The sequence below is a fragment of the Lysinibacillus sp. 10T31 genome, assembly GCF_056394365.1.
Map to the genome: position 1 here is coordinate 115,343 of NZ_JBFTHS010000001.1, position 57,671 is coordinate 173,013.

Sequence of the window (57,671 nt, forward strand, 5' to 3'; positions counted from 1 at the left end):
ACCGTCAAATAATAAAAAAGGTCATCTTTGTAATTTCTTTTACAAAGATAACCTTTTTGCTATTTAAACCGTCTATATAATAGTAAGGCTTATTGAATACGACCGAAGCCTACTAAATATTGATTCCACCAATCAAGTGATTCAATGACAACACCATTATTTTGAGCATCGATCATCGTGTTGTTTCCTAAGTAAATACCTACATGCGCTATGCCTGAACCATAGCTGAAGAATACTAGGTCACCTACACGTGCTTCACTTGCTGAAATACGTTGTGTTGCTAAATATTGTTGTGATGCTGTACGTGGTAAAGATACGCCTGCTTGTTTGTAAGACCATTGTACAAGACCTGAACAGTCAAATCCTGTTGATGGGTTACTGCCGCCCCAAACATAGCTACGGCCTAAGAATTGCTTTGCAGTTGAAATTGCATCACCTGAAGATGCAGTACCTGAACCTGAACCAACAACGACTTTTTGTGGTGATTTTACATTGTCCGCTTTGTTGCTGTTGTTAGCGTTGCTATTGTTATCGTTACTGTTACTGTTACTGTTATCGTTATTGTTTGTCGCTTGTACTACTGGAGTAGCTGCTTGAAGTGCACGTAAACGAGCTGCTTCTTCCTCTGCTGCTTTACGTTCTGCTTCTAAACGTTCTTCTTCTTGTTTCGTTGCAATTTGTGCCTTTAATGCAAGAGATTTCGCTTCATTTTCAGCTTTTTTTACTTCCATTTCGCTTTCCTTTTGTTGAAGCTCTTGGAATTGCTTTTGAAGCTCTTTTTGTTTTTCATCTAATGTTGTTTTTTGTTGCTCTAAGTTAGTCTTATCTGCTTCTTGTTGATCTACTAATTCTTGGTCAGCATCCATTAATGTTTTTACCGCTACGACACGGTCCATTAAATCTGCAAAGCTTTTCGATTCAAGAACAGCACTTAAATATATACCTACAGTGTTATCTTGCGCTTGGTATGCAGCCATACGTTCACTTAAAATTGTTGAACGTTGCTCAATACGTTTTTTAGTATCTACAATATTTGCATCAACTTCTTTAATATCTGCTTGTACTTTGTTAAATACTTTTACTTTTTCATCGATCTCTTTTTGTAAATTAGTTAATTCTTCTTGTAGCTTTTTAACCTCTGTATCTATTTTAGCTTTCTTATCAATCATTTGTTGAGATGTCTCTTCTGCGTGTACTACGGTTGGTTGAACTGTATTAAATAATAAGCCGCCAGCTAGTGCTAATGCTAGCACCATCGACTTACGCCATTTATTGCGCTTACCCACGTTATTCTTCCCCTTCACTAGTCAATTTCGCTCTTAGTATTTTAATGTAATCACTGGAACGATTTCTATTTTTCTTCTTATATTTTATTAGCCTTTTAAAGTTTAGCATTATTAGCATAACTTTTATACTATTTCACGTCTTTTTAATCGTTTAGTAAAACTCGAAACATTCTTGTAACATTCACGTAAATTCTTATAAATTCTACAAAATTACGTTTTATTCTACATAACAACACTTTTAACTGTTTTACCATTAGACCCACTATTTACTTTGTAATGTTTTTGTAATATTTCTCGAGAACATTTTTAGAATAAAAAAAGGGTAAGGGAACATTTCCCCTACCTCAGCTCGTTGACGAAAGAATAGATATAACTAATGTGTTTTAATAAACAAAGATTGATTTTCACTCCGAGTTGGCGCGCTTCCTATTGCTTCATAGAACGTAGCGCCTGGATAGAAAGACGTACTAAAAGAATGGCACATAAAAATAATCCTAAATATGCAGCTGTATTTAAGTAAACTGCGTACGCTTCGTGAATAAATTGCGAGATTGCTAAAAGTGCTACAGAAATAATGCCAAAGGTAATACCTACTAGAAGTAAGACGAAACGGGAAAACAAATGTGTAATAAAACGAGCATTATCCTCATCCGAAAAAACATCGTGATGTAAGGTGATTTTTCCGCTCTCTACCCGTTGAATAAGCTGGTCAACGCGTCTTGGCATTTTTCGCAATGTCGGAATAAGCATTGCTAATTCTTCTTGTATACGTTCCTTTGTTGCCATCGGTTCTTTAAATGGCTTCAAGAAGGATGCTCGCATGTATTCGGATGAAAAATCTTTCGCTTCCGTAAAAATATCAAAACTTGGGTCAATTACCCGTAATGTCCCCTCCAACGTTACTAAAGAACGCAGCGCTAAACCTACTGCTGGATAGAAAGAAAGACCGAAATCACGAACAACTGTAAATAACGCATGAATTAATTCCTCTGTTGGTATTCGATCCACGTAAGAGATTTTCAAGAGAATTTGATCAATCGCTTGCTCTATCTTTACACGTTCTGCATGATCAGCATTTTCAACCAATAATGTTAAGCCGTCAAATAAAGTACACGAACTATTTAGATGGATCCCCATTAAAATTAACTTTAAGCCCTCTTGTTGTGTAGCTCCCAAACGACCAACAGCCCCAAAATCAAGAAGGATCGGTGTGGCATCCATCTCATCAATATGAATATTTCCTGGATGTGGATCTGCATGAAATATACCCGAAACAAGCATCTGTTCAATGAAGGAGTATAAAACAGTCCGTGCAAACTGCCTACGATTATTTCCTAATCGAATAAATTCAGCCTCAGCATTTGCAACGCTTTTCCCACGTACATATTCCATGACAATAATATTTTCATTACAGTATTCTATATAGACTTTAGGAATCTTCACCTTATAATCGCTTTTGGCAAGAGCATTCGTCACCTGCAATGTATTACGAGCCTCAATATCTAAATGAACTTCCTCGCGTAACCCATCAGCAAATCCTTTAGCAAGCTCTCGAAAACCAAGTGACTCAGCCCATGTAGATTTGCTTGAAAGCCAATTGGCAAACTCCTCTAAAATATCGAGATCGTCTCGCATGATTTCCTTCACTTCTGGACGTAGTAGCTTCACCACGACTTCATCAAAATTTTTCAATCGTGCCTTATGTACTTGTCCAATAGATGCTGCCGCAATAGGCTCCATTTGAAAGCTTGCAAATATTTCATTCATAGGCTTCGGAAGTGACTCTTCTAAAATTTGTGTTACCTGCTCTGACGATAAAGGCTTCACATTATGTTGTAGCTTCTCTAACTCGTCAATAAAAATAGGTGAAAACAGTTCCTTACGAGTAGAAAGTACCTGACCAAATTTAACAAATATCCCACCACATTGCTCCAAAGTTATCCTTAAAGCAATGGCAAGCTCCTTTTCATTTTCTCGTTGTCTTGCGTATTTAATCGTTTGAACAACGCCATTTGTCACTGCTATTTTTAACACCTGACGCAAACGCTTTTGCTGTCTCCAGTAGCTACGAAGGCGTAATAATAAATTTTTTTTGCCATTCCGGCGGTCCCCAGCTGTAATACCACTTGGATCAAAAAGCTCAAAAACGAGATAGAGCAACATCGAAATTAGTAGCATGCAGCCAATCCAAACAAGTGTACTGACCTCTGTCACTGTTTGCATCATTGGTTCGTATAAAAAATCTGTATGGCGTAAATAGGTATACCAGTAAACAAAGGACGTTAGCGTCACACTAATGACTACAGAAAGAACCCTACGTATAAAATTAATGTTTGAACCAATTAAACGACCACTTACAAAATAAATAAGCACTGATACAACAATGATTTCGATTAAAAATTTCAAAAAAATCAACAGCGTCACCTCCGATGCTTCTTCCTAATACTGCTAGTATAACAAATTACGACCTGTACTTCTTTTATTGTAAAGAACCAGAGAAATAGTTACTTTGATAAAGGGTGTGGTTTTATAATAGTATCTTTATTCGCTATATAGTTACCATCTATATCATAAAAAATATAATCTCCCTCTTTATGCCTAAAATTTAGACCACCACCATAACGTGTGGTTGATTTCCGTTCCGACTGGGCGCTTTCCTGGGGGCGTCCGATGAGCCGCTTCACTCGCGATGCTCGCTCCAGGGTCTCATCTGTGACGCTGATCCCCAAGGAGTCGCCCAGTCTCCACTCCAATCAACTTATATTATGTCATCCATAATTTTTTGTGATGAGCATAAAATCTGTAATAATTATTAAATATAGAAATCGAATGATAACGTGCATATATACAACCTCAGATGTAGATTTCCATCTTTAGATAAAAAAATACCTTTAGACAAAAATTATCTAAAGGTAAATTGAAACGTATATTATTTCCACTCAAGAACGTTCTCTCTTCATTTTAGTTAGTGGAAAGCACTTGCTCCCAATTTATTGTGCCATTTTTAACTTGTTCCCGTTTTTCTTTATTCATAATATCATTAGGACGTCCGCCTTTTGGCCAATCTTTATCATGATTTTTCCATTCAGGTCGATCCTGCGATAAAATAAAGGCTGCTAAATCAGCGGCATCTTGATCTGTCAAAGTATCTGCTGCACCGACTGGCATATTATGTTTGATGTAGCCAGCCATTTTCGACATTCTCGCCATACCCGCTCCATCATTGAATGAGTTTTTACCCCATAATGCTGGACCTGTATTAGCACCTGTACCTGAGCCATCAGCTGCGTGACAAGCAATACAAGACTGGGCATATACTTCCTCACCGTTCTTAACATCCGGTATAGGAATGTTCTTCATAGTACTTGTACCTACCCATTCACGCTCTGCCCCGATAGGTACACCTTCTGAAATATAGGCGAAGTATGAGACCATTGCTTCTAACTCTTTACTATTCATGTCAAATTTCTTACCATTCATACTGCGAACCATACAACCGTTAATACGCTCTTCAATCGTTACAATATCACCTGACCGTGCAATATATTGAGGATAATTCGCCATAACTCCTACCAATGACGAAACTTGCTCATCATAACCTGCTCCTGCATGACAGCTTGTGCAAGACAACTGATTCCCAACATATTCTTCTGCAGCAACATATGTATTATTTACAAGTTCATAGCCATTTAATATCGCTTCCTTCATAGGTCCATCTGGCACTTCTTCAATACTTGGCGGCGCATAGACAACTGACTGAGCAGCTGCTGATGTTGGTATTTTTGTTTGTACAGCGGCTTCATTGCTTTCTCCTTTAGCATCCCCTAAAATTTTGTCGCTAATGACTGCCCCCACAAAAAGTGTACCTGCTAACAGTACTGTCCCTGCTACTCCTGCTACTATAGGTTTCATCTATAATACCCCCCTTTGTATAATTACCTATATTTTAGCAAAGCAGCATGTTTTACGATGTGAATTTTCTCACACCTCACGTAAATAGAACCATTTAGAGGATAAAAATTTGAATTCTTTTGTTCTATAACACATTAAACGAGACTTAATACCTCTTGCAGTATGCACTTTTTCCTAATCAATTTCGCCTTGGCGTAACTGCCGCTGTCGCACAGCAAAGAAAATTGCTGAATAAAGATAAAAATGCCGAGCACAGCATTGCACCCGGCATTATAGCTTTCTCTTATAATTTACATTCACCATCAGCACAAATAGCTTCACCATCACCTACCATCTTTAATACCGGCTGAATACCTGCTATCTCTGCCGCTTGATGTAACGTTCGTACGAAAACCTCAGTTGGCTCTGCACCTTTAATACCGTAACGATTTTCAAAAACAAAGAACGGAACACTTTGTACACCTAATTGTTGGGCATCATATCGATCTCTGTCTAAAGCTTCACTGAAGTCTTTTGATGCTAGTATTCCCTTTGCTATTTCAACATCTAAGTCTAAATTTCCGATGACTTTTAACAAGAATCTATCATCGTTTAAGTCTTTTCCTTCCGTAAAGTAACCACTCATAAGCTCTTCCGTATAAGCCGACTCTTTATCAAACTGTCTTGTCCATTTTGCCAATCGATGCGCTTTTTCAGTATGAGCTGTTTTCATATCTTCAAAATTGTAATGCAAGCCAACTTCTTCGGCCCGTACTGCTATACCTTTAGTTATTTCCTTTACTTCTTCTAACGTGGCGTTATATTTCGCAGCCATCCCATCATATAAAGTTGGTGCGTCTTTCTTAGGCGTATGTGGCCCAATTTGATATGTTTTATATTCAATTTCTACCTGCCCTGAATAACCTGCTAAGTCAATAGCACGTTCTAATTCTCGTTTGCCAATATAGCAGAACGGACATGTGAAATCCGAAAAAACCTCAATTTTCATTCACTATCACCCCTTACAATATATCCATCCAAATTTTAATAGCAGTTGCCAATATAAGCACCGCTAACATAGCTTGTAAAATTTTCGTATTTAATTTTTTCCCCGCTCTAGCACCTAATGGAGCAGCTACTAGACTAGCTATAATCATAATGAGCGCGGGGTAATAATTAACTTGTCCCGTCATCAATTTTCCAATTGTCCCGCCTATTGAAGATATTAAGGTAATAGCAAGGCTTGTAGCGATTGTCATACGTGTTGGTATACCTAATACTACTAGCATGATAGGTACTAACAAGAAACCACCAGCTGCCCCAACTATCCCTGATCCAATACCAACAATAAACGCTAAAACAGCTGCTATCGGTTTATTGAACGTTACCTCATCTAAAGGCTTATCGTCAATTTGCTTTTTAGGAATAAACATCATCACTGCAGCAATCAACGCCAATATACCATAAACGATGTTAACGCCCACTTCAGATAAAAATTTGGAGCCATAACTACCAATGAAACTTCCTGCTAATACAGCACTACCCATATATATAATCAGTGATTTATTTAAATAACCACCTTTTCGATACGTCCATACCCCAGCAGCAGAGGCGAAAAACACTTCTACTGCACTAATACCCGATACCTCATGCGCTGAAAATGCAGCAAAACCAAGTAAAGGTGGGATATATAATAACATCGGATATTTTATAATCGCTCCGCCAATTCCTAGCATTCCTGATACAAACGAACCGACAAAGCCAATTAAAAATATTGTAATGATCCATGTTAAATCCATAGTTTTCCTTCTTTCTGGTTACTTCACTAAGGACCAATAACGAAAGGAGGGTTGTTCTACTTTCAAATAGACAACCCCCACCAGTCTTAAGCTTTCAGAATAAAAAATGTAATGACTCCAGCGTCTTCAGATTTGTCTAAAATCGAATGACCACCCGCTTTTGCCCATGCAGGGATGTCTGCTAGAGCTCCCTTATCTGTTACTTGAACCTCTAAAATTTCCCCTGAAGCTAATGTATCTATCGCTTTTTTTGTTTTCACTATAGGCATTGGACAAGATAAACCCTTTGCATCTAGTTGTAAGTTTGATTTCATATTTTTCTCCTTTGGAACGGCAAAGGTTGTAAGCGATTTTGCCGGTTCTGTTTGTTTTTTCACTACCTTACGAAGGATGAGCGCCTTCGCTTCGCGGTATTTACACGCTATAACCATGCATGCATACTCATTGCATTTCACCATTCATTTATAATCCACTATCGAACTGCGCAACGATTCGGACCAATTTCCATTTCTGTTTGCTCATCCTGCGTCGGGGTAATCTTACCCATATTTACTCGACGAATTTCTTGATACGCATTTGGCTGCGGAGGCAAATGCTCTGTTACGACACTTCGGAATTCTGCTTCATCTTTAATATTTAAGCCGTGATTTTCGGCAAATAATTGTCCAAGATGTTTTGCTACAGTCCCATCTTCATTCAGTTCATCAATAATCATAAAATGAGCCGGTAAAACAATTAAATCATCCGATAATTCTCTGTATCGTTTGTAAAGTGTTTCGCGTAAATCACCAACCCAATCTGCTGCAAGACCCGCTAAATCAGGGCGTCCAATTGAATCAATAAATAAAATATCTCCAGTTAATAAATACTTGTTGTCCACAACAAATGACGTTGAACCAATTGTATGACCAGGCGAATATATCGCTCCTACATCAATTTTGGATGCGCCAACTTGTACAGTTGTTCCATCAAGTAATGGTGTATAGTCAAACACAACCTCTTCTGCATCTTTTGGTGGTAAATAATACGTCGCACCAGTAGTAGCTGCTATATGTCGACCACCTGAAATATGATCAGCATGTAAATGTGTATCGAACACATATTTAATCTTTACATTTTTCTCCTCCGCAAAGCTTGTGAATGCGTCAGTAAAACGCACAGCATCGATAATCGCTGCTTCACCCTCAGAGATGACCATATAAGAAAGGCAACCCTTCCCTAAACGTACAAATTGGTAAAGCTCACCACCATCTGTTAAATCTCCAACTTTAATCGGTTCTAAATATTCACTCCACGTTTTCATTCCACCTTCTAAATAAGCCACCGTACGCCCTGCTTCTGATAACATCTCAGCTACCATTAGAGATGAACCCTCTTTCGCACAAACGACTAACACATCTTTGTCAGCTGGAATCTTCGGTAAAATATCCTCGACGCCGTCTAACAGCTCAAAATACGGAATATTAAAGTATTCAAATTTATGACCATCAATTTTCCAATCTTCGAATGCATCCGCATTTCGAACATCTAAAATAAATAATTCTTCATTATTAATTACTTTTTTCGCCACTTGTGATGCGCTCCATTTTAGAACTGACACTCCACTTACCCCCTAAGGTATTATTTCGTTGGTTTTTTTAGCGGAAAGGACCGTCCTCTCCGCTTGTAGTTACAAATTAATTAGAATGTTAATGACGGTGCTGCATCTTTAGCAAACTCTAAGAACGTCACAGCTCCCCCAACCTCGATACCTTCAACAAAATCATCTGTCGTTAAACCCATTACATCCATAGTCATTTGACACGCGATTAATTTCACATCTAATTCCTGTGCCATTTCCACCAATTGCGGAATTGCTGGTACATTAGCTTTAGCAAACCCTTCTGCATAATGCTCCGCTCCCGCAGGCATAGGTAATGCATGCATTCCTTGTTTATGAATTAAATTTAACCCTTCGAATGTAAAGAAGATGGCTACTTCTTTTTCAGTAGCAGCCGCCGCTGTTGCAATATTGAACACCTTATACGCATCGAAAAGACCACCGTTACTTGCAATAATCGCTACTTTATTTGACATAATAAATTCCTCCTAAAAGTTTTTTGTTAAATTGCCCGTCCAGGACGTCATACCTGGTAGAACGTTAAATACCTTTGTAAAGCCATGTGCCACAAGCTTTTGAGCAGCTAAATCACTACGCTTTCCTGTTCGACATACGACATAAACCTCTTGCTCTTTATCAAGTTCAGAAAGACGTGCTTCTAGTTCACCCATCGGGATCGACTTCGCTCCCTCGATGTGTTCAAAAGCAAACTCAGCCTCCTCGCGAACATCGAGAATAAGACCTTCCCTTTCCACCGCTTCTTCTAACGCAATAGTTCGTTCAAATATTTTCTCTTCCATTGTGTCATCTGAGCATTTGCGAATGTAATGTTTAAGCACACTTTCTTCTTCCGCTGTCCCAATATATTGATGACCCACAGATCCAGCCCATGCAGCAATATCCGCCTTCGAGCCCTTATCTGTTGCTGATACTTCTAAAATTTGACCATCTACTAAATCAACCATCGCCTTTTTCGTTTTAACAATTGGCATAGGACAAGAAAGCCCCTTGGCATCTAGCTGAAAATCCACCTTAATACTCATAACTTCCTCCTCATACCTATACGGGTATTATTTTTACTAAAAAAATATAGCAAGCGCTACAGGTTCCCTGCATCTTCTTACTTTACTTCACCATCCCAAGCAAGCATGCCACCAACCATATTGGATACATCGAAGCCTTGACTTTCTAAAAACTGAGTAGCACGACCACTACGACCACCTGATCGACAGACCATAACATAAGGTTCATTTTTATTTAGCTCATGCATACGAAATTCAAGTAAGCCAAGTGGGATATGAATAATTCCCGGAATGTGTCCTGACTCCACTTCATCTACTTCACGTACATCGATTAACTTTATTGCCTGACCTTGCTCCATAGCTTGTTGTACTTCCATTGTGGAAATTTCCTTCATGCCATTCTCCTCCTAATACGCGCTCATGCCTCCACGGACATTTGTTACACGTTCAAATCCTTGCTTTTTTAATTGCTTACACGCCTGACTACTACGCATCCCACTTTGACAAATGACCACTATCTCTTTATCTTTCGGCAATTTCCCAAAGCTCGAACCAAGTGGAACATTTTTAAATTGCGGGATATTTCGCCCCTTATATTCAGCTGGTGTACGCACATCAATAAAAACTTTATCCTTATCATTCAAAATACTTTTCAATTGTGCCACCGAAATCGATTGCACCCCTTTCGTTGGCTTCATTCGCCAAACGAAAAATGCTATAACAACAGCAAGTATAATCCATGTCCCCAAGTAACACCGCCTCCTTCCACATACTATTCAGGGTATATAAATTTTATCTGCTTTTCACGACTAAATCCATCGCTTCTTGGATGGCTGTATTCACTTTTTCGGCATCCCCTTCAGCAGTCGTTACACACTCTAATAAATTTTCACTAACAATTACGCCAATAGTCCGATCAACTGCAGAACGCACGGCAGATAGCTGTGTAATCACATCTTTACAGTTCTTTTCTTCTTCCATCATGCGTAAAACGCCACGCAATTGACCTTCTATTCGCTTCACTCGATTAGCTGTTTTTGTACCGTAAGCCATACTATCATGCCTCCTTTCAAAACGATCGATTGAACTTGCTTACGTGATTTATAATATACCCCATTAGGTATATTGTCAACATGAAAGCTCGAATTTTTTCTTAATCATCGTTCCAATGTTTTTTCCCCTTGTATCTACGTTTTATCCGTCGCTTTCAGGTTGTGACCCTTATCTTCTTATCTTTCATTTACAAAAAAAAGCGAGAAATCCGACGATTCTCTCATCGAATTTCCCGCTTAAATATACTTTATGAATGCTTATTTCTTTTTAATAGTAATTGTCCAAGCCGCTTCACCAACTTGTTCATACTCTGTTACCTCGTGCCCTTCTTCAGCAGCCCAACGAGGAATGGATTCTGTACCTTGTGTGCAATCAAATTGCACTTCTAATTCATCGCCTGAATTTAAGTCTTTTATAGCTTCTTTTGCTTCTACTAAAGGAAATGGACAAACCATCCCCATTACTTCTAATGTTCTTTTCATATAAAAACACTCCTTTTTACGCTGTTATTACTTGCGCAGCTTGCTTAGCCTTTTTACTTGGTCGAACGAATACAAAGTAAGATGCTGTCCATGTACCTAAAATCATAAACCCTAATGAAATCCAACCTTGCCAAGTCATCATCGCTGTCATCACCAATCCATTACCAATTGAGCAACCTCCTGCTAAACCTGCGCCGAACCCCATCAGAAGTCCACCACATAAGCTGTTAATCGCTGTTTTTGTATCTGGAATACGGAATCTAAATTCGCCACTCATTTTTGCTGCGAATAATGATCCTAAGAAAATTCCTAGTACTAGGAAAACACCCCAGTTTATGAAGCTAATTTGTCCTGTCACTAAAAATTGCAAAATATTAGCCGTGGGTGTTGTAACTCCTAACCCATGCATGCGACCAGTAGCAACACTTAATGGCCATGCTAAAGTTGCAATCACGCCAATAATTGTTGCAGTTATAAATGGATGCCAACGTTTTTCAAATAAAATATGGGCTAACCCCGTTTTTTTCGGCTTTAGCCCTGGGATTTTCAATCGTGGCTTCTTTAGCTCACGGTAAATGATAAATGCAACAACTACTACAAAAATCGTAATAATCAACCAGTTGTTTACGCCAATTGTCTCGGCAATAGAATTACTTTCAATGCTCGTTTCTTTAATAGCCTTATCCAATGGCAACAATACGCCCGATTTCATCATTGCTGCTACAAGCATATAACCAGCTAATGCAATCCAACTACCAATTAAACCTTCTCCTGCCCGATACCAAGTACCTGTTGCACAACCACCAGCGAAAATAATACCAATTCCAAAAATAAATGATCCAACAATAACAGCTACGATTGGTAAAGAGCCAGCATTGAATTCAAATACCTTTAAACTAATTAAGGTATAGACACCAACACTTTGAATTGCTATCGCAATAAGTAATGCGTAAAACATACGGTTATCTTTTGTTAAATACATATCACGGAATCCGCCAGTTAAGCAAAAGCGACCACGTTGCATAACAAATCCAAGTAAAGCTCCACAAATAAGTCCCGTAATAATCATTTGGCCCATCTATCATTCCCCTTCCAATACCTAGTATTCTTATAAGGTATATTACCACTTGTTTTACTATGAATTCAATTACTTTTTTTATTACTTTGAAAAATCTAATAACTTTTTTCATACCTATTCACACAAAAACCCTTGTTACAAGTGCAGATAACTGCTTCTTATAACAAGGGCCCTTATATTTATTTATTTTGCTAATTGCATGGCTGGACCAAAGAATTCATAATGAATTTTTTCGTCTTTCACGCCAATCTCATGTAAATTTTTAATGACCGCTTCCATAAAGCCAACAGGTCCACATACGTAAACATCTGCATTATTGGCTACTTTTTCAGCTAAAAATTCTTTTGTAATTTTCTTATCTTCATCCGAATATAACGCTGTGTATGTTGCATTCGGAAGCACATTTACTTTCTTTTGAATATCATCGCTAAATGCTACAACTTTCTCATTGCGTGCACACTGGATAAAGCTCACTTCATTTGCCGCATTATCTTTTAATGATTGCAGCATACTGTTTAATGGAGTTACACCGATACCACCACTTACAAATGTAATTGGAGCAGAAGTTTCTTCTAAGACAAACAATCCTGCTGGAGCACTTACATCCACTAAATCTCCAACTTCTAATACGTCGTGAATAAAATTAGATACTTTACCATTTGGCGTATGATCGCTTTCACGTTTTACTGAAATACGGTAACCGTCTTCTGTACTTGCTTGTGAAAGTGTATATTGACGGTTCATTAAATACTCTTCACCCGGTACTTTCACACGGATACTGATATATTGACCTGGCTCATAAGTTGGTAGAGGGGAACCATCTTCATTTTCAAAGTAGATAGATGTAACAAGATCACTTTCTACTACTTTTTTCGCTACTTTCAATGGTTTAAATAAGCGCCATCCGCCATTACCCTCAGCTTTTTGATATAGCTCTTCTTCTACTTGAATGAAGATATCCGCAATAACACCATATGCTTCAGCCCAGGCATTAATAATATCATCTGTTGCTGCATCACCAAGTACTTCTTTAATCGCTTTTAGTAAGTTTTCTCCTACTATTGGATAGTGCTCAGGTAAAATACCTAGACTACGGTGTTTATGAGCAATTAACATCACCGCTGGTAAAATAGCTTCTAAATTTTCAATATGAACTGCCGCAGCATAAACTGTGTTTGCTAATGCCGTTTGCTGACGACCTTTTTCTTGATTTGTATGGTTAAAAATATTTAATAATTCTGGATGAGCTTGAAACATATTTTTATAAAACGTTTTAGTAATCTCCACTCCATGAACTTCTAATACAGGAACTGTTGCTTTAATAATTTGTATTGTTTCTTGTTTTAACATATCGCTTACCACCCTTTCGTGATTACAATATAACGCTCTCACTTTTTAAAAGCAATATATAAAATACATCTTTAACAAAATGGACATAATTAATGTATTTTAAATACATCTTTAAAAAAGTATTGAATTTATAATACTTCAAGGTAAAAATGCTATAATTATTTTGAACTATAGAAAGTAGGGTGTTCTTATGCGCTTAACTTTATACACAGATTACTCTCTCCGAACACTCATATATTTGGGTGCGAAGGAAGATGGCCAATTATCAACTATCCAAGAAATTTCAGATGCTTATAATATATCGAAAAACCATTTAATGAAGGTGACACACCAACTTGGATTGTTGGGCTATATTGAAACGATTCGAGGGCGAGGTGGAGGAATTCGCCTAGCAATTGATCCAAAGACCATTACAATTGGTGAAATAGTACGCCATACAGAAGAGGATTTTCATCTTGTCGAATGCTTTGATAAAGAAAATAATCTATGTAAAATTGCACCAGAATGTCAGCTAAAAGGCGTATTATATGAAGCACTCCAAGCTTATTTAGCCGTCCTAGATCGCTATACTCTAGATGATTTTTTACATTCGAAAGAAAAGTTGATGGCATTGTTGCTTGGCGAATAAAAATACCCGCACAACTCAAAGTTGGACGGGTATTTCTTTATGTCAATATTATTTTACAATGCCTTTGAAAAGAAAATCATATCTAGCGCACGAATTCCATTTTCATAGATTGGTTCTGGGTAATTACTGAAAAAATCTTTTTCAATTGCTTCCATACGAAAACCTGCTTTTTGATAGAAGGCAATATTATCAATACTAGAATTTGCAGTTCCAACAATTATCGTATTATAACCTTGTGAGTGACAGATTGTTGTTATTTGTCGCAGCGCTTCTTTCCCAAGCCCTTTTCCTTGATACTTCGGTACAATCGCAATATTTTTCAACTCAACTGTCGTATCAGACCGTTCAAGAAGTAATGCTACACCCGCTAACTGCTCACCACATTTAATTTCGTATAATTCACCGTCATTTAAATATTCTCGAACAGCGACTTCACTTTCATCAGCTAATAATAACTGTGGTAAATAGTCTTCCCGCACACCTTCCACTTTCTTTAAGGATGTACGATATTGAACAAAATCTTCGCGCTCAAAAACATTTAAAACACACGGCTGCTTTTCTTTGATTTCTAGCCATGAATGTTCTTGTGGAAAATCATTCTCAACTCCTAATCGAATAAAAGACAACTTTTCCTGTGCCTTTTGTGAGCGTATATTTACCTTTCTAGCTCCTGCAAAAACACGCTCTAGCCCTAACTCAAAGAATGCAATATCTAAAATCGCAACTTTTGATTGAAGATTATAGCCTTTCCCCCAAAATTCATAGCCCAGCCATGAGCCAATATGACAGCTCTTTTTATTGTGATCAATAAACATTAATGCTGTCACACCAATAAGTTGTCCTTCCTCATCCAGAACAACACGAGGGACTGTCTTTCCAGCTTCTTCGTCCACACATTCACGTTTAATAAAATTAATCGTATCTTCCACTTTGCCAGCAGGTAACCCTAGTGCATCTCGAACCTGTGGCATAGAAGACAGTGCATGCATCGCTTCAGCATATTTTATATCGTGTCTCACTAAAGTTACTACCATATGCTATTCTCCTTTTAATATGATTAAACCCTATTGCAACAGATTTTGTAACATTCTCTGCTTGCTTAAGAGCTTATTCCGTCTATTTATTCATGTCTATGGCTCATCACCATAACGTGGAGTTGATTTCCGTTCCGACTTGGCGCTTTGTTGCTGACGCTCCGCTTTCGCACAGATAAAACATTTGCCGCTGACGCTTCGCTTTCGCGCAGATAAAACATTTGCCGCTGACGCTTCGCTTTCGCGCAGATAAAACATTTGCCGCTGACGCTTCGCTTTCGCGCAGAGCAGAGCTTCCTGGGGGCGTCCGATGAGCCGCTTTTGTTGCTGCCGCTTCGCTTTCGCACAGAAAACATCCGCTGCGCTCCAGGGTCTCGGGCCAACACGATGTTGGTCACGAAGGCATTATCACAGGATGTGATGGTCTTAGCCTTCGTTCCTCTATTGCTAATCCCCAAGGAGTCGCCTAGTCTCCACTCCAATCAACTCATACACGTATTCGTTTTTAAAAAAATCATCCCTAACTTTTGACGACAAGGTATATTCATTTATCCCTAAATTTAATTATACGTTAGTTGCCAGGATACACCGAAACGATCCTGAATCCAGGCAAATTTCTTAGAAAACCCATAATTATTAAGTGGCATTAACGCTTGCCCACCCTCTAAAATTTGAGCAGCTAGACTGTCAATTTCTTCTTCAGACTCACATTCGATAAAAATAGAAGTTGACGGTGTAAATGTAAAGTTATGCTTTATTACACTATCATTCACCATTATTTTCAAACCTTTTAAATGAAGAACAGCCATCGCAACCTGTTGAGAGTTTTCCATATAAGTTAAGCTATCCACCTGTAATTCTGAAAACCACTGTTGATATTGCTGAATAGCTTCATTCGCTTGTCCCTGAAACATTAAAAATGTAGTGGCACTTTTCATTTATTTATCTCTCCTTCATATTTTGTAATCCATTGTGCTGGTGTCATTTTTGAAACAAGCTCTCCAATTAATTCATACGGAATATTTTTGGTGCTTGTAAAACGAATACAGCTTTTTCCCATATTGAGTTTCGTCGGTACTCGTTTCGCATATTCCTCCTGGAACCAAGAGAGTAACGCTTGATCTGCATAAATGCCCATATGATAAACTGCAATATGACGTTTTTGTGCAGCAAGACTTATAAAGGGCAAGGGAGTATTGGGTGTGACATGATAGCCCTTCGGATAAGTAGATAGTGGGACAACATAGCTTATCATGTCATAATACATACTCTCTTCAAAACCCTCTGGTAAATTGCTTTCTACCATATCCACAAGTTTGGCAAAACTCTCTCGCCATTTTTCATCCACTTGTTCAATATATGTGTTCTTCATACTCTGCCCTCTTTTCAACATTGTATTATTGTTAGGTGTGTATCTTTATAGAAGACTCATTCCATAACGTAGCATTGATTTCCGTTCCGACTAGGCGCTTTGTTGTTGCTGTCGCTACGCTTTCGCACAGATAAAACAATTGTAGCTGCCGCTTTGCTTTCGCTACAGAAAACATTTGCTGACGCTTCGCTTTCGCACAGAGCAAAGCTTCCTGGGGGCGTCCGATGAGCCCCAAGGAGTCGCCTAGTCTACACTCCAATAAATTTAAATTCCATACGTTTAATAAATGTCATCCCTAATTTTTGATAATGAGCGAATTAGAAGAAACTGATTTCCATTTTTAATCGCTCTGCTGCGTAATGAATCCAAGTTGCTAACCCACTACCTTTTTTCCCTTTGTCATTTATGCTTTACCCTCTGCCTTTGCTTTTCGGTATAATTCCTTTGTTTTGTAGCCTAGTCTAATAATTTCACGCATCTCCTCTAAGCGTGCTACTTGTGTCTCTTCCTTTTTCGCACTATAGATATAACGAGCCCAGTCCTTTTGATAACCCGGTGTTAGTCCCTCATAAAATGTTAAATCAGTTGGATTTTCCGCAAGTGAATCACGCAATTGAGGAATCCTACCTTCATAGTCACTAACGCACTGACTACTCGCTGTCTTCTTCTTGCCGCGTCCCTTGCCATCTCTCTTTATACTTAATATAGAAAATGTCTCATCTAACGACATAAGACTTGCAAATTTATAATCACTGCCAACAATGTATTTTTCCTCGTCCACTTGAATTGCTGGGAAGATTTCATCGCGATGAATAAACTGTCCATACTTCTTATTGCCTTTTTTCGGATAAACAAAAAATAAATAGCCTTGTTCCGCAAGAGTGTTTAACTTTAGCGCATTTTGTAAATACGTTACCATTTCATCAATATTCAACACAAAGGCAATTATTCGATCATGAGGTGCATTTCCTGTTTGGGCTATTCCTTCTAATTGCATCTCCTGTGGTTGATTATGAATGGCCATGGACAGTCCATCCTTAATTTTAAATTTCTTTTGCATAGTTTTGACACCTCTTCTAATTATCAATACAATTTTCTCTTAGTTTTGATAGTATAGCTGATTTAGTGATATTTTCGTACAAAAAAACGCTCGAACATTTTCTCGAGCGTTTAAAAACTACTTTATTTTTGTAGTCGCCACTATTCCTTTAATAATCGGAATAGCTACTGCAATTATAAATATTGGCAAGAACCACCAACCAAGACTCTCTGCTTCCCCAAGTCCAATACGTATCATTTGGAAGGATATAGCTGCAAATAAAATTAGACAGAGGTTTTTTATTTCATTCAATCCTTTTCGGCTATTCAAATAAAATGCCTCTACATTACTTTCGTTTAAGCGTGCCGGGTAATTGTGCATATGTGGAGCTTTTTCAAGTAGGCCGAGCAAAATCCATAGAAATAGTCCGATAAATGGAAGGATGAGTACCTCTATTTTTGAACCCCAACGATCAACTTCTCCTGCACCATTAAAATGACCTGGAATCTTCTTGGGTAATTGGCCCCACATTACAAAAATATAAAGGATGGACAGTACAAATAACCCCCCACCGATAAAGTCCCAAATCTTCTCATATTTCGTTTTTGGCAATTTCAAAATTGGCCTATACATCTTCCCACATCCTTACTTGTTCCGTTATTCATTTTACGTTACTACAATTCAAATAGTTTCAAATTTATGCAAATTGTCATAATTGTTCGTTACATACAGGTAACTATCCGCTTTCACTAACCGTAAAACAACAAATTATTCAGCTTTTTTTATCATACTAGCCACAACTTTTTTCCTTATTATCCCTATTATATATAGTAGAAATACTCATAATACTTTGTAAAATTCATATAATCTGATATAAATGGTATATATACATATTTCATTTTTTTGTAACATTTCTACTAAATTACTGAGAAAGGAAACAACAACTATGCGATTTACTATCTACAAGAAGTTAGTACTCGGTTTTTTTATTGTTATTTTAGTATTAGTTGGCACAATAGGATTAAATTTTAAACAGCTTAATTCCGTAAACAAAACATATCGTGTGTTACTCGAAGAACAAACAACTAAATCTATTAGTATTCAAGAGCTACGCGTAATTGCTAAACAAGAAATTGTAAATATGAGAGGTTATCTATTACTTGGGGACAAGCAAAATTTTCAAAGTAATACGGCGTCACGTGAAGAATTTAAAAAGAAATATGATGAATTAAAGGCTTCGTTCGATTCTCAAAAATCGATTGAATTATTAGAGGCAATCAATAAAAGCGAGCAAGATGTCCAACAGTTCGCAGATCGAATGTTTTCATTAAAGACTGCTGGAGAAACAGAGCAATACGAAAAGCTCGATAGTACACAAGGCCGCCTAATTAATAAACAATTCGATGAACGTGTAGCTAACCTTGCTAACTACCAAGATGAGTATATAAAAGAAAAAATCGCTGCTACATCAAAAGAAATTCAAACTATTAAACTCCAAATGATTATTCTTGGCATCTTTGCTGTTGTTATTAGTCTTATCATCGCTATGGTCATGGGAAGCCTTATTTCCCGCCCTATCAAAGGTATGGCAAAAACTGCGAAAAAGATTGCTGATGGCGATTTAACAACTGAGCAAATTCACATTAAGAACCGTGATGAGGTAGGTGATTTAGCACTTGCCTTTAATCAAATGGCGTTAAATTTAAAGGACCTTATTACAAATGTACGTCATAACACCGTGCAAGTAAGTGGTTCTGCTGCTGAATTAACTGCAAGCGCTGAACAAACAATCCAAGCGACAGAACAAATTACTTCCTCTATACAAGAAGTTGCAAGTGGCTCCGAGGCCCAAGGAAAAAATGCTACTGAAAGTTCAGCAGCTATGAAAACTATGACAAAAGGCATTCAACAATTGGCTGCGACGACAGCTGCCGTTTCAGAGCTTGCTATAGAAACAAATACTGAAGCTAATAAAGGAAATGAATCGCTACACCGTGTTATTACACAGATGGACACAATTAATTCAGCAGTTTTAGAATCTGCTAGCGTTGTGAAAAATTTAGGAAATCATTCCGTTGAAATCGGAAATATTATTGGTCTCATCACGGATATCGCTGAGCAAACAAATTTACTAGCACTGAATGCTGCAATTGAGGCAGCACGTGCAGGGGATCATGGTCGCGGCTTTGCAGTAGTGGCGGATGAAGTGAAGAAATTAGCAGAACAATCTAAGCAATCAGCTGAACAGATTGCAAGTCTGATTTCAGAAATACAACAGGATACAGACCGTGCCATAACTGTTATGGATGCTGGTACACAAGAGGTAAAAGTCGGTATGCAAGTAGTAAAAGTAGCTGAGGAAGGCTTCTCGAAAATCGTTGAACTGATCGAACAAGTATCCCAACAAATTCAAGAAGCAACAACAGTTTCAGAGGAAATGTCATCAAGTGCTGAGCAAATTTACGCATCCTTCGATGAAATTACAACAATCGCACAGATGTCTTCTTCAAATCTACAAAATGTAGCTTCTGCTTCTGAGGAACAACTAGCGACTATTGAAGAAGTTGCCGCTTCTGCTGCCACACTATCAAACATGGCCGAGGAATTACAAACACAGGTTTCGCGTTTTAAAGTGGAGTAAAAAGTCTTTTTCAAGAAGCTTGTTTTATTAAAGTTATCGATTATCCATAAAAATCTCTCGAATTGTATTTGGTTATTAAATACAATTCGGGAGAGGATAACTTTTTTATATTTTTTAAATCCAGTAAATTTAATGACATCATTTATTGGATAGCTAATATTTTTGCGGTAAATGTTCTTCTATAACCATCGACATTAATGTTACTCGCTATGTATGCTCGGCTACACTTTCCTGTCTTCCTTCTGAAAGCCACTATGTCGTAGCTTTACGTTTCAAGCCTTCCGTCTCATGCAAAAGCTTTAACAATTTGCGTAAATCCATTGTCGTCACCTCTTATTTGTACTTTTCATTTAACGTATTTAACTTGTCAATTACAGCAGTCTCATTACTTAGTACTTGTAAGGATGCAAGCTCACGTACTTTATGATCACCTACACAAACACTTTCCTTCGCCTTTACAAACATGGATGCATCGTTCGCATCATTTCCAAACGCAATAAATCCACCTTCAGCGACACCTAATTTCATTAAGCCATTCCATTTATCAATGCCATTCGGGCTCATATCTACAATATTTTCTGATGTATGTTCATACACCGATATCGGTAACTGCTGTAATTCAGCTAATATTTCTTTATGTTGCTCTCCAGGAAATAAAACAATTTTTACGATATCTTTTAGTTCATGTAATGATACGTTTTTCGCAAGTTTTAGTGGATCTAAATTTTGATAAATTGGATGTGCCTCACTACCTGTATACGCATAATCCCAATCACCATCAACTAAATATGGCAGTTGAAATGCTGAAATAATGTTTTGAATCTCTTCTACAATTCCCCTTGCAAATGCAGTTACCTCAACAGTTTTCCCGTTCCGTGCAACAAATGCACCATTTCCCCCTACCATTGGAAACTTCCGCATGTTTTCAGGTAATACAGGTAATAAATCACGAATTGGACGAGCTGATGCAAAAATGATTTCATGACCATTCTCGATGCAAGCTTCTAGAGCATTAGTAATTTCCTTACTTAATGGTTGGCCCTTAAAACAAATCGTACCATCTAAATCAAATACAAATTTCATAGTCACGCCTTCTTTCTAAACTGTTAATTACCCATTTATTATCTCATAAATATTTACATTTATTGTGGAAATAATGCTCATTATCATAACGTGGGGTTGATTTCCGTTCCGGCTGGCGCCTTCCTAGGGGCATCCAGCCCCCACTCCAATCAATCTATATACATGGCATACGTTTTAACAACACCATCCCCAAATTTCGGAGATAAGCCAAAAATAAAGGATTTTTTTATTGTTATGAAACGTTCGATTTCATAATAAGTTATTGCCATTACATAAGACAGAAAAGAAATAATTTTTAGAATATTGTTGACAAACCAACAATACCCAAGTATCATTGCTTTCAACAACACATTATTGTAGGCCAAGATTGGAAATAGTAGAAATGCAAGTGTACTTGTAGAGAGTCGGTGGTTGGTGCAAACCGATAGACACACATTTTGAACTCGTCCATGAGCCACTCCCTGAACATTGAGTAAGGGATGTCGGTTTCCTCCGTTAACAGGATAGACAGTGATAGCTGTCGATAAGGGGACTTTTTCTGTAAGGAGAAGGTCAATTAGAGTGGTACCGCGAGCATAAACTCGTCTCTATATTTTTATATAGAGGCGGGTTTTTTTATTGATTCCAAAAAGTTTACTGGCCTAAGTGTGGATCGTCTCTAACAGAGCTAACGGTTCAAGCAGAGACATTATCAATATAATGACAACTACAACAAAAGGAGTGTTTGAAAATGGGAAGAAAAATTTGGGTGTTTGATACAACTTTACGTGATGGCGAGCAAGTGCCTGGTGCAAAACTGAATTTATACGAAAAAGTAGAGATTGCACAGCAACTCAAAAAATTAGGCGTCGATATTATCGAAGCTGGTTTCCCGGCTTCATCACAAGGAGATTTTGATGCAGTTAAGGCTGTCGCACAAAAAGTTGGAAATACAAATGACATTATGATTACTGCTTTAGCACGGGCTGTACAGGCAGATATTGATGCTGTTTATAACGCTGTAAAATACGCTGAAAATCCGATGATTCATATGGTGCTTGGTACTTCTGATATTCATGTTGAGAAAAAATTTAGCAAATCCAAGGATCAAATTCTACAGATTGGCGTTGATGCAGTAAAATATGCAAAAACACTTCTACCACAAGTCCAATATTCAACAGAAGACGCATCTCGTTCAGATTTCGAGTATCTTTGGAAAACCATCGAAGCCGTAATGAAAGCTGGTGCCACAATGATTAATGTACCTGACACTGTCGGCTTTGCGGAACCAGAAGAATTCGGAGCAATGATTTATAAACTAAATGAGCGTATGAAAAACCTAGACGACAGCGTTTTACTAAGCGTTCATTGCCATAATGATCTTGGTATGGCTACTGCTAACACACTGGCTGCGATTAAAAACGGCGCGGATAAAGTTGAATGTACAATTAACGGCATTGGCGAACGCGCAGGAAATGCAGCATTAGAAGAAGTTGTCATGGCGTTGAAAACACGTAGCTCTGTCTATAATGCTGAGACACGTATCAACACAAGAGAAATTATGAATACGTCTCGACTTGTTTCAAGCTTTATGGGCTTGGACGTACAAGTAAACAAAGCGATTACTGGGGATAATGCTTTTGCTCATTCCTCTGGTATTCATCAAGACGGCCTTCTAAAATCTCGTGATGCCTATGAAATTGTACATCCAGAAGATGTAGGTCTTGACGATATGGAGCTAGTCCTTACAGCTCGCTCTGGGCGTCACGCGGTGAAAAATGCCCTTGAAAAACTTGGCTTTTCCAATCTTTCAGCGGATGAATTTGAAGGAATCTTCGAAGGCTTTTTAAAGCTTGCTGATGCAAAGAAAGAAGTTTACGATCACGATTTATATGTGATTGTGGAAAGCTACTATGAAAAACATGACGCAAACAATGCTAATGCCACTCATTATAGTGATCAATTCTTTGACTTCGATGATTTACAAGTCGTCAGCAACGCAAGCTTCCCTTCAGCAAGTGTGAAAGTACGTAAGGGTGGCGAGATATTCAAAGCAAGTGCAGTTGGCTCAGGTCCAATTGATGCCCTATATTCGGCCATCGCAGAAATTACAAACATTGATGTGAAACTTGTAGAGTATAATATCAATAGTGTTTCTCGTGGTAAAGAAGCGCTTGGTAAAGTAAAAATTACAATCGAGCATGAAGGTGAAAAATATATCGCAAAAGCTGCAGATACAGATATTTTAAAAGCGAGTGCGCTAGCTTATATTAATGCTATCAACAGTATTGTTGTTGCTAAATTAACGCCTGTTATGAATTAAAACAGATCAATTATGCCTCGGTATAATTGTAGCTGTCGCTTTGCTTTCGCTACAGATAAACAATGCTTCCGGAAAGAAGTTAAAAGCAGTATGACACCATTAAGTCATACTGCTTTCATTTTTCCTAGCGGCTACCTTCCACTAACTTTTGATATTCCTCTTCAATCAATCCAACATCAAGACGTTCAAACAGTGGTGTCACTTCGCTAATACTTACTGGTAAGTCCACTTGCTCATGCCACATCACTTCATTAATTCCTAACATTGTTCTCACCTTCTCAGCTGAAAACGGTAAAAATGGATGCAACAGCTGTCCAAGATTAGCAATCATATAAACACACGTTGCAAGTGTTCGATTGCCAGCTTCCACATTCTCTTTCACCTGTAGCCAAGGTTGCTGCTCGTCAAAATAGCGATTAGCTGCACGAATATATTCAAAAATAGCCTCTAAAGCTTGTTTAAAATGACCCGCTTCTATATGAATCCCAACATCATTAAATAGCTGAATCGTGTGTTTTCGAATAGTGGCATCTATCTCGGCTTGAGGCACTTTGCTATCGAACGATTTCTCTAAAAACTTCAATGTTCGATTGACAAAATTACCGTAAGCGCCAAGTAATTCGCCATTATGGCTATAAATAAATTCTCGCCAAGAGAAATCAGTATCACGATTTTCTGGTGCATTCATTGTTAAAAAATAACGAATAGAATCTGCATCGTATTGACTCAAAATATACGGCACCCATACCGCCCAATTTTGGCTCGTCGAAAATTTTCGTTTTTCTAATGTCAAATATTCGTTTGATACAATATGTGTAGGTAAGGCCTTTGCCCCTATCCCCATAAGAATGGCTGGCCAAATAATTGTATGGAACGGAATATTATCTTTACCATGCACATAATACGAAATCGTTTCTTCATTCCACAAATCTTCAATCGCTATTTGATGCTGTTTTGCCCATTCAATACTAGCTGTTAAGTAACCTGCTACAGCTTCAATCCACACATATATTTTTTTGCCTTCAAAACCTGGCACTGGCACATCGATACCATTAGGTAAATCCCTTGTTACTGCGCGGTCCGGAACCCCCTCTGCCAAATAACGTTCTGTTAAACCTAAAGCATTGTCCCGCCAGCGTTTTTCCGCCTTTGCTTCTGCTAAATAAGTCTCCAGTCTCCCTTGAAACTGACTAAATGCAAAATAAAAATGCTCTGTCTCCCTGATAATTGGCTCATTCCCACAAATTTTACAACGCTTATCGATTAAATCGAGTGGGTCTAAAATTGTTGAGCAATTATCGCATTGATCACCACGCGCCTTCGCACCACAGTTTGGACAAATCCCCTCTACAAATCGGTCCGGCAAAAACTGCTTGTCCGTTTCACAATAGGCTTGTTCAATTTTCTTTTTGTATAAAAAATTGTTCGCTAGTAGCTGTAAAAAAATTGTTTGAACAGATTCATGATGGTGCTGCGCATCTGTTCTCGTATACAAATCATAGGTAAATCCTAAATCATTGAAGCATCTTGTAAACTCCTCGTGATAATGATCAGCAATTGCTTCCGTTGTCGTGTTTTCCTGTGCAGCCCGAATAGAAATCGGTGTGCCATTACAGTCGCTTCCCGAAACATATAAAACCTTCTCGCCCTTTTGTCGGTAATATCTAGCCAAAATATCACCTGGTAATAACGCGGCAACATGCCCTAAATGCAAAGAACCATTTGCATATGGCCACGCGCCTCCAATAACGATTGTCATCCTAAGTTGCTCCCCTCGAAAAAATTGTACAGAAAAATGTAAATAAATTGCGCCTCGGCGTAATTGCCGTCTGGATTTTGAATTGTGCTAGCACAATTCTTCCTTTTAAAATCCATGACATCCGCCGGAGGCTTTATCTTTATTCAGGTAAGCCCTGAATGAAGATAAAAAAAAACGCCCTAATCAAAATTGATTAGGACGAGTATACCCGTGTTACCACCTATATTTACAAATAGCTCACACTATTTGCCTCCATCAGTACGTCTCATCTTATTTAATCAATTATGCCTCGGCATAATTGCGTCCGGAATCGGCTTTGTGCTTGCACAAAGAACTCCTTTCCGATTCCGTGACATCCGCCGGAGGCTTGAACTTCTTCCAGCGGGTGTTTAGACACCTGCTGGAAGAAGTGAAAGATACTGCCGCTGTTGTAACGAGTGCCCATCTCGTCGTAATCTACTCACAAACTTGCTTTCGGTACGAAGCTCAAAGGTCATTTTCAAAAGGGATCATTTACCTCATTTCCACCAACAGAGGCTCTCTATATAATGCTTCTCCAATTTACTTTTCCTTATCAATGCTTTTACTATAGATTTCCACCATTTTACTCTTTCTTCTTTTGAATTGCAATGCATGTCGATAAATATCTGAAAGTTCTCGATAAAATGAAAAAGTTAGGCGATAAATCAGTGAATGTAGTCTATAAAACCTTATCCTAGCAGCTTTAAATCAAGTAGCTCATCTAAATCATCAATAATGACGTCTGCTTTTTGTAATTCTGTTTCCTGCGCAAAGTCGAATCGTACGCCAACAGAGAGTAACTGATTATCATGCGCCGCCTGAATATCAGAAGAACGATCACCTACAACTGCTCCGCGTTGAATGGCATTTTCCTCGATGACCTTTTTCACTAAATCAGATTTATGACCACTCGAAATGGACTGAATACTATATGTACCGTTGATAAAACGCTGTAATTGATAGGTTTCTACTATTGCTTGTAAATACTCAGTTTGTCCATTACTGGCAATGAATAAATCATAGTTTTCTGCCAAAGTAGCAAGTGTTTGCTCTGCATTTGGATACAAAGCGCCCTGGCGATTACGTATCTGTTCAATCAGCTTAACATGGAATAATGCATTGCTTTCTTCACGTGTCTCTAGCGTATGCATAGGACATAACGTTTCCCAAACAACAGGTAATGGAACCCCCATAATTTCGCGGTATTTCTCTATTGGTGTTTCTCCCTGCCACAAGCCCTTTGCACGCAACACATCAAACGTTGCCGACAGTGCTGGCTCTAATATTAGATTTGTTTGAAATAAAGTACCATCCATATCAAAAATAATAGCTTTTTTCATAAAATCACCCCTTCTACTATTATCAACGTTCTCATTGGAAGGAGTGTTGCAACATTAGACATCAAAAAACTCCATATGCATCTTTTCCTTCTTATAATAATCCAGTCGATCCTGTAAAGTCCCTGTATGAAATTCGAATTTATGACCGTCTGGATCCGTGAAGTAAATCGACTTTTTATCTCGTAAATCTCTTTTTCTGCCCTCCAGAATATTGACATTATGTTGGACTAGCTTTTCATACATTTTGTCAAAATCGTCCTCCTGAATAGAAAACGCTATATGTGTATAAGATTGATGTATTTCATTGCGTGGAATATCCTTTTCTACATTCAGGGCAAGCCACAGCCCATTTACATCAAAATAGGCTGTAGTTCTACCCTTCACTAATAATTTTGCGTCAAAAACCTTTTCATAGAATGCGATGGATTCCTCTAAATTTGAAACTGAAAATAATATATGATTAATATTCTGGATTGTCATGCATGTGCCCCCAACTATGAAATTGCTGATAACTACTCACTCTCATATCAAGTTTAATTTGATTTTTTGCCCTTCTTTAAGCCTTTCGCAATTTGCTTCCATTTACGTTGCTCAATTAGTTTTGCTTGAGCATTTGTTTTGCGCTCGATAAACGCAAGCTCTCTTTGCAATTTAAAGTAGCTTTGGAGACGTGATTGTTCAAGCTCGCCATCTGTAATTGCTTGCTGTACAGCACAATGTGGCTCCTTCTTATGTGTACAATCCCTGTAACGGCAGGCCGCAGAAAGTTCCTCAATATCCTGAAAACTAGAGGATAGGCTATCACTCTGATCCCATAATTGTAGCTCTCGCATTCCAGGCGTATCAATTAAACAACCACCTTCTGGCAATAGAACTAACTCACGATGCGTTGTTGTATGGCGCCCCTTCGCATCATCTTCACGAATATCCGAAACCTTCATAAGCTCATCACCACTAAGCGCATTGGTCAAAGTGGATTTCCCGGCGCCAGAAGAGCCAAGTAATGCTCCTGTCACACCTTCCGTAAATAGCGCACGAATATCTTCTACTCCCTCACCTGACAGTGCACTAGTCACAAAAATATCCACACCAAACGCTACAGACTCAACTTCACGTATCTTACTAGAGACATCTTCACAGAGATCAGCCTTCGTCAATACAACGACCGGCTTCGCGCCTGAATCCCACGCAGCTACTAAATAACGTTCCAAACGGCGAATATTAAAATCAGCATTTAAGCTCATAACTAGAAGTACGATATCAACGTTCGATGCTACAATCTGCTCTTGTATTTCCAGCCCCGCGGCCTTGCGGGAAAAGACTGATTTTCGTGTAAACAATTTATGAATAATCGCCTTTTCCTCACCTGGCATTTTCTCAACTAGCACCCAATCTCCAACTGCGGGGAAATCCTCACGTGCTAATGATGTATACGCGTAATGTCCAGCAATCGTTGCCAGCCACTCTCCTTCTTCAGCCAGTACACGATAAGAATGCTTGTGCTCTAAGGTAACCCTAGCCGGCATACAATTCGCCAACTTAGCCTCCTGTTTAAATCCCGTCATTTGCTCTTCAAAATATGTTGAAAATCCTAAAGTTGTTAAATTCAATTTGTTTTCCTCCTAAATGTGAATATCCTTTGTAATCAATTGATAATAAACAAAAAACCTTGTCTCTGCGCAATTCGGCAGTTACAAGGTTCACAGGCACATTTAAGAGAATATACAAATCACCACAATTGTGATTTAAATACACTGCGTGGTCAATTTATATATTTTAGGCGTGTGAAATTGAACAAACCGAATTGCAGTTCGTTAAAAACGGATCTATTCATCATGTCACATCACCTACTTCCGATTTAGTTATTTTCAATATAGCGAAATATTCCGAAATTGTCAATTATATTCTAACAAGCATGTACCCCCTCCCTCCCTGCATACAATGAACAAGACCACTCTTGACGAAGGAGATGTTGAATTGTCAAAAATCATTTCTATAAGTACATACCAACCACCGTACACATTACAACAGACAAATGCGGAGGAGCTAACGAAGGAGCTTTTTCATGCAAAGATACCTAAATTAGAACGCTACTTAAAAGTTTTTGAGAATGGAGGTATTGCAACACGCCATTTTTGTGTGCCACCAGAATGGCATCGTACTGATCATTCCTTTGAGGAACGTAACGATTTATATATTGAACTAGCTACACAATATAGCGTTGACGTTATTCAAGCCTGTTTACAAAATGAAACGTTTTTACAATCGCCGATTTCTCCTAAAGAAATTGATGCCATCATTTTCGTGAGTTCTACTGGTATTTCCACACCAAGTATTGATGCACGAGTTATGAATAAACTTCCTTTTTCAGACAGACTTAAACGTATTCCACTTTGGGGACTTGGCTGCGCTGGTGGTGCGGCCGGCGTTAGTAGAGCCTATGATTTTTGTCGTGCCCATCCTGAAGCAAAAGTTCTTGTCGTTTGTGTCGAGCTTTGTAGTCTAACCTTTCAGCCAAATGATTTTTCAAAAAGTAATTTAATCGGTGCCTCACTTTTCGCAGATGGAGCAGCATGTATACTCGTCTGTGGAGATGAAGTGAATATCGCAGTTAAAAAAACAATACCTGCTATTATCGGGACTGGCTCTAAATGGATGCCAGATTCAGAAAATGTTATGGGTTGGAATATTAAAAAAAATGGTCTACATGTCGTTTTTCAGAAAAGTATTCCTGCCATCATCACCAATTGGCTCGGCCCATTCATTGAACAATTTTTATTGGAACATGAACTATATAGTGAACAGCTTAACCATTTTATTGCACATCCTGGCGGTAAAAAAGTGTTAAAAGCTTATGAAGATACTCTGTATTTAGCTTCCAAAAAAACCGATATTTCTCGGGAAATATTGAAATTTCACGGAAATATGTCATCTCCTACCGTGCTATATGTATTGGAGCAATTTATGTTAAACGAAGGACAAGAAGAGGATATTGGTTTGCTCGTCGCTCTCGGCCCTGGCTTCTGTGCTGAAGCTGTATTACTTAAATGGAGGGAGTAGCATGATTATTTACATTATTTTGATCCTCGTCATTCTACAAAGATTGACAGAAGTTTTCATTGCAAAACGTAATGAAAACTGGATGCTTTCACAGGGGGCATATGAAGTTGGTTCCTCTCATTATCCATACATGGTTTCTTTGCACGTCGGTTTTTTCCTATTTTTAATTATTGAAGTAGTTACTAACCATAAAACTTTATCGCCTTTATTTCCGTTATTGTTCTTATTATTTATTGCCGTGCAAGCATTACGCATTTGGTGTATTCGTTCTTTAGGGTCTTTTTGGAACACAAAAATACTCATATTACCGGATGCAAAAGTTGTACGGAAAGGCCCTTACACATTTATGCGTCACCCAAATTACGCTGTGGTTTGCTTAGAAATTATTCTTCTACCATTAATGTTTCAAGCATATTTCACAGCATTTTGCTTTACACTTTTAAATGTAACAATGCTGTCTGTGCGTATTCCAATTGAGGAAAAAGCTTTGCGAGATGCTACAAATTATAATCATGTATTTCAAAAGAAGATTTCGGAATCTTAGCCGAAATCTTCTTTGTTATAATCTTTAATGCCATTCCCAATTGAACGGATCTTGTAAACCTTCCCATGAGTTATTAAACTCATCTTCCGTTAATAAACACTTGTCCAATTCTTTTATTATCGCCTCTTTATCTAAATCAACACCAATTATAACGAGCTGTGTCATGCGATCTCCGAATTCCTCATCCCAATCCTCTACTACCTCAGGACTTTGCAAGAAAACATCCTGCTGCTGTTCCATTGGTAAAGCAGCTACCCAATAAGAAACCGGTTCTATTTTTGCCGATGAACCTGCCTGTGAAAGTAATAATGCGACATCCTGATGTTTCGCACTCCAAATAATACCCTTTGCTCGGACAATCGATTCTGGCATATGATCACACCATTCTACAAATCTCATTGGATGGAATGGTCTTCTACGCTTATAAACGAAAGAAGAAATGCCGTACTCCTCCGTTTCCGGTGTATGATTTTCATGACCAAGCTCTAATTCCTTTAACCAACCAGCAGATTCTGATACCCGTTCAAAGTCAAAGCATCCAGTATTTAAAATTTCAGCTGGCTCTATTGCACCGTTTACTGTACGAATTAGCTTAGCTTCAGGCTGTAAGGCACGTAAAATACGCTCTAATTTTTCAAGCTCTTCATCTGATACTAAATCACATTTGTTTAATACAAGCACATCACAAAACTCGATTTGGTCAATGAGTAAGTCGGCAACATCCCGTTCATCTAATTCGCCGACTGCCTCCTTACGCTCTAAAAGGCTTTCACCCGACTGAAAATCATGCCAAAAACGATTCGCATCTACCACCGTCACCATCGTATCAAGCTGGCAAAACTTTGTTAAATCAATTCCAAGCTCCTCGTCTAAATAGCTAAATGTTTGGGCAACAGGTATTGGCTCACTAATCCCCGTCGATTCAATTAAAATATAATCAATAGTACCGAGCCTTGCGAGACGCTCCACCTCCTGCAATAAATCCTCGCGTAGCGTGCAACAAATACAACCATTCGATAACTCCACAAATTTTTCCTCTGTTCTTGAAATGCCGCTTCCATTTGCAATTAGTTCTGCATCGATATTAATTTCACTCATATCATTGACGATTACAGCAACACGCATATCTTTTTCATTTTGTAAAACGTGATTCATCATTGTTGTCTTACCAGAACCTAAATAACCACTTAACACTGTAACAGGGATTTTCTTTATCATCTTTACAACTCCTCAAATCGTAATCATTACTATTTATAATTTGTAATTAAAACATAGAATCCTACAAAACGCAACGCAAAAAACTTTACGGAAATACGATATTGACATATTTCATAAAAAATAATAATGTATAAAGCGTAATAATTACGATTTAAAAGGAGGTTATTTTATGCGTGTACAAGTGACATTGGCCTGTACAGAAACAGGTGATAAAAACTATATCACTACAAAAAATAAACGAACTAATCCAGAAAGGCTGGAGCTTAAGAAATATTCCCCTCGTTTGAAAAGAGTTACATTACACAGAGAAACGAAATAATATGTATTACGTCTAGAATCCCCTAGTAACATAAAAATGGCTGTTTCGTCTTACTTTTGAAACAGCCTTCCACAACATACTTTATACAGTTTTATTAGTATTTATTTCAATAGTTAGCTCGTTTAATTTGTGTTCTAAGTCATCAAGCAAACGTAATTTATGATTCAACTGCTTTTCAAAATCTATTGATTGAGCCAGTACTTTATTTACTTGAACATCTAAGTTTAAAAGGACCTCTGGATTCATCATCGTTTTTCTACTTAGAGAAAAGCTATGTTTTTTTACATCCGATAATTTTTCTATCTCAGTGCTTTTCCCCTCTATTTCTTCAGCTAAATGCTTATTAAGATTGTCTGAATTAGTTTGTTCTACACGAGATCTTTCAATGGCTTCAACTATTGTTTTCATTTGTTGGCTTATATCCCTTGTAAAAACATTCAACTTATTTTCAAGGCCATCCACTAAAATCTTATAATTAACATCTGAATTCACAGAAAGAAATTCATCTTTAGTGGATTTTAACGTTTCCTTTATTAGCTTATTTTCTGCACGTAGCTCTTCTAATTCCTTTAATAAACCCTCTATCGAAGAAAGTTGTTTTTTCTTTTGGATTTCTCTTGCTTGTATATCTTCATAGTAAGTTTTTAGTTTTTTTTCATGGTCTCTCTTCTGCTTTAAAAGCTCCATCGAAAGCTCCTTTTTCTGATTTGTTAATTGAACATTTTCTCGCTCTAATCTCAGTACTAGTGAATAATAATCACTATCTCTGAGCCTTTTAACTTCATTTTTATATTTTGCTAATTCGGCTCTTAAAAAAATAATCATTTGCTGCAGCTGAATAGGATCATTGTTTTTAACAATATCATTATCCACACTTGCTCCTCCTATCACGACATTTTTTTAAGTAAACTAATCACTTCTTCAAATTGCTCCTTACTATCCTCTAACATCTCATCAAGCTGCTTAATAATCTTAATTTCTATTCCCTTATCACCAATTTCTTCAGCTTTGCTCTTTTCTCCTGACATTAAATAGGCAAGAAGTAGATTCAATGTTCCTTTTTCGAGATAAGCAAAGCTGTTATTTTTCGCATTACTATAGTTAGATAGATTCGTAAGCTGCTCCTTTATTAGTTGATGGACAACACTATCTATTTTTTGATTTATATTTTCAGACTCACTCATTTTCATCCTCCTGTGTATGACCAATTCCATTGAGATTAATAGGATTTAAGACAACGACACCATCTTTTAGTTGATCACAATATGTAAAACCCATGATACTTCCTGAATAAGAAAACTTATGACCCCATTTGATTTGAAAGTTAGGGAATGATAGTGTTTCGTTTGGCTCTAACGTTGTTTTTCCTATAGGTCTAAGCCAGAATTCCTCCTTGCTTGATTGATCATTGATTCGCTCCCAGCTACTGTTTCCTTTTAAATTTGGCGCGAAATGTTCATAGACATACCTTCCTGAGAAAGAGAATGGAGAATCTTCAGGCAGTTTTATACATAAATACGGATTTGTTATAGGCTGATTACCTATATTACGAATATGATAAGAACCTAAGCATAAGCTCTCCTCATCAGGATTATAAGAAATATTGAACGAGGATGTGAAATAACTAATGATGTTGACACTATCCGGAATAATAAGCTCCTCAACCGTTTTTTTAATTTCATGAACATAAAAATCCGTTTGTTTTTTTAGTTCATTTATCTTTTTTTCCACATGATCGATACGAGTAGTCATAATTAGTACCCCCTTGCCAATAGTATTAAATTAACCAATCCACTTTAAGCGATAGCCACTGTCTGAAATCCTTTCATAAAAAAAAGAGAGGATTACCCTCTCTTTACGATATGATTTCCTTCTATGTGTTAGTACCATTAGCCGAGCGTTGGGAAAATAGCGGGGCATTGCTGAGGGCGAACTACACCCGGACATGTGAATGGTAATTCTGCTCTTGGTTCGCAGAATGTCGCTAAGAATTCCACAGTAACTGGGAATGTAGATTGAATACTTTGGCAAACTGATACAGTAATTGTTAATGCAGAAAACGTAATTGTACCTGCTCCAGCTGTTAATGTTCCAGTTGTACACACGAAACAGTCTAAATCTGTGAATAAAATTTCTACATCTGTCCCTTTTGGTGCACATAATGTAACTTGCTCACAACGAGAAACTGGAATAGTATTGCTTGTGAACATAGTACCATTCGGTAAACAAACAACTATTGTAAGAATAAAGTTCTTTTGAATAGTTAGATTTTGAAGACATACAGTTGCACCATCAATGGAGAATTGGCGATTCTCACGGTTCAAGATAACAATAGGGTTAGTTGTTGCTGGAACTACCTTACATGTAACTACTGCACCTGTTAAATCAGTAGTTGGTGTTACACCTGGAAAAGTTATTGGTCCAGTAGGGGAAATATCGAACGACATTTCCTTTACAATCCAGTCAAACACCTTATCGACGTTTATACAAATTAATTCCTGTGCCTGGGATGGCATATTCTCTAGCATCCTTTTGACACCTCCATAAATTTTTTATCTTTCGTTTGTATCATATGTTTTCTAGCTATAAGTGTATGGGCTAACAAATAATTCGTTCTGATTTTTATTAAAATATCTAAGTATCAGTATGTATCATTCTTGCTTACATTTCCTTTTCTAATGGAGAAACTAAAATATTCGAAAGGATCTGTATATTTGTAACAGAAAGTAAATGTTTTTAATAAAATATTAATGGACTGAAAGGGGTGAAATGCAATGGAAGATTCAAAATTGTACTCCACTCAAGACATTGAAAAATTGAAGCAGAAGTTAGATGCCTACAAGGATACGTTAACTTCATTGAAAATGGAAACTTCAATTGATGATTACCTATTTATGAAAAAGGATTTTGATGGGATTAAAACGCAAATGGCACTTTTAGAAGGGGTAACTGAAACAATAGATGATAAGCAAAATTCGCAAATCAGAGGCTATGAGGAGCAGATAAAACTTTTATCGACACAAATTGAGTCTCTGAATCAAATGATTGAGAAAATGAACCAAGAAATACTAAGGGTTTTAAACAAACTACTTACGATTGATAATACTAAAGCTCCAACCACTACACCTAAAACTGAAAACACATCTAAATTTATTGCTAACAGTGCACTAAGGGAGCAGATAATTACACAGACAACAAGTCAATCGGCGAATACATCAACACAGCCATCTTATAAAATGTTACAGGGTCTAGCAGGTAAAGCAACAAATGGGCAATTAGATGCCAACAATGGTATATCTTCCGCTCGCAACGAAAATCAAAGAAATGTACCCGAAGAACGCCATTTTAATCAACAATACTTCCAATCAATAAACACTCATCCAAGCCAGATATATAATGGTTTATATAAAAATACCACCACCGAATCCACCTTCCATTTTAAAAACGCTACGAACGCACAGGAAATACCAATTAGAGTTTATGAATCTAATACTTTACCGCCTGCCGATGCCTCAAATCCAGCGAATTACATAAATAACACAGTAATTGTTGGTGAAATGAACTCTGTAAAAACAAATGACCTAGACAATCTTGAAGCAGCTGAAACTGGTAATTCGCCTGTTATTCCTGATACATCTAAAGTGGTTAATGAGCAAGGGGACGTAAATAAATTCCCGATTTTAAAAAGTGATGAATTTGAAATTTTTGAAGCTACGTCAGAGGAAGTGTATGAAATCCATACACAAATTGAAGAGATAAACAAGCAACCGGAGCTAAAAGAAGAATCGACTGAAGAAGGTCATAAAAAAGAGAAGGGTTCTTTATTTTTCAATTTCTTTCGAAAATGGAGTTAGTTTGATGTTGTGGTGTTCAGAGTATAGTTATGATAGAGATTTATACAATAAATCCGTCCAATAAGTATGAAAATACATATTGGACTTTTTTATGCTCAATCAAAAAAGTCTCATTAATCAATATCCTCTCTTAAAATAAAAGTTGCAATCTAGATAATTGCCTTTAACCCTCAATCTAAGCTGAATAGAATAATGAAGAAAGGGGGTGTAAAAATGTGTATGAATAATTCAATGTGCGGAAGCGGCTGTGGCTGCGGAAATAAAAATGAGTGTACTGCACTTGGTCCATTTGAAGCTATAGAGGCTGCATGTATTACTACTCCACCAGCAACAGGCTCCATCATCCCATTCTCATCAGGAACAGTTCCTGTTGTTTTAACATCACTTGCTAGTGGCTTAGTCGGTACAGTAAGTCTTGTAGGATTCGGCACGTCTATTCCAGGACTAACTCTTACTGGTACAAATATAGATTTAACAACTGCTACTGGAACAGAAGCCTTTTCAGTTCCACGTGCTGGTACTATTACATCTATTTCCGCATCCTTGTCTGCAACAGTTGCAGTAACTCTTATAGGAACAGCAACAGTTACAGCGCAAATTTACCGCGCGGTTGCGGGAAGTAATGTTTTCAGCCCTACAACAGCATTTGTTAATTTATCACCAGCTCTCTCAACAATAGCAATAGGTACTATTACATCTGGTACTGCGAACGTTACACCAGTGCCAGTATCAGCTGGTGATCGTTTATTAATGGTGTTCTCTGTTACTTCCTCAGGAATTGTTACTACTATTACTGGTAATGCAAGTGCAGGAATTAATATTGTATAAAAGAGTGCGTAAGTTAGATTAAAACTTCCATACAGTATCATTATCCTTGTATAATACAATCATCACTTGAAATCAAAAGTAATAAGTAAAGTAGGCAATTTTCTTCAAATCAGGAAATCGCCTACTTTTCTCTCTAAAAATATAGTTGTTATTTCGCCAAAGCAATCTGAATATGAGCAAGATGATGTTTCCCGTGCCAAGCATACAAGGCTACAGCTTTTTCAAGTGTCATCAATCCTGAATCTGGATGATTAAATGCTCGTTGCAATTGCTCTTCCGTTAAGCTTTTCAGCAAATAAGCCCAACGCTCATGTAAGCCCTCAATCATTTTATAAGATGTTGAGACAGGTATTTCGGAATCGGGTAGCTTTGCCCATTCTTCCTCATTGTATGGCTTAATTGTTGGAGCATCTTCTGTCAAAGCTAGCTTAAAACGGATGTAGCTATTCATATGACTATCTGCAATATGGTGGACAAGCTGCGTAACAGTCCAAGCATTTTCTCGGTAGGATTTCGTTAATGCTTGCTCACTTGCTCCATTAAGTGCATCTGCTAATTGTTCTGGTAATAGACGAATATCCTCCATCCATTCCTTTACTTGCTGCGCTGTAACTATTTCCGGAAATTGAAATTGTCCAATTGGATATCGTAAATCGGTCATAATAGCTATCCTCCATTTCTATTTTCTTACTTTTTATATTACCAATTTTATATTTTTCACGCCATTTGCATTAATTCTTCTAAGCAAAACCCTCATTTTGCGAGAATTTTACTCACAAAACGAGGGTCATTGTGTGAAATATCCACTCTTTATTCATTAAAATCGTAAATTAACGTATCAAAATAACTTTCATTCATATACAGTAAAATTGCCCATTCACCAGGTTTTGGGATTTTTACACTTGATGGTGTATGAGCATCTGCACCATTAACAGGTCCACCAAGCCCTATAGTCCAACCATCTACTAAGATAGGATGCACAGTTTTAGAGTCTCTATGATACCCGACAATTGTTAACTTGGTATCACGTTCTTCACTTCCCCAAAGATGCCACATCCATTTTTGAGTGTTTAAACTCGGCATATTGGCCCCGATAACACCTGATTTATCCTCATTACCAATAATACCTCTCTCTCCAAACTCTACAGCTTTTTTATCCCAATCAATTGATTTGAAGTCACTTTCTTGCACAAAGTCAGGTAAATCCTTTGGCTGGGCAACCGCTTTCTCATTCATTGAACAGCCTACCAACAATAACAACACCGTTACCATAAGTACCCATCTCCCCATTACTACACTCCCTATAAGTTATGGCTATTTTCTATGAAACGAATTTTTCGTACAAATAGTTACAGAGTATTCCGAAAATTATACACATTCTTTTATTCTATAGAACTCATCACAAATTTAACTAACGACTTTAGTGGATGAGTAATCGTTAAAGCTGTCTCTTTTTCGAATTGCCGTGCAGCCTCAACCATTGAAAGCTGTGCAACTGAAATATGCTGCTGTTCCCCTACTACATCATGAAGAGCTTGTATAATAGCGTTATTATATGCATCCTTTTTTCCTTGGATAATCAATTCAAACGTATTGTCGATAACTTTTATTTTAGTATTAATGGATTTTTCATGTAGTAAAGCATATTGCTGAAGTCTGTTCATCGTACCTTCTACGGTTACAGGATTTGTAAAAAGAATTGTTTGAGGCGGTTTTTCTTTACATACCGTTTCAAAGAACGGCTCATCTATTTTAATAATTGGAATAGAAAGCTCTAGCTGTTCTTCCTCTAATAATGCAATATAATTAGTGCATGTTTAATCAATTATGCCTTGGCATAATTGCGTCCGGAATCGGCTTTGTGCTTGCGCAAAGAACTCCTTTCCGATTCCGTGACATCCGCCGGAGGCTTTAACTTCTTTCAGCGGATGTTTGAGCAGCCGCTGAAAGAAGTTAAATGGCATCTATATCACAACTTTCCATCCATTCAAGTTGCTCTTTTACCTTAAAGGCTAACTCTCCAGCCCCTTTTGATACTTGCTGTATAAGACCTGGATCCACAAAATGTACCAGTTCTACTTTCTCAATGTTTTGAAATGCCTGTTCTATATACTCAATATTTGAATAATGTGCATGTAAACAGCCAAGCTTTTTCCTCAAGTGCAGTCCCCCCTAATTCGTAAGCTGTTTCTCCATTGTCGCTACAGAAAGCGAGAAACCGTTACGATTTTCTTCCTTGCTTTCTTTTGTGACAATATATCCTAAAGATTGATATAACTCAATATTTCTTGGTACACTCATACGCACTTTACATTCACTAATCCTTTTTCCTTTCGAGCGTGCAAACTGTTCAAGCTCAGCAATTAATGCTTTAGCCAATCCTTGCCCTTGTTTTTCTGGAATTACAGATAATCTAAAAAATCAATTTCGCCTTGGCGTAATTGCGTCCGGATTTTGAATTGTGCCCAGGCCTGCACGACGCAGGTCAGTTAGCCGTTTTCGCAGGATGCGAAGGTTTTAGGCTAACATCCTTTATTCATTCCTTTCAAAATCCATGACATCCGCCGGAGGCTTTATCTTCATTCAGAGTCTGGACACCCACTTAAAAGGAACTACATCCGCATTCATCTCAACATCTACCGAGGAGGTAGTCCTCAGCTGAATGAAGATAAATTCTTTGAGCGCTAAGTGTAAATCTTACCATTGCAACTGGTTTTTCATCGATATATCCGATGAAGGCATGCTCTCCTTTCTTCAAATAATAGCTCCTCCCCATAACGTGTGGTTGATTTCCGTTCCGACTGGGCGCTTTTATCGCTGCCGCTTCGCTTTCGCGCAGAAAACATTTGTTGCTGCCGCTACGTTAGCACTACGCTTTCGCACAGAGCAGAGCTTCCTGGGGGCGTCCGATGAGCCGCTTCGCTGCGCTGCAGGGTCTCATCTGTGACGCTAATCCCCAAGGAGTCGCCCAGTCGGAACGAAGATCAACTTATAAATAGCATACGTTTTAACAAATGCACAACTTTTGGTGATGAGCAAAATAATGTTCATTTGTCAGTACTCCTTTTGATTAAAAATAAACCGCATTACATAAAATAATGCGGTTACTACTATTTATTTTTTGTTCACAAAACGTATTGCTCTACTCATAACAGTTGGAACGATTGAAGCGTGATTTTCCTCCAACGCTTCATAGAAGGAGATATCCATTATTTTCTGTAATTTACTCGCTATTTGTTGCGCGTCATCAACCATAAAGGTTTCCAGTTCTCCCACACCGATGAATAATTTTTCGTAAGCAAATGGACGCTCTTTTAAAAATGTTGACGCATAACCTACTAGTTCATGCTCATTCCACCAAATAGAAGGGCTAATCGCTATATAACGTTGGAAGCTTGATTGATGATGGAATAATTGCCAAAGAACAAAATAACCTGCTAATGAATGCCCGAACAGCGCTTCATGTTGCATATTTGCAGGGAATTGTGCCTGAATATTCGGCTTTAATTCCTCCTCTAAAAATCTACTAAAATTCTCTGCTCCTCCATGTTTCTCATGGCCCTTACCTTTAAATCTTGCAGGATAAGTATACGTTTCGGCTTGTCCTGTAAAATCATAAAATCGGCGTTCGTGCATGTCAGCACCATGTCCAATGCCAACAACAACGGCTGGTAAAACTCCTGTTTTTGGTGCATTACGGCTCTGTAGGCGAACCGCTTCCTTTACAAGATGAAAATAAGACGAGCCATCTAATACGTATAAAACTGGAAAACCTCCTACAGGTACTTCTCCATTAGGTACATAAATATTTACCGTATACGTATAATCTGTAAACTTCGATACAATTTGCTGCGTCACATAATCGAGTGCTTTCACGATTTTCTCCTCAATCATTTGTCGGCCTCCTTCATAACATCATAGCCATAACATACTGGTGTTTTCGTAACCGGATCTTCCATAATACGTGCATTAATACTGAATACGCTACGCATAACATCTGCACATAAAATTTCCTCAGGTGTTCCAGTTTGCATTACTGCCCCCTGTCGCATTGCGATTAAATGATCGGAATACCGTGCCGCGTGATTAATGTCGTGCAATACCATAACAATTGTACAACCATGCTGTTCGTTTAAGTTTTTTACAATTTCTAGCACCTCTAACTGATGTGCCATATCTAAATAAGTTGTCGGTTCGTCTAATAGCAGAATACTTGTTTCTTGCGCTAAGGCCATTGCAAGCCATACACGTTGGCGTTGCCCTCCCGAAAGTTGAGCAAGCTCCCGATTCCGATACTCCATCGTATTTGTCACATTTAAAGCCCATTCAATCATTTCTTCATCCTTTTTTGTTAGGCGATTAACATTATTACGATGTGGATAACGACCATAAGCAATAAGCTCCTCCACCTTTAACTGACCAGGGGCAATAGGCGTCTGGGACAAGATAGCAAGCTTTTTCGCAATTTCCTTCGTCGATAAATTTTGCATGTTTTGGTCCTGTAAATAAACCGTGCCCTGCTGCTTTTTTAATATACGACCAATTGTTTTTAATAGTGTAGATTTTCCACATCCATTGGGGCCTATAATGGTCGTAACCTTTCCTTCTTCTATTGTTAAATTCAAGCCTTCAAACACACGAACCTGCTCATAGCCAGAAGCCAAATTTTCCATTCTAAATGCAGTTTGCACACTAATTCCTCCTATGCCTTCGATTTCACTAGTAAATATAAGAAGTACGGAATCCCAATAATCGAGACAACAATACCAACTGCCAGCTCAGACGGCGCAAATACTGTTTTTCCTATAAAATCAGCTAAAATAAGCAATCCCGCACCTATCAATGCACTTACTGGCATGACATAACGATGTTGTATACCAACAAGCTGTTTAGCAATATGTGGTGCCATTAATCCAATAAAACCGATACTACCTGATACCGATACACAAGCACTTACTAAACCGACGCTTGCCAATAACAGCTTCATTTTCTCTTTTTCTACCGCTATCCCTAAGCTAGTAATGCTATCCTCTTCTAATTGAAAATAATCGAGCAAATATGATTTCCGATAAACATAAAAGCCTAATAAAATAAGCCACGGCAGCATAGTTACAACAAAAATCCAGTTTGCATTATAAATAGAGCCAGCCATCCAAACTGCGGCAGCTTCATAATCTTGAGCATTCATTTTTAATGATAAAAACAGTGACAATGCCCCAAAGCCACTATTTATCGCAATCCCTGTTAAAATTAGCCGTTGCATATCTAAATGACCGTTCTTCATGGCAAATGAGAAAATCAACACTGCTGCCATCGCACCACCGACGAATCCAAAAATCGGCATCATCAAAATGGATAACCAGCTACTCATATCTGCAGATGTAAGACGTAATTGAAAGAAAAACATAAATATAACCACTGCTGCACCAGCCCCAGCATTAATCCCTAAAATCCCCGGATCTGCTAGGCCATTACGCGTAATTCCTTGTAGCACAACCCCTGCCATCCCTAAACCAACACCTACTAATGCTGCAATGACGATACGTGGTAAACGGAATTCAAAAATGACAAGATCAAATTTTGGATTTGGTTCAATGCGTAGCAATGTTTTTAAAACATCCATCACCGACATATCAAAAACACCATTTGTAATATGGAGATAGCCGGCGCCAAAAATAAATAACATGAGTATGGAAACAGTCATGACGAATACACTTGAGGTTTTCTTACGCACGTTGTTCACCTCCGTGTTTACGAACTAAATATAGGAAGAATGGAACACCAACCAAGGCCGTTAAGACGCCGATTGGAGTTTCGAATGGATAATTAACAAAGCGACTAAGTACATCACAGAGCGCTAAGAAAAACGCACCTATTACAGCTGTACAAGGAATGATAAAGCGATAATCGACTCCAACAAGGAAACGTGTAATATGAGGAATGACTAACCCTACAAAGGCAATCTTTCCTACAAGTGCAACTGCTGTACCTGTTAAGCAAACAACAGCAAGCATACTAATAATTTTCACTACTTTTGTTTTTTGTCCAAGTCCAATAGCGATATCTTCGCCCAGTGAAGTGATCGTAATAGCCTTAGCTGATAATAATGCAAGGACTAAACCAACTAGTCCAAATGGAATAGCTAGTATGAGCATATCCATATCCACCATATGTACCTTTGTGTTATACCAAACACTTACCGTTTGTGATACTTGGAAATACATCGCAATGGCTGTAGCAATACTGCTTAAAAACGTACCAATGACCGTTCCAATAATGGCCAGCCTTACTGGTGATAAACCATTTCGAATTAAAGAGCCAAAACCAAAGACAATCCCTGCTCCTAATGCTGAACCTAGCATTGAAAGTAGAATCATTTGGTAATTAGGGAGCCCCGGGAAAAATACTATTGCTAACGTAATCATAAATGCCGAACCATCATTAACGCCCATTAGTGAAGGGGACGCTAAATAATTTCGTGTAATACCTTGCATCACTGCCCCAGCTACTGCTAAAAATGCTCCCACCAGTAAAACGGCAGCGAATCTAGGAATACGCCCTGTTCGAATAATTTGATGATCCACATTTGAAGAGTCGAATGCAGTAATCGCCTGCCATACCGTTATTGCGCTAATGTCTTTTGTGCCGTACATAACGGATACTAATGCCACAATCGCAATCAGAAATGGAGAGGCTGCTAGTATTGAAAATGCCACCATGTTTGTTTTTTTCAATTTCCACACCTTTTTCTATATCAATTATGTCTCGGTCCTGAATCGGCTTTGTGCAAGCACAAAGCAGTCCTTTCCGATTCCGTGACATCCGCCGGAGGCTTTGGGCCAACAAATGTTTTTTGCGCGAAAGCGTAGTGCTAACGTAGCGCCAGCAACGTGTTTTTGTCTGTGCGAAAGCGAAGCGACAGCCACACAGCACGAAGTTGGTCACTCAGTCGTTGCCACAGGACGTGGCGTTCTTAGACTGAGTTCCTCTATTTCAGCGAATGTTTTTTGTACCGAAAGCATAGCGACAGGTACAGATGTTTGGACACCCGCTGAAAGAAGTTGAACTTTATCTTATAAAAGGCTGGTAATAGCCTGGTGATGCCACCAAATCTACTACCAGCCTATCTAAACTATTTAAGTAATTTTTCAGCTGCGATATCTAAGAATTTCACCTTAGACCATGCAGCACCACCTTGTGCTAAAGGTTCAATTGCATTCACGAAAACTTGATTATTTTGTGATGCCTTTAAGCTTGCGAAAATCGGATTCTTTTGTAACTCTTCTAATGCTTTTGGTGCGTCAGCATTTTCTGATTCCTCGAATTGAAGGAAAATAGCATCGGGATTAACTTCTGCTAATGTTTCAAGCGATAGTTCTGCCTGTGCCTTTGCAGTTTTTAAAATCTCTGGTATTGGAGCCCCTAAATCTTCATATAGAACAGGGTTTAAATAAACGCCCGCTGGATAGATATACATTATTCCACCACGTACTCGAATAACTAGAACCTGCTTGTCCGCTAATTGCTCTTTAGATTTCACTTGAGAATCAGCAACTTTCGCTTCATAATCAGCAATGATTTTTTTCGCCTCATCTTCTTTACCTGTAAGCTGGGCAAGTAATGTTAGATTCTCCTTCCAATTTGTAGAGACATGTGAATATGGAATCATTGTTTGAATTTTTTTAAGCTTTTCAGCCATTTCCTCAGGGTATTTTGAGGAACCTAAAATAACATCTGGATCAAGTTTAAGAATGGCTTCAGTATTCGGTGTCATTTTATTTCCAACAAGCTCAGCACCTTCTAATTCAGAAGCAAGATATGATGGAATTTTCCCACCGATATCTAGCACACCAACAGGCTTGATACCAAGCATTGCCGCATCCTCCATAGATTCTAAACTTGCTGCTACAATGTTTTTCACTTCTGCAGGAAGTTCATATTTTTCGCCTAAGTATGTAATCGTCTGTGTTTTCGCCTGATTTGTTTGTGTTTCTGTTGCACTAGTTTCTGCCGTATTATTTGTAGATGTATTAGACTCTTCCGCTTTATCCGTACCACATGCAGCCAAGGATAGAGCTAATAGAGCGGGTGCACACATTTTAAAATATTTATTCATAGATTTATTCTCTCCTAACGAACTTCATTATATTGATAATGATAATCATTTTCATTTATAAGTCAATAGAGTTTATGGATTTAATTGATATTCATTATCATTTACGGTTACTATCCTAACAAAGAGAAAACCTGTTGTGAATGGACATTTTCATGAATCACATGGACTTTTGCCGATTCTTAACTTCTTTCATCAGGTGTTCAAACACCTGATGAAAGAAGTTAAAGCCTCCGGCGGATGTCACGGAATCGGTAAGGAGTTCTTAGGGGATGTTAGCCTAAAACCATCGCATCCATGCGATAACGGCTAACTGACCTGCATCGTGCAGCCCTAAGCACAAAGCCGATTCCGGACACAATTATGCCAAGGCATAATTGATTTACAAAAAAAAGCTGCTTCTTTTTTTCAAGAAACAACTTTTTATACGTATTTAGCTTCCTCCATCATTAATTTTCGATAAGCTGTCGGGGACATTCCAGTACATTTTTTAAATACTCGACTAAAATAAAAGCAATCTACATACCCTACACATTCAGCTATTTCCGCTACTGGTGAATCATCATATTTCAGTAACTCCTTCGACCGTCGTATACGATATTCCGTTAAGTAAACGCTAGGATTCATCCCAGTATGCTGTTCAAACAAATAGGCAAACCTACGACGCTCCACACCAAATTCTTCAGCAATTTTCGAAACAGAAAGTTGTTTAGCATAATTCTCATGTACATACTGTAAAGCTTGTTCCATCTGCTCACTTGCCGTATCGAGAACCTTCACTTTTGCCGACATAAGAATGGCTTCCAAAAGATTCATAAATAGAATCTTGGCTTTGAATATCGACATATTACCTGGCATTGCTTGGCTTTCTATTAGCTGCTGTACATAGTCAATAATTTTTGTATGATAGCCTGTATTGATTAAAAAGTGCTGAGCTGATAACGGATATTGAGATATTTCTTCGGGCGGGATATGATAATGAACAACTGCATACTCCCATTCCTTATCGCTAGTAACTTTAATTTCGATTGGCATTTGTGACCCTGCATGTACGACCATACCTGGCTCCATGGCATAAGGGATACCGTTAAAGCTAAATATAGCACTACCAGCAAGCGGCACAACCAAACCGCACTTCCCAGGGGCTGTTGTTCGACCAATATCTATTTGGCCCGGCTCCATTTTATTTGTAAAAACATCCGTAAAACTTACAGATGCATGTGCATAATAATCAATTAAATACTTGATATCCACTTTATACCCTCTATATTCTTTAAAACTTTTTGTACTTGAGAAAAATGATGCAAATCATGATCTACTAAACTAGCAAAATAACTGTAAAGTTTTAATTCTGATTCACCTATTGTAAAAGCCTGCTGCCATTGCTCATCCACTATTTGATAAAGTGCGTTAATTAGCTGCTGTCTCTGATTGATAAAATTGGCTATTGTCTCTTCTTTACTTTGCACACGACTATTCCTTGCTGCACTAGCATTCATCTCTCTTACATCTGGCCCTTTTGGTAAGCTTTCTTTTGTAAAAAGAAACGGTAGACGTTGGTTTACCACGAATTCATCCCATGGAGTAAGATGGCCAATGACCTCTGCTACCGTCCATTTTCCAGGCTCTAAAAGAGTACGCCATTGTTCTTCTGTTATGTTTGCTAAACTTTCCACAAATACGATAGATTTTTCATAATGCGAGATTATTTGATGTTTATCTTGATACAAGTCTTTAACTCCTTCGCTTCATTTTAGTAGACAATCTGTAGCTTCGGCCAACTTAATTCCCACTGCTTGTTACGAACTCTATTCAAATAAACCTCATGCATTGGAGAGTCCTTCTGAAAATATGGTGTAGGAGCGACAATTCCAGAAACTAAGTGCTTGATACCATGAGGTGCAGCTATTTCAAGTATTCCATTAGTAAGCCTTACACCGACAGCTGTCGGTATTTCTGGAAAATGTGCAATTCCATCAATCGAAGACTGATAAGGTTTACTCTTATTTACTACATGCATCCTTGCTTGATTTTTCACAGACCAAGGCTCATTCGGTAAATACTTCTTCAATTCTTGTTCATATAGCTTCTCATAATTCTCTAAAGAATTTACTTTATCAAAATATATCACATCAATATCGGCTAATGATGTTCTGTATTCTTTGTCATGTAAATAATCCCACACCTTTGAACGAATAAATCCAGCACATACCCATGAATCAGGTAATTGTAGCTTCTCTACAGTCGATCAATTATGCCTCGGCATAATTGCGTCCTGAATCGGCTTTGTGCTTGCACAAAGAACTCCTTTCCGATTCCGTGACATCCGCCGGAGGCTTTAACTTCTTTCAGCAGGTCTGCTGAAAGAAGTTAAAATCCACATCATCCATTCATCTGCAGCAATTAAGCTTTTTAGCTCTTCTTCTGTTTTTATCAGTTTCTTTCACCCCTGAATGTGTCATTCCCCATGCTTGTGCTGTTCCTTATTAATGATTTTCAACCCATGTTCTTATTTTGTTAGCAACATCCTTAGGTGCTTCACGAAAAATATCATGACCTGCATCCGCAATAGGTTCAATATCCAAGTTCTCAATTCTAGTTTGCAAAATTCGAATACTCTTCTTTCTAATAACTTCTAATTCGCTTGGTTTTGTTGCGTGGATCAAGAGAGCCGGGCATTGCACCTGTTCTACTATATCTGTGACTGGTTCCGCATCAATACCTTTTATGATGGATTGCCCTGTGAAAGTAGATATCGTTAGTCTAATTTCTCCATCCTGTTCCTTAACTTGAGCCCTTGATGCTTCTTTAAGCTCTTCTGACCATCGTGAAAGCTCTTCTTTTTCTGATTCAAAAAATACGTCCCAAGATGAGAATCTTACTTCATCGCAAAATTTCTCTATACCTTGTAATTCGTTTTCTAATGTCATGCCTAAATCTTGCGATGACAAATAACCGCCATCTAACAAAATAATTCCCTTTATTCGATTTGGGTATTTTGCGGCATAATGCAATGACAAATGTAAGCCCGAAATATAAAAAAATAAGCGCACCTTCTTGGTACGCACGACGAATCGCCATCTATCCTAATTTTTTTCGGATAGATGGCATTCGCTTTAGCACCAGCTTCACTAACAGAGAAAAGCCAGTTCTTACGACCAATCACATTAGGACGAATCGCATTTTCAGCTGGATTATTATCGATTTCAATTCGACCGTCGAACAGAAAAGCTTTTAATCCGTGGATACGATTTAATGTGTATTCTGCAGCTTTGGCTAAGGCATTTTTTCCGAAGAAAGGTGATTCATCCACCCATTTTAAGAATTTCTCTACAATCGGCTTTGAATGTTTTTGCCTTGCTTTTCTGCGTTTACCTGGTGAAAGATGCTTAAATTGGCGTTCTAAATCATATAGTTGATCACAATAATCGACGCCAATTTTGCCGTTTTTGCTATCAGCTTTCAGCCAATAGCGTCGCACATGCGCCCAACAGTTGGCGAACGTAACGTCAGGTAGATTCCCGTATGCAGAATAACCATCACAAATCACAGTTCCTTGAAAACCAGCTGTAAAGTCTTCTAATACAGAACGGCTTCTCGATAAAGCGCTTTGAAAAAGAACGATGATCGGTCCTTGACTTGGCACGCTTCGGAATACCCAATTATAGGCGTTCGATTGACCAGATTTTCCGTCTGAACGTTTGATTATTTGCGCATAGGTTTCATCCACATGTAGAACAGATTTTGCTGTTAATGTCTGCTTCATCTGTTCATAAACCGGTAGAAGCCAATCTTCAGCTGCACGGATCACCCAGTTTGATAAGTTCTTATCATTCGTAAGCAGGCCATATCGTTCCCACTCCTTTACCTGACGGTAAAGAGGCAAGTATTGGATGAACTTATCATAGATGAGTTTTGCTAGAACGGTAGGTCCCGCAATGCTTCGCTGAATGGCAGCTTGTGGGGCTTTCCCACGTTTCATTTGTGCTTTTTGTGTGGCATCCATTTTGCAGTGCTTGCACTCGTAGGCATGTTCAATATGCTGAATGCGCATCATTTTTGCCGGAATGAATTTTGCTTCTTCACGCGCAATAGTTGTACCGGCTTCAGTCATTTGGCCAAGGCAACAGTCGCATTGTGTATTGGTGGGATGATGGTGAATTTCTTCTATTTCAATCCCATCATGAAAAGAATCATTCCGTTTTTTCTTATGTAGTTTACGCTCAACGATATACGTAACAGTTGGCGTGCTTTGTTCTTCTGTCTGCTCAGATTCGTTAAAAGACGGATCATCATCGAATAAAGAGCCTTGTCCGTCTGGTGCTTGATACTTTGATTTTTCCGATTTTGAACCATATAAAGCCTTGGTTAATTGGCGAACTTGTTCAGTCAATGCTTCGATTTGTCGATTTGACTGAGCTAATTGTTGCTCAAGCATTCGAATTAATCGTTCATTTTGATTTTCTCTCTTAGGAACGTTCGTCAAATCATTCACCACATTTCCGTTCAGTATAAGTTATGGATGATTATATCATCTTAATAGGTGGGTTTAAAAGACACCTTTTGCAGATTTCGTAATCGCTTTTGGCTGCTGAAGCGATAAACCTTCTAAAAGCCAGCGGAGTTCCTTTTGTGAAAGGTTACGTACTTCCTTTTCATCTTTTGGCCATTGCAGCTTGCCATTATCTAATCGTTTATAAAGTATGGCGAAGCCATCTCCATCAAAATACAAACATTTATAACGGTCTTTACTCGTTCCAGAAAATAAGAAGATGGAATCACTATATGGATCCAGTTTAAAAGAATCCTGAATGAGTGTTGCGAGACCGTCAATACCTTTACGCATATCGGTCTTACCGCAAATAATGTAGATGTTCTGCACGCTCGTAAAATCTTGCTTCATTGATTATTCAACTCCTTCAGGATCGTTTGGATGATGCGCTCATCTACGCCATTAAAGAAGGAAATTTCAGCACTAGTTGTTTTAATGATGCAGCTCGGCTCAGGAGAGTTTTGTGGTGAAGTTGTTGATGAAAAGTTGTCAGTGATCGGATCTAGTGTCACAGGGACAATTGTTAGTTTGGTAGTTGACATAAAGAAGCACCTCCTCTAATTGATACATTTATCGTACCGGAGGTGCCTGGTTATTTATATGCGTTATTTGATTACGGGCTTACTGACAAATCAGCTCCAAAAGAATGACCAATTAAATAATGAGGTGTATTACCTAACTGCTGATTTATTATTTCTTCTATTCCTACAATCAAATTGGAAGGAAAATAAGCCTCTTCTTCTTCCAAGGCTTTTGCATAGCCGTGTCCTGGTAAATCAAAGGATACGATATGATACTCTGGTAAATGTTTTGCTAGTTCTCCAAATGCTAAGCCCGAACTCCCTAGTCCATGTAAAAAGATTAACGTTGTATTTTGTGAGTCGCCCCATTGATATATGTGTTGCTTCATTGCTACCATCCCCTTCGGTAAATAATCACTTCCATTACTTACAATAATAACTATTTACAATTCAATTTCATAGGGGCTAAGCAGGGCCAATTAGGAGAGATTGGAGCTTTAAGGGGACTGTATTTCAAGAAGTATTTATAGTGAAAGAGGAAAAATTAATTGTATTTTGTATAAATATCATTTATACAAAACGAAAAATAATATATTAGATTTATAAATTATTTACCAGTACCCTTTAACTAACAACGTTAAAGGAGACGCTTATGAAAAAACCTTTTATTTTGATTGTGGTTTTCGCCATTGTAATGGGACTTTTTTATACAAAGCTTTCACTGACGCTCATCGGTATCGGAATTATTGCTGCTTTTATTGGTACCCTTGCTGGAGGTGCTGGGCTAATTACAATCCCTGCTATGATGCTTGTTGGTATACCTATTCAAACAAGCATTGCTACGAATAAATTTTCATCGGGCATTGCGGCGCTGTCGAGTATTTTTTATCTTCTATATCATAAAGAGCTTCGTCTAGTATCTATTATGAAATATGTTGCTATAGCAATTGTTGGAGGCGTTTGTGGAGCACTCCTAACAGTATCCATCTCAGAAAAAACAATGAATATTATTGCATGTATGCTACTTATCTTCGCCCTATTTATCACGTTGAAAAATAAAGAATGGACTATTAGGTCCGAAGAAAATGACACTAAGCACAGCAATAAATTATGGCAGCCGTTTTTAATTGCAGTTTATGATGGCGGCTTTGGGCCTGGCTCTTCAACCTTCAGCATACTGCATTTTTTACGCTATCATTACTCCTACATAAAGGCTGTACAGCTCACACGCGTACTTATTTTCGGGAGCTGCACAGGGGCATTTATAGTATTCTACCAAACTGGTTTTATTCAATGGTCTTATGCAATGGCGATGGCAATAGGCTCAATTATTGGCTCTCAGCTCGGACTTTTAATTCTACCGAAAATTCCGATAAAAATAGCTAAAATACTACTAATAATCATCATTTCATTACTACTTATTCAAGTTGCAATAAAAATAATTTAACTACTTAAATGTTCATGAATTAACTTCCATTCATTGTTTAGGACAGTAAAAATATTCGTTGCTCTTCCGCTTCCTGATACAAATTTTCCATTATGATAGCCCTCATAGTGATATGTATAAATACAGGTAGCTGATTGTTCATCAACCGTAAGCCACTGAACATCGGTAGCCGAATAAACTTCTTCCTTTATCAAATCCCATGCATTATTGAAATAAGCTCCTATTTCTTCTAAGGTTATGCATGTTTTATCCGAAAACCAATATACTGCCTGCGGATGCAATATTTCCTTTACGTTGTTAAAATCATGGGAATTTGTCGCTGCAATATAGTTTTCTAAAGCTTGTTGATATGGCATGGTAATTTCCCCTTTTTAAAATGCAAAAGTAAGTTATTTCTTTTCTTTAGAAGTAACTCGGATTAAAAAATATAATGATGCAAAAGCTAATGTAACCGGTGACCCAGCGATTGTACCATTTTTTACAATTGTATATAGAATTGAAATTAAACTATACAATAAAAAGAATAATAATATAATAATACCTTTTCTTTTATTATTTGAAGACTTTAAAGACATGTATTTCACCACTCTCTATAATTCTAATAATAATTGTATTTGTTTAAATTCATAAGCTATACAAATTTATTATTACCTCTCTATTTTTCTCCCCATTAAATGGCATTGTCTATAGAGAAAGCCATATAACAATTTATACTGCTGTAAAATATTCGATTTATTGTAATCCGAACATTACACCAATAAGATTTATGAATATGGTATATAAACCAAACATTTCTTATAAACATCTACCTCTATCACTCGGTTTAATAACGCTAAATTCTCCATTTCTTATAAATACATACTTTTATATTTAAATGAAAGGAAATATCAATACAATTGCGTGATTCCGCAATCTGTTTATGTGGAATCACGCAATTGTACGACTATAAGGGGATGTATATGCTTTATTTATAGGCGCCTCTAATTACAAATTTACCAAAAGGAGAAATACGAAATAAATTATAAAAGGAAGATGCGAATGCAGACGTTCTGGAGGACAGCCATTTCGGTAGCCATAATAGTTGTCATTGTCGGAATTAATAAAATTATTTTTGAGCCAGGTACTTTTCGAACAATACTCAATAGTTTATGTTTGTTTATTGTGTTGCTTTACAATCAATTTAGGCCACCTGAAAAAAAATGATAAAAAACTATTTTCATTTTATATGGATATTGGGTATGGAAAGTTAATAAATATTGATATCCCTACTATTATCTTTAATCAACGTATTGTATAAAAAATATTTCATTGAATAATAGCCTATGAGTACATAAGACATATGGAAGTTTATAATTATAAGAAGTGAACTTATTGTGATTAATCGTAAAGCTGTACATATCCCAATGTTCAAAAGAGTGCTTTATTTTGAATAAAAAATCATTGTTCAGAGTCAATATTTTTATGTTTGTTGCATTTAGTATTTCTTCAATATCGTACTATTTACATAACAATATAAAATCTGCAATATACTTTGGCTTTTTAGCTTTGATAGCATTTGGATTGTCTATATATACGTATAAAACTCGTAACTACTAAAGATTAGAATGTATTATGAACAATGAGCATGGAGGTAACTATATGATTAAAAAATTGGAGATGCAAAGACTGCTACTCTTATTTATATTTTTTTGTATTGCCCTACTTGTAGCAATTATAGAAAATGCGTCATTTTTTATTAAACTCCATTCATTAGGCGTAGCTACATGTATATTTTCTGGAACACTTATGTATTTTAGAGCCAAAAATAAATAGCTAGGTAATTCTATACAATGGAAGTGAGATTTTATATGTAAAAATATTTAATTGCTATTAGCTTTGCAATAAGTATAATATTCGGATTGTGGATAATTGATAAATTTGTAGAAAACGAGGGATTTATCCGCTACCTTCTAATTGGGGTTCTGTTTTATATATCATACTCTTTAATGCATGTCCTCTTGCAAAAATATACGCGCTAACTAAAGACAAAAAAGTAGTACAAACCGATCGTTATTCTGTACTACTCTCTTTAATTTTTCAAACCAAATCCATTTCCTTCGCTTTTATTACCGCTTCAACTCGTGTTCCCACATTTAACAGTGCATAGATTTGTGATAAATTATTTTCAATTGTCCGTTGCTTCACGTTCAGTTCAAGTGCAATCGCTTGATTTGTATATCCCTCCATCACGAGCTCGAGTATTCTTTTTTCCCTGTTATTGAAGCGTAATATTTTTTTATTGGAATTTCCGGCAAGCCGATCGTCGACATAATCAATAAAGCTTTCAGGAAGTAATATGTCTTTATTAATAGCTGCGTAAATGGTTCTTAAAATCCGATCTTTTGTTGCCGTTTTGGAAATGACATTATTTATTTTCTTCTCAATAATTAAAGAATAGTAATCTTTAATATTATCACCCGTATATAAAATAACAATTGAGGACGGATATTTTTCCTTTACTAATTCAGCAAATGTGAGACCATTGCTAGCACCAAGATTTACGTCAATTAGAAAAATATCATACACTTTTTCCTCGATAACATCGGCAAATGTCACTATATCTTCTAGCGTATCAACAGCAATGTCTGATACTTCACTAAAAAGCTTTTTACTGCCATCCAAAATTAGAGGATGGTCGTCCACAATAAGTAATTTAATCACAAGAATTTTCTTCCTCCATTTTTATATGAATGTGCATCCCTTCATCTGGAGCTGACTCAATATGAATAACGCCGTCATAGGCATAAATACGCTCTTTTATTCCTTGGAGTCCCATAGAATTTTTTCGCTCTATTTTGGGCAAATCACACCCTATACCATTATCTAAATATACCAACTCAAAGCCTCTCGATGTTGAAACAAGCTGTATCTTCACATAGGTTGCCTGCGAATGTTTTATCGCATTGTTTAGAAGTTCTTGCACTGTACGATAAATTAGTAAAGGAAATTCATCATTCACTATTTTTACATCTTCAATTTCAAGAATCATAGCAAAATCCGCACGCTGATCTATCTCTACAAATAGTTTATCTAACGCAGCATGTAAACCTTGCTTGTCCAATAGTGGTGGCTTTAACTTTTCACAGTAAAAGCGCAAATGTTGATTAACCTCGACTAAATATTCACGATGCTGCTGAATGAGTTGCTGTATTTCATTTAGCTCTTGCTTGCCTTGAATCATATCCATCTCTCTAATTAGATGGATTTGTTCTTGAAGAATCGTATCATGGAGCTCTTGAGCTAGTTGATATTTTTCGTTTTCAAGCTTTAACCATACAAACTTCCTTAACCATGAAGGATACTGTTTGCCTAGTTTTTGTACACTATCTAATTGATTAAATAAGTCTTCTACTAAATGTGTATTTTCAATAAAATTACTTATGTAAATAAATAACAATTCTAAACATAGCAACTCTTCTCTTTTTAAATAAATTTTACCTTTATCTTCAATCGTAAGAATGTATTTTTGATCTAAGGTTTCATGCAAACAACCTATATAAAGGTCACCTATTTTCTTTATCTCCCCTAAACGTAATTTTTCAATTGTATCAGTGTTAAAGACAGGAGCCGACGGTAAATCATTTTTTATAACTGTTCCATCTACTATAGAGTGGATATGAATATTGATATCACTTATAGCTAATTGTTGTGATAGTTCCTCTGTAAAACGATCTAATAATTCTTTTACAGTTGTCACTTTTATAATGCGCTCAATAGTTTTGTATACGACATGGATATAATCCCCTTTAGGAGAATACAGTAGCTTCCGATTTGCATAATCCATCTTTTCTTTAAAATAGAGTGCAACAACTAATAATATAAATACGAATAAAAAGATGTATAGTAAATCTATTAAGTCTATATGAATTGATATATATATCCCTACGCATATTAAAGTAGCTAAAGTTAATGAAAACAAACTATAATTGCGGATCTTTGAAATCTGATAATCTAAATCAAACAACCGTTCAGGTAAATGCACCAACAGTAACGAGATAGGGATAAGTAACAAAAACAATGCACAAACCGAAGATGATACTATAAATTGATTAAATAAAAGCATCGGTAGAATATAGAGCAGTACAAATGGGAGGAATGGTACTATCAAACATAAAAATAATAGCAAAAGCTGTTGTTTCCGATATCTTATATAACATATGCCTAACATAAAAATGGCATAAAGTATAAGCACACAAAATGTAACTAAAATAAAGATTGTATTGAAAGGTATTATGACAGGGTTGACCACCTCAAAAAGTGTCAATAAACAAATAATACAAAGTACTCCATATAAAAATCTTTTGTTTACTATAAAAGTGAGATTAATATTTAATGATTTAAGATAATTACTCAAAAAATGAATTAATAAAATTAAACTTAATATTATACCGTTACTCATTATAAACATGCCTAATCGATCCATTTGAGTAGAAGCGCCTACACTACTATAAGTCAGTGAAACTGTTAGTATAAATAAAATAAAGATATTTAAAGATTGAAAGGATGTTCTTTTATATGTATATAAATAAATACTTATCGCTAAATTTATTAAAAAATAAACTAATGGTACGATGAAAACATGTAGAAATTGATTTGGCAGCTCTGAATAATTTATTTGTATTGTACGTAGATTACCGAGTGTATCTTTTAATAAAATACTATTTGCACTTCTTATACTATATTGCATCGAGTCATTTCTTGCTTCTATTGCTTTATTATCTACTTCTAAAATGATATTCCCTTGTTCTACTTTATTGAGGTCTGCCCATTCAGGATAGGTAAAGCTCTTTATTATCCAATCATTATGAACTCTTTCTACTTCAATACCAATTAACGGAAACCTAAAACTGAAAGATAACATATACACGATTACTAATGTATAGCTAGTAATCGTAAATAAAAATGTTTTATAGTTTATCTTCATTCTTTCCCTGCTCCGCGCCACCCACTGCCTATTATATAGATAGGCTCATTAAATGCTTCCATTATAGCTTGTTGCTCGCGTGCTGTAACACCTACAAGTGATATCTTTTTTTCTTTTAACAACCTTATTAAATTAGGGTTTGCTAATAAATACTGAATTAATTTTCTCATATAAAATCTCATTCCATTAATTTTTTTAAGTATTGGCATACTTTCTTCGCTAAAGGACATCGTTTCTATTAAATCTAATGCGCTAAATTTAAATGTATTTTTTAGAGCAACCGCATAGTGAATAGCTCCCGTATTCATTAAAGCCTCTTCAATGATTGGATTGTTCTAAGTACGTTGTGATCCCAGAATAGTAATCAGTTAAAATTTTTGAATGCTCCTCACTTTGTTCAAACAAAAAAATGATAGGTAAAGAAAACTTTTTATTCAGTAAATCATTTTTTTTATTCCATATGTTTAAATCTTCAATATCATTTTTTATTTGCTGAATGACTCCTATGTAATTTGAATACTCTGCTACACAGGGTTCATTTTCTCCTATTGCTAGTGCTGTCCCTAAAAGACTACTTAAAGTTGTTAATGACCCAGATTTTAAAGAAATCATTCTTATATAGCTTTCTTCAAACTTACAACTATTTAATAAATCTAAGTGTTGCCCATTAATACTTTTTAAAGCAAAATCATTTAAAATACTTAATGCTACTTGTTTATGCCTAAAAGTACTTTCATTTATTAGCTTTATCGCTAAAAAAATCATTGCTAAAGTTGCATTCATGGCAAAAGCAGGTTCATTGCACCATAAAAAATCTGCATCATTATCTTGTAAGTCATCTATTATATCAAAGCTTAAAATTATAAGTTCCATTGCTGCTGCTATTGTTATAATTTCAGGATTGTTATCTTGTGCAAATTCTTGATAATGAATAATACAGAGGTGGCCAAAAATCATTTGCGAATCATTTTTCTCATTAACATAATTTAAAATGATAGTTTTGAAAGACTCATCAAAAATTTCACATAGGACTAAATCCTTCATTTTTTTAACAATGCTTTTTTGATACAACAAATTCTTCCATCACCTACCTTTAAAAATATGTACATATCATTATTAAACATCAAACAACAAAATGGAATAGTAATTTTTTGTTAATGTTTTCAAATTTTTATTCTATTGTTAAAAAAGATAATGATTTTTGGTAAAAATTACATAATTAATGTTAGTGAATTTAATTTTAAATACACTTCTAAAGGAGCATCTCACTTAGCGTTCACTTGCGTGAATACGCAAGTTATTTGTTTCGGAATCACACAATTGTAAAAAAGGCTCAGTCAATGTATTTTCTAATTAAAGGAATATTATTTCCGCTGGAGATTATTAAAAAAAAGTAAATAAGTATATTAGGAATGACTCGGAGTAAAGTTAATGTACTAAGTGGTGAACAATGGTGATTAATAGTAAAGCTG

The 57,671-nt window shown here is 37.1% G+C and carries 66 protein-coding genes, 1 pseudogene and 2 other annotated features; of the genes and pseudogenes, 10 read left to right on the forward strand and 57 right to left on the reverse strand.

All coding sequences use genetic code 11. The features are described from left to right. Window positions 1-89: 89 nt before the first annotated feature. From AC1DCY_RS00595 to hmpA, 16 genes are all read right to left on the reverse strand, one after another. Window positions 90-1,304 carry a C40 family peptidase gene (locus tag AC1DCY_RS00595; protein ID WP_477346495.1) on the reverse strand — a complete coding sequence of 405 codons (1,215 nt, stop codon included), beginning with the start codon at window positions 1,302-1,304 and terminating at the stop codon, window positions 90-92. A 408-nt stretch (window positions 1,305-1,712) separates the two neighbouring features. Beyond that, the gene (locus AC1DCY_RS00600; protein WP_477346497.1) at window positions 1,713-3,701 is read right to left on the reverse strand and encodes an ABC1 kinase family protein; all 1,989 of its coding nucleotides are present in this window, start codon (window positions 3,699-3,701) and stop codon (window positions 1,713-1,715) included. An 89-nt stretch (window positions 3,702-3,790) separates the two neighbouring features. Continuing rightward, entirely contained in the window at window positions 3,791-4,015 is a 225-nt protein-coding gene (locus tag AC1DCY_RS00605) for a hypothetical protein (protein WP_477346499.1), read from the reverse strand. A 232-nt stretch (window positions 4,016-4,247) separates the two neighbouring features. Beyond that, entirely contained in the window at window positions 4,248-5,198 is a 951-nt protein-coding gene (locus AC1DCY_RS00610; RefSeq protein WP_477346501.1) for a c-type cytochrome, read from the reverse strand. A 283-nt stretch (window positions 5,199-5,481) separates the two neighbouring features. After that, window positions 5,482-6,186: a DsbA family oxidoreductase gene (locus AC1DCY_RS00615; protein ID WP_477346503.1), complete on the reverse strand. Its 705-nt coding sequence runs from the start codon at window positions 6,184-6,186 to the stop codon at window positions 5,482-5,484. 13 nt (window positions 6,187-6,199) lie between these two features. Beyond that, window positions 6,200-6,976 (reverse strand): sulfite exporter TauE/SafE family protein, encoded by a 777-nt coding sequence (locus tag AC1DCY_RS00620; protein ID WP_477346505.1) that lies wholly within the window; start codon window positions 6,974-6,976, stop codon window positions 6,200-6,202. 86 nt (window positions 6,977-7,062) lie between these two features. Further along, window positions 7,063-7,290: a sulfurtransferase TusA family protein gene (locus AC1DCY_RS00625; protein ID WP_477346723.1), complete on the reverse strand. Its 228-nt coding sequence runs from the start codon at window positions 7,288-7,290 to the stop codon at window positions 7,063-7,065. A 158-nt stretch (window positions 7,291-7,448) separates the two neighbouring features. Then, the gene (locus tag AC1DCY_RS00630; protein WP_477346507.1) at window positions 7,449-8,576 is read right to left on the reverse strand and encodes an MBL fold metallo-hydrolase; all 1,128 of its coding nucleotides are present in this window, start codon (window positions 8,574-8,576) and stop codon (window positions 7,449-7,451) included. 80 nt (window positions 8,577-8,656) lie between these two features. Beyond that, window positions 8,657-9,052 carry a DsrE/DsrF/DrsH-like family protein gene (locus AC1DCY_RS00635; protein ID WP_477346509.1) on the reverse strand — a complete coding sequence of 132 codons (396 nt, stop codon included), beginning with the start codon at window positions 9,050-9,052 and terminating at the stop codon, window positions 8,657-8,659. Window positions 9,053-9,064: 12 nt separating this feature from the next. Continuing rightward, complete coding sequence (locus AC1DCY_RS00640) at window positions 9,065-9,619, reverse strand: sulfurtransferase TusA family protein (protein WP_477346511.1); 555 nt, start codon at window positions 9,617-9,619, stop codon at window positions 9,065-9,067. Window positions 9,620-9,696: 77 nt separating this feature from the next. Then, window positions 9,697-9,993 (reverse strand): rhodanese-like domain-containing protein, encoded by a 297-nt coding sequence (locus AC1DCY_RS00645; RefSeq protein WP_477346513.1) that lies wholly within the window; start codon window positions 9,991-9,993, stop codon window positions 9,697-9,699. A 12-nt stretch (window positions 9,994-10,005) separates the two neighbouring features. Next, window positions 10,006-10,347: a rhodanese-like domain-containing protein gene (locus AC1DCY_RS00650; RefSeq protein ID WP_477346515.1), complete on the reverse strand. Its 342-nt coding sequence runs from the start codon at window positions 10,345-10,347 to the stop codon at window positions 10,006-10,008. A 43-nt stretch (window positions 10,348-10,390) separates the two neighbouring features. Then, on the reverse strand, window positions 10,391-10,651 hold the full coding sequence (locus tag AC1DCY_RS00655) for a metal-sensitive transcriptional regulator (RefSeq protein WP_249074807.1): 261 nt from the start codon (window positions 10,649-10,651) through the stop codon (window positions 10,391-10,393). A 257-nt stretch (window positions 10,652-10,908) separates the two neighbouring features. Beyond that, complete coding sequence (locus AC1DCY_RS00660) at window positions 10,909-11,133, reverse strand: sulfurtransferase TusA family protein (protein WP_049663225.1); 225 nt, start codon at window positions 11,131-11,133, stop codon at window positions 10,909-10,911. Between the two features lie 16 nt (window positions 11,134-11,149). Next, on the reverse strand, window positions 11,150-12,211 hold the full coding sequence (locus tag AC1DCY_RS00665) for a YeeE/YedE thiosulfate transporter family protein (protein ID WP_477346518.1): 1,062 nt from the start codon (window positions 12,209-12,211) through the stop codon (window positions 11,150-11,152). A gap of 183 nt (window positions 12,212-12,394) precedes the next feature. Next, window positions 12,395-13,561 (reverse strand): NO-inducible flavohemoprotein, encoded by a 1,167-nt coding sequence (gene hmpA / locus AC1DCY_RS00670; protein WP_477346520.1) that lies wholly within the window; start codon window positions 13,559-13,561, stop codon window positions 12,395-12,397. Window positions 13,562-13,751: 190 nt separating this feature from the next. Here hmpA and AC1DCY_RS00675 point away from each other — a divergent pair, with 190 nt between their 5' ends. Next, entirely contained in the window at window positions 13,752-14,189 is a 438-nt protein-coding gene (locus AC1DCY_RS00675; RefSeq protein WP_049663205.1) for an Rrf2 family transcriptional regulator, read from the forward strand. A gap of 53 nt (window positions 14,190-14,242) precedes the next feature. Here AC1DCY_RS00675 and AC1DCY_RS00680 read toward each other — a convergent pair whose 3' ends face one another. The 7 genes from AC1DCY_RS00680 to AC1DCY_RS00710 all read right to left on the reverse strand — a co-directional run bounded on the left by AC1DCY_RS00680 (window position 14,243) and on the right by AC1DCY_RS00710 (window position 18,267). Further along, on the reverse strand, window positions 14,243-15,223 hold the full coding sequence (locus AC1DCY_RS00680) for a GNAT family N-acetyltransferase (protein ID WP_477346522.1): 981 nt from the start codon (window positions 15,221-15,223) through the stop codon (window positions 14,243-14,245). Between the two features lie 86 nt (window positions 15,224-15,309). After that, window positions 15,310-15,681: a hypothetical protein gene (locus tag AC1DCY_RS00685; RefSeq protein ID WP_477346524.1), complete on the reverse strand. Its 372-nt coding sequence runs from the start codon at window positions 15,679-15,681 to the stop codon at window positions 15,310-15,312. A gap of 102 nt (window positions 15,682-15,783) precedes the next feature. Continuing rightward, the gene (locus tag AC1DCY_RS00690; protein WP_477346526.1) at window positions 15,784-16,161 is read right to left on the reverse strand and encodes a VOC family protein; all 378 of its coding nucleotides are present in this window, start codon (window positions 16,159-16,161) and stop codon (window positions 15,784-15,786) included. Further along, the gene (locus AC1DCY_RS00695) at window positions 16,158-16,595 is read right to left on the reverse strand and encodes a DUF1801 domain-containing protein (protein WP_477346528.1); all 438 of its coding nucleotides are present in this window, start codon (window positions 16,593-16,595) and stop codon (window positions 16,158-16,160) included. The genes AC1DCY_RS00690 and AC1DCY_RS00695 overlap by 4 nt, the downstream gene beginning before the upstream one ends. A 31-nt stretch (window positions 16,596-16,626) precedes the next feature. Further along, window positions 16,627-16,854: a hypothetical protein gene (locus AC1DCY_RS00700; RefSeq protein WP_477346529.1), complete on the reverse strand. Its 228-nt coding sequence runs from the start codon at window positions 16,852-16,854 to the stop codon at window positions 16,627-16,629. A gap of 144 nt (window positions 16,855-16,998) precedes the next feature. Further along, window positions 16,999-17,655 (reverse strand): YdeI/OmpD-associated family protein, encoded by a 657-nt coding sequence (locus AC1DCY_RS00705; RefSeq protein ID WP_477346531.1) that lies wholly within the window; start codon window positions 17,653-17,655, stop codon window positions 16,999-17,001. A gap of 117 nt (window positions 17,656-17,772) precedes the next feature. After that, on the reverse strand, window positions 17,773-18,267 hold the full coding sequence (locus AC1DCY_RS00710; protein WP_477346533.1) for a DUF1648 domain-containing protein: 495 nt from the start codon (window positions 18,265-18,267) through the stop codon (window positions 17,773-17,775). Window positions 18,268-18,580: 313 nt separating this feature from the next. Between AC1DCY_RS00710 and AC1DCY_RS00715 the strand changes: the two genes are divergently transcribed. Next, a complete protein-coding gene (locus AC1DCY_RS00715) occupies window positions 18,581-20,275 on the forward strand; it encodes a methyl-accepting chemotaxis protein (RefSeq protein WP_477346535.1) in 1,695 nt (564 codons plus the stop codon). Between the two features lie 333 nt (window positions 20,276-20,608). Here AC1DCY_RS00715 and AC1DCY_RS00720 read toward each other — a convergent pair whose 3' ends face one another. Then, window positions 20,609-21,358 (reverse strand): HAD-IIB family hydrolase, encoded by a 750-nt coding sequence (locus tag AC1DCY_RS00720; RefSeq protein ID WP_477346537.1) that lies wholly within the window; start codon window positions 21,356-21,358, stop codon window positions 20,609-20,611. Between the two features lie 354 nt (window positions 21,359-21,712). Next, window positions 21,713-21,950 (forward strand) — a binding site (T-box leader). A gap of 138 nt (window positions 21,951-22,088) precedes the next feature. Here AC1DCY_RS00720 and AC1DCY_RS00725 point away from each other — a divergent pair. Continuing rightward, window positions 22,089-23,660, forward strand: coding sequence for a 2-isopropylmalate synthase (locus AC1DCY_RS00725; RefSeq protein WP_477346538.1), 1,572 nt, complete (start codon window positions 22,089-22,091; stop codon window positions 23,658-23,660). 124 nt (window positions 23,661-23,784) lie between these two features. Here AC1DCY_RS00725 and metG read toward each other — a convergent pair whose 3' ends face one another. The 4 genes from metG to rsgA all read right to left on the reverse strand — a co-directional run bounded on the left by metG (window position 23,785) and on the right by rsgA (window position 28,390). Next, on the reverse strand, window positions 23,785-25,419 hold the full coding sequence (gene metG, locus AC1DCY_RS00730; RefSeq protein WP_477346539.1) for a methionine--tRNA ligase: 1,635 nt from the start codon (window positions 25,417-25,419) through the stop codon (window positions 23,785-23,787). A gap of 191 nt (window positions 25,420-25,610) precedes the next feature. Further along, window positions 25,611-26,006 (reverse strand) — a binding site (T-box leader). Window positions 26,007-26,129: 123 nt separating this feature from the next. After that, entirely contained in the window at window positions 26,130-26,780 is a 651-nt protein-coding gene (locus tag AC1DCY_RS00735) for an HAD hydrolase-like protein (protein WP_477346541.1), read from the reverse strand. 54 nt (window positions 26,781-26,834) lie between these two features. Continuing rightward, window positions 26,835-27,260, reverse strand: a complete 426-nt coding sequence (fosM, locus tag AC1DCY_RS00740; RefSeq protein ID WP_477346543.1) for a FosM family fosfomycin resistance protein — start codon at window positions 27,258-27,260, stop codon at window positions 26,835-26,837. 53 nt (window positions 27,261-27,313) lie between these two features. Next, the gene (gene rsgA / locus AC1DCY_RS00745; RefSeq protein ID WP_477346544.1) at window positions 27,314-28,390 is read right to left on the reverse strand and encodes a ribosome small subunit-dependent GTPase A; all 1,077 of its coding nucleotides are present in this window, start codon (window positions 28,388-28,390) and stop codon (window positions 27,314-27,316) included. A gap of 367 nt (window positions 28,391-28,757) precedes the next feature. Here rsgA and AC1DCY_RS00750 point away from each other — a divergent pair, with 367 nt between their 5' ends. After that, window positions 28,758-29,840: a type III polyketide synthase gene (locus AC1DCY_RS00750; RefSeq protein ID WP_477346546.1), complete on the forward strand. Its 1,083-nt coding sequence runs from the start codon at window positions 28,758-28,760 to the stop codon at window positions 29,838-29,840. 1 nt (window position 29,841) lies between these two features. After that, a complete protein-coding gene (locus tag AC1DCY_RS00755; protein WP_477346548.1) occupies window positions 29,842-30,384 on the forward strand; it encodes an isoprenylcysteine carboxyl methyltransferase family protein in 543 nt (180 codons plus the stop codon). 24 nt (window positions 30,385-30,408) lie between these two features. On the opposite strand, the gene AC1DCY_RS00760 is transcribed toward AC1DCY_RS00755, so the two are convergent. Next, a complete protein-coding gene (locus AC1DCY_RS00760; protein ID WP_477346724.1) occupies window positions 30,409-31,599 on the reverse strand; it encodes a GTP-binding protein in 1,191 nt (396 codons plus the stop codon). Between the two features lie 172 nt (window positions 31,600-31,771). Here AC1DCY_RS00760 and rpmG point away from each other — a divergent pair, with 172 nt between their 5' ends. Continuing rightward, the gene (gene rpmG, locus AC1DCY_RS00765; RefSeq protein ID WP_053481849.1) at window positions 31,772-31,921 is read left to right on the forward strand and encodes a 50S ribosomal protein L33; all 150 of its coding nucleotides are present in this window, start codon (window positions 31,772-31,774) and stop codon (window positions 31,919-31,921) included. Between the two features lie 81 nt (window positions 31,922-32,002). Here rpmG and AC1DCY_RS00770 read toward each other — a convergent pair whose 3' ends face one another. The 4 genes from AC1DCY_RS00770 to AC1DCY_RS00785 form a co-directional block, all read right to left on the reverse strand. Then, window positions 32,003-32,794 (reverse strand): hypothetical protein, encoded by a 792-nt coding sequence (locus AC1DCY_RS00770; RefSeq protein ID WP_477346550.1) that lies wholly within the window; start codon window positions 32,792-32,794, stop codon window positions 32,003-32,005. Between the two features lie 14 nt (window positions 32,795-32,808). Continuing rightward, complete coding sequence (locus tag AC1DCY_RS00775; RefSeq protein WP_477346552.1) at window positions 32,809-33,105, reverse strand: hypothetical protein; 297 nt, start codon at window positions 33,103-33,105, stop codon at window positions 32,809-32,811. Further along, on the reverse strand, window positions 33,098-33,673 hold the full coding sequence (locus AC1DCY_RS00780; protein ID WP_477346554.1) for a hypothetical protein: 576 nt from the start codon (window positions 33,671-33,673) through the stop codon (window positions 33,098-33,100). Before AC1DCY_RS00780 ends, AC1DCY_RS00775 begins: the two co-directional genes overlap by 8 nt. A 137-nt stretch (window positions 33,674-33,810) precedes the next feature. After that, complete coding sequence (locus tag AC1DCY_RS00785) at window positions 33,811-34,449, reverse strand: BMQ_0737 family morphogenetic spore coat protein (protein ID WP_477346556.1); 639 nt, start codon at window positions 34,447-34,449, stop codon at window positions 33,811-33,813. Between the two features lie 246 nt (window positions 34,450-34,695). Here AC1DCY_RS00785 and AC1DCY_RS00790 point away from each other — a divergent pair, with 246 nt between their 5' ends. Both AC1DCY_RS00790 and AC1DCY_RS00795 read left to right on the forward strand, forming a co-directional pair. Then, the gene (locus tag AC1DCY_RS00790) at window positions 34,696-35,775 is read left to right on the forward strand and encodes a hypothetical protein (protein ID WP_477346558.1); all 1,080 of its coding nucleotides are present in this window, start codon (window positions 34,696-34,698) and stop codon (window positions 35,773-35,775) included. A gap of 219 nt (window positions 35,776-35,994) precedes the next feature. After that, a complete protein-coding gene (locus AC1DCY_RS00795; RefSeq protein ID WP_477346560.1) occupies window positions 35,995-36,603 on the forward strand; it encodes an exosporium glycoprotein BclB-related protein in 609 nt (202 codons plus the stop codon). Between the two features lie 148 nt (window positions 36,604-36,751). Here AC1DCY_RS00795 and AC1DCY_RS00800 read toward each other — a convergent pair whose 3' ends face one another. The 10 genes from AC1DCY_RS00800 to AC1DCY_RS00845 form a co-directional block, all read right to left on the reverse strand. Continuing rightward, window positions 36,752-37,264: a YfiT family bacillithiol transferase gene (locus AC1DCY_RS00800; RefSeq protein ID WP_477346561.1), complete on the reverse strand. Its 513-nt coding sequence runs from the start codon at window positions 37,262-37,264 to the stop codon at window positions 36,752-36,754. Between the two features lie 149 nt (window positions 37,265-37,413). Beyond that, entirely contained in the window at window positions 37,414-37,893 is a 480-nt protein-coding gene (locus AC1DCY_RS00805; RefSeq protein ID WP_477346563.1) for a hypothetical protein, read from the reverse strand. Window positions 37,894-37,985: 92 nt separating this feature from the next. Continuing rightward, the gene (locus AC1DCY_RS00810) at window positions 37,986-38,267 is read right to left on the reverse strand and encodes a hypothetical protein (protein ID WP_477346565.1); all 282 of its coding nucleotides are present in this window, start codon (window positions 38,265-38,267) and stop codon (window positions 37,986-37,988) included. Between the two features lie 289 nt (window positions 38,268-38,556). Next, entirely contained in the window at window positions 38,557-38,763 is a 207-nt protein-coding gene (locus tag AC1DCY_RS00815; protein WP_477346566.1) for a hypothetical protein, read from the reverse strand. Between the two features lie 12 nt (window positions 38,764-38,775). After that, window positions 38,776-39,006 (reverse strand): GNAT family N-acetyltransferase, encoded by a 231-nt coding sequence (locus AC1DCY_RS00820; RefSeq protein WP_477346726.1) that lies wholly within the window; start codon window positions 39,004-39,006, stop codon window positions 38,776-38,778. Between the two features lie 226 nt (window positions 39,007-39,232). Beyond that, complete coding sequence (locus AC1DCY_RS00825) at window positions 39,233-39,361, reverse strand: hypothetical protein (RefSeq protein WP_477346568.1); 129 nt, start codon at window positions 39,359-39,361, stop codon at window positions 39,233-39,235. Window positions 39,362-39,717: 356 nt separating this feature from the next. Continuing rightward, window positions 39,718-40,497, reverse strand: a complete 780-nt coding sequence (locus AC1DCY_RS00830; protein WP_477346570.1) for an alpha/beta hydrolase — start codon at window positions 40,495-40,497, stop codon at window positions 39,718-39,720. Beyond that, on the reverse strand, window positions 40,494-41,276 hold the full coding sequence (locus AC1DCY_RS00835; RefSeq protein WP_477346728.1) for an ABC transporter ATP-binding protein: 783 nt from the start codon (window positions 41,274-41,276) through the stop codon (window positions 40,494-40,496). The genes AC1DCY_RS00830 and AC1DCY_RS00835 overlap by 4 nt, the downstream gene beginning before the upstream one ends. A 29-nt stretch (window positions 41,277-41,305) precedes the next feature. Continuing rightward, window positions 41,306-42,337, reverse strand: a complete 1,032-nt coding sequence (locus tag AC1DCY_RS00840) for a FecCD family ABC transporter permease (RefSeq protein WP_477346572.1) — start codon at window positions 42,335-42,337, stop codon at window positions 41,306-41,308. Beyond that, window positions 42,330-43,337, reverse strand: coding sequence for a FecCD family ABC transporter permease (locus AC1DCY_RS00845; RefSeq protein WP_477346574.1), 1,008 nt, complete (start codon window positions 43,335-43,337; stop codon window positions 42,330-42,332). The genes AC1DCY_RS00840 and AC1DCY_RS00845 overlap by 8 nt, the downstream gene beginning before the upstream one ends. A gap of 112 nt (window positions 43,338-43,449) precedes the next feature. Here AC1DCY_RS00845 and AC1DCY_RS00850 point away from each other — a divergent pair, with 112 nt between their 5' ends. Then, the gene (locus AC1DCY_RS00850) at window positions 43,450-43,668 is read left to right on the forward strand and encodes a hypothetical protein (RefSeq protein WP_477346576.1); all 219 of its coding nucleotides are present in this window, start codon (window positions 43,450-43,452) and stop codon (window positions 43,666-43,668) included. A gap of 67 nt (window positions 43,669-43,735) precedes the next feature. Here AC1DCY_RS00850 and AC1DCY_RS00855 read toward each other — a convergent pair whose 3' ends face one another. From AC1DCY_RS00855 to AC1DCY_RS00895, 9 genes and pseudogenes are all read right to left on the reverse strand, one after another. Next, window positions 43,736-44,719: an ABC transporter substrate-binding protein gene (locus tag AC1DCY_RS00855; RefSeq protein ID WP_477346578.1), complete on the reverse strand. Its 984-nt coding sequence runs from the start codon at window positions 44,717-44,719 to the stop codon at window positions 43,736-43,738. A 420-nt stretch (window positions 44,720-45,139) separates the two neighbouring features. Then, the gene (locus tag AC1DCY_RS00860) at window positions 45,140-45,970 is read right to left on the reverse strand and encodes a helix-turn-helix domain-containing protein (RefSeq protein ID WP_477346580.1); all 831 of its coding nucleotides are present in this window, start codon (window positions 45,968-45,970) and stop codon (window positions 45,140-45,142) included. Beyond that, on the reverse strand, window positions 45,952-46,446 hold the full coding sequence (locus tag AC1DCY_RS00865) for a DinB family protein (protein WP_477346582.1): 495 nt from the start codon (window positions 46,444-46,446) through the stop codon (window positions 45,952-45,954). Before AC1DCY_RS00865 ends, AC1DCY_RS00860 begins: the two co-directional genes overlap by 19 nt. 23 nt (window positions 46,447-46,469) lie before the next feature. Further along, window positions 46,470-46,949: pseudogene (locus AC1DCY_RS00870) on the reverse strand (nucleotidyltransferase family protein); the annotation flags it as partial. A 253-nt stretch (window positions 46,950-47,202) separates the two neighbouring features. Next, window positions 47,203-47,685: an alpha/beta fold hydrolase gene (locus tag AC1DCY_RS00875; RefSeq protein WP_477346584.1), complete on the reverse strand. Its 483-nt coding sequence runs from the start codon at window positions 47,683-47,685 to the stop codon at window positions 47,203-47,205. 11 nt (window positions 47,686-47,696) lie between these two features. Continuing rightward, complete coding sequence (tnpC, locus tag AC1DCY_RS00880) at window positions 47,697-49,154, reverse strand: IS66 family transposase (RefSeq protein WP_477346730.1); 1,458 nt, start codon at window positions 49,152-49,154, stop codon at window positions 47,697-47,699. 111 nt (window positions 49,155-49,265) lie between these two features. Then, window positions 49,266-49,619 carry an IS66 family insertion sequence element accessory protein TnpB gene (gene tnpB, locus AC1DCY_RS00885; RefSeq protein WP_368638751.1) on the reverse strand — a complete coding sequence of 118 codons (354 nt, stop codon included), beginning with the start codon at window positions 49,617-49,619 and terminating at the stop codon, window positions 49,266-49,268. Further along, window positions 49,616-49,810 (reverse strand): hypothetical protein, encoded by a 195-nt coding sequence (locus AC1DCY_RS00890; RefSeq protein WP_477346586.1) that lies wholly within the window; start codon window positions 49,808-49,810, stop codon window positions 49,616-49,618. The genes tnpB and AC1DCY_RS00890 overlap by 4 nt, the downstream gene beginning before the upstream one ends. A 71-nt stretch (window positions 49,811-49,881) precedes the next feature. After that, entirely contained in the window at window positions 49,882-50,178 is a 297-nt protein-coding gene (locus AC1DCY_RS00895) for an alpha/beta fold hydrolase (RefSeq protein WP_477346588.1), read from the reverse strand. A gap of 263 nt (window positions 50,179-50,441) precedes the next feature. Between AC1DCY_RS00895 and AC1DCY_RS00900 the strand changes: the two genes are divergently transcribed. Then, entirely contained in the window at window positions 50,442-51,236 is a 795-nt protein-coding gene (locus AC1DCY_RS00900; RefSeq protein ID WP_477346590.1) for a sulfite exporter TauE/SafE family protein, read from the forward strand. Here the strand turns inward: AC1DCY_RS00900 and AC1DCY_RS00905 are convergent. The 5 genes from AC1DCY_RS00905 to AC1DCY_RS00925 form a co-directional block, all read right to left on the reverse strand. Next, window positions 51,233-51,592 (reverse strand): YybH family protein, encoded by a 360-nt coding sequence (locus tag AC1DCY_RS00905; protein WP_477346592.1) that lies wholly within the window; start codon window positions 51,590-51,592, stop codon window positions 51,233-51,235. The genes AC1DCY_RS00900 and AC1DCY_RS00905 overlap by 4 nt on opposite strands. A 1,720-nt stretch (window positions 51,593-53,312) precedes the next feature. After that, window positions 53,313-53,936 carry a response regulator transcription factor gene (locus AC1DCY_RS00910; protein WP_477346594.1) on the reverse strand — a complete coding sequence of 208 codons (624 nt, stop codon included), beginning with the start codon at window positions 53,934-53,936 and terminating at the stop codon, window positions 53,313-53,315. Continuing rightward, complete coding sequence (locus tag AC1DCY_RS00915) at window positions 53,929-56,199, reverse strand: sensor histidine kinase (protein WP_477346596.1); 2,271 nt, start codon at window positions 56,197-56,199, stop codon at window positions 53,929-53,931. Before AC1DCY_RS00915 ends, AC1DCY_RS00910 begins: the two co-directional genes overlap by 8 nt. Beyond that, complete coding sequence (gene comX / locus AC1DCY_RS00920; RefSeq protein WP_477346598.1) at window positions 56,196-56,507, reverse strand: competence pheromone ComX; 312 nt, start codon at window positions 56,505-56,507, stop codon at window positions 56,196-56,198. The genes AC1DCY_RS00915 and comX overlap by 4 nt, the downstream gene beginning before the upstream one ends. A gap of 10 nt (window positions 56,508-56,517) precedes the next feature. Further along, window positions 56,518-57,273, reverse strand: coding sequence for a polyprenyl synthetase family protein (locus AC1DCY_RS00925; protein ID WP_477346600.1), 756 nt, complete (start codon window positions 57,271-57,273; stop codon window positions 56,518-56,520). Window positions 57,274-57,671: the final 398 nt, after the last annotated feature.

Coding starts and splice junctions, on each gene's coding strand:
- AC1DCY_RS00610 (WP_477346501.1), bottom strand. CDS start 5,198: ATGAAACCTATAGTAGCAGGAGTAGCAGGGACAGTACTGTTAGCAGGT.
- AC1DCY_RS00615 (WP_477346503.1), bottom strand. CDS start 6,186: ATGAAAATTGAGGTTTTTTCGGATTTCACATGTCCGTTCTGCTATATT.
- AC1DCY_RS00620 (WP_477346505.1), bottom strand. CDS start 6,976: ATGGATTTAACATGGATCATTACAATATTTTTAATTGGCTTTGTCGGT.
- AC1DCY_RS00625 (WP_477346723.1), bottom strand. CDS start 7,290: ATGAAATCAAACTTACAACTAGATGCAAAGGGTTTATCTTGTCCAATG.
- AC1DCY_RS00635 (WP_477346509.1), bottom strand. CDS start 9,052: ATGTCAAATAAAGTAGCGATTATTGCAAGTAACGGTGGTCTTTTCGAT.
- AC1DCY_RS00640 (WP_477346511.1), bottom strand. CDS start 9,619: ATGAGTATTAAGGTGGATTTTCAGCTAGATGCCAAGGGGCTTTCTTGT.
- AC1DCY_RS00645 (WP_477346513.1), bottom strand. CDS start 9,993: ATGAAGGAAATTTCCACAATGGAAGTACAACAAGCTATGGAGCAAGGT.
- AC1DCY_RS00655 (WP_249074807.1), bottom strand. CDS start 10,651: ATGGCTTACGGTACAAAAACAGCTAATCGAGTGAAGCGAATAGAAGGT.
- AC1DCY_RS00660 (WP_049663225.1), bottom strand. CDS start 11,133: ATGAAAAGAACATTAGAAGTAATGGGGATGGTTTGTCCATTTCCTTTA.
- AC1DCY_RS00665 (WP_477346518.1), bottom strand. CDS start 12,211: ATGGGCCAAATGATTATTACGGGACTTATTTGTGGAGCTTTACTTGGA.
- hmpA (WP_477346520.1), bottom strand. CDS start 13,561: ATGTTAAAACAAGAAACAATACAAATTATTAAAGCAACAGTTCCTGTA.
- AC1DCY_RS00675 (WP_049663205.1), top strand. CDS start 13,752: ATGCGCTTAACTTTATACACAGATTACTCTCTCCGAACACTCATATAT.
- AC1DCY_RS00680 (WP_477346522.1), bottom strand. CDS start 15,223: ATGGTAGTAACTTTAGTGAGACACGATATAAAATATGCTGAAGCGATG.
- AC1DCY_RS00690 (WP_477346526.1), bottom strand. CDS start 16,161: ATGAAAAGTGCCACTACATTTTTAATGTTTCAGGGACAAGCGAATGAA.
- AC1DCY_RS00695 (WP_477346528.1), bottom strand. CDS start 16,595: ATGAAGAACACATATATTGAACAAGTGGATGAAAAATGGCGAGAGAGT.
- AC1DCY_RS00705 (WP_477346531.1), bottom strand. CDS start 17,655: ATGCAAAAGAAATTTAAAATTAAGGATGGACTGTCCATGGCCATTCAT.
- AC1DCY_RS00710 (WP_477346533.1), bottom strand. CDS start 18,267: ATGTATAGGCCAATTTTGAAATTGCCAAAAACGAAATATGAGAAGATT.
- AC1DCY_RS00715 (WP_477346535.1), top strand. CDS start 18,581: ATGCGATTTACTATCTACAAGAAGTTAGTACTCGGTTTTTTTATTGTT.
- AC1DCY_RS00720 (WP_477346537.1), bottom strand. CDS start 21,358: ATGAAATTTGTATTTGATTTAGATGGTACGATTTGTTTTAAGGGCCAA.
- AC1DCY_RS00725 (WP_477346538.1), top strand. CDS start 22,089: ATGGGAAGAAAAATTTGGGTGTTTGATACAACTTTACGTGATGGCGAG.
- metG (WP_477346539.1), bottom strand. CDS start 25,419: ATGACAATCGTTATTGGAGGCGCGTGGCCATATGCAAATGGTTCTTTG.
- AC1DCY_RS00735 (WP_477346541.1), bottom strand. CDS start 26,780: ATGAAAAAAGCTATTATTTTTGATATGGATGGTACTTTATTTCAAACA.
- fosM (WP_477346543.1), bottom strand. CDS start 27,260: ATGACAATCCAGAATATTAATCATATATTATTTTCAGTTTCAAATTTA.
- AC1DCY_RS00755 (WP_477346548.1), top strand. CDS start 29,842: ATGATTATTTACATTATTTTGATCCTCGTCATTCTACAAAGATTGACA.
- rpmG (WP_053481849.1), top strand. CDS start 31,772: ATGCGTGTACAAGTGACATTGGCCTGTACAGAAACAGGTGATAAAAAC.
- AC1DCY_RS00775 (WP_477346552.1), bottom strand. CDS start 33,105: ATGAGTGAGTCTGAAAATATAAATCAAAAAATAGATAGTGTTGTCCAT.
- AC1DCY_RS00780 (WP_477346554.1), bottom strand. CDS start 33,673: ATGACTACTCGTATCGATCATGTGGAAAAAAAGATAAATGAACTAAAA.
- AC1DCY_RS00785 (WP_477346556.1), bottom strand. CDS start 34,449: ATGCTAGAGAATATGCCATCCCAGGCACAGGAATTAATTTGTATAAAC.
- AC1DCY_RS00790 (WP_477346558.1), top strand. CDS start 34,696: ATGGAAGATTCAAAATTGTACTCCACTCAAGACATTGAAAAATTGAAG.
- AC1DCY_RS00795 (WP_477346560.1), top strand. CDS start 35,995: ATGAATAATTCAATGTGCGGAAGCGGCTGTGGCTGCGGAAATAAAAAT.
- AC1DCY_RS00800 (WP_477346561.1), bottom strand. CDS start 37,264: ATGACCGATTTACGATATCCAATTGGACAATTTCAATTTCCGGAAATA.
- AC1DCY_RS00805 (WP_477346563.1), bottom strand. CDS start 37,893: ATGGGGAGATGGGTACTTATGGTAACGGTGTTGTTATTGTTGGTAGGC.
- AC1DCY_RS00810 (WP_477346565.1), bottom strand. CDS start 38,267: ATGAACAGACTTCAGCAATATGCTTTACTACATGAAAAATCCATTAAT.
- AC1DCY_RS00830 (WP_477346570.1), bottom strand. CDS start 40,497: ATGATTGAGGAGAAAATCGTGAAAGCACTCGATTATGTGACGCAGCAA.
- AC1DCY_RS00835 (WP_477346728.1), bottom strand. CDS start 41,276: ATGGAAAATTTGGCTTCTGGCTATGAGCAGGTTCGTGTGTTTGAAGGC.
- AC1DCY_RS00850 (WP_477346576.1), top strand. CDS start 43,450: ATGTTTTTTGCGCGAAAGCGTAGTGCTAACGTAGCGCCAGCAACGTGT.
- AC1DCY_RS00855 (WP_477346578.1), bottom strand. CDS start 44,719: ATGAATAAATATTTTAAAATGTGTGCACCCGCTCTATTAGCTCTATCC.
- tnpC (WP_477346730.1), bottom strand. CDS start 49,154: ATGCTTGAGCAACAATTAGCTCAGTCAAATCGACAAATCGAAGCATTG.
- tnpB (WP_368638751.1), bottom strand. CDS start 49,619: ATGAAGCAAGATTTTACGAGCGTGCAGAACATCTACATTATTTGCGGT.
- AC1DCY_RS00890 (WP_477346586.1), bottom strand. CDS start 49,810: ATGTCAACTACCAAACTAACAATTGTCCCTGTGACACTAGATCCGATC.
- AC1DCY_RS00895 (WP_477346588.1), bottom strand. CDS start 50,178: ATGAAGCAACACATATATCAATGGGGCGACTCACAAAATACAACGTTA.
- AC1DCY_RS00900 (WP_477346590.1), top strand. CDS start 50,442: ATGAAAAAACCTTTTATTTTGATTGTGGTTTTCGCCATTGTAATGGGA.
- AC1DCY_RS00905 (WP_477346592.1), bottom strand. CDS start 51,592: ATGCCATATCAACAAGCTTTAGAAAACTATATTGCAGCGACAAATTCC.
- AC1DCY_RS00915 (WP_477346596.1), bottom strand. CDS start 56,199: ATGAAGATAAACTATAAAACATTTTTATTTACGATTACTAGCTATACA.
- comX (WP_477346598.1), bottom strand. CDS start 56,507: ATGAATACGGGAGCTATTCACTATGCGGTTGCTCTAAAAAATACATTT.